The organism is Elioraea rosea (assembly GCF_007644105.1).
Classification (GTDB): domain Bacteria; phylum Pseudomonadota; class Alphaproteobacteria; order Acetobacterales; family Acetobacteraceae; genus Elioraea_A; species Elioraea_A rosea.
This window is the reverse complement of record NZ_VFAC01000020.1, coordinates 1-56947: the sequence shown is the minus strand read 5'-3', so window position 1 is coordinate 56947 and position 56947 is coordinate 1. Positions and strand designations below refer to the sequence as shown.

The 56947-nt window shown below is 70.4% G+C and carries 51 protein-coding genes (1 of these 51 cut by a window edge); 35 read left to right on the top strand and 16 right to left on the bottom strand.

Annotation, left to right across the window (positions count from 1 at the left end; all coding sequences use genetic code 11):
• The 3 genes in view from sdhA to sdhC are tightly spaced (at most 58 nt apart) and all read right to left on the bottom strand, a layout consistent with a single transcriptional unit that may run on beyond the window.
• On the bottom strand, positions 1–1555 hold the 5' portion of the coding sequence (sdhA, locus tag FIF60_RS13265) for a succinate dehydrogenase flavoprotein subunit (RefSeq protein WP_144186571.1). It extends 254 nt beyond the left edge of the window; 1555 of the gene's 1809 nt are visible here — the first part of the coding sequence; it begins with the start codon at positions 1553–1555; its stop codon lies beyond the left edge, outside the window.
• Positions 1556–1613: 58 nt separating this feature from the next.
• Positions 1614–2015 (bottom strand): succinate dehydrogenase, hydrophobic membrane anchor protein, encoded by a 402-nt coding sequence (gene sdhD / locus FIF60_RS13260; protein ID WP_144186570.1) that lies wholly within the window; start codon positions 2013–2015, stop codon positions 1614–1616.
• A gap of 11 nt (positions 2016–2026) precedes the next feature.
• On the bottom strand, positions 2027–2437 hold the full coding sequence (gene sdhC / locus FIF60_RS13255; RefSeq protein WP_239451613.1) for a succinate dehydrogenase, cytochrome b556 subunit: 411 nt from the start codon (positions 2435–2437) through the stop codon (positions 2027–2029).
• 317 nt (positions 2438–2754) lie between these two features.
• Here sdhC and FIF60_RS21610 point away from each other — a divergent pair, with 317 nt between their 5' ends.
• A complete protein-coding gene (locus FIF60_RS21610) occupies positions 2755–2898 on the top strand; it encodes a hypothetical protein (protein WP_158639208.1) in 144 nt (47 codons plus the stop codon).
• Between the two features lie 11 nt (positions 2899–2909).
• On the opposite strand, the gene FIF60_RS13250 is transcribed toward FIF60_RS21610, so the two are convergent.
• The 6 genes from FIF60_RS13250 to FIF60_RS13225 form a co-directional block, all read right to left on the bottom strand.
• A complete protein-coding gene (locus FIF60_RS13250) occupies positions 2910–3629 on the bottom strand; it encodes a DUF3313 domain-containing protein (RefSeq protein WP_144186568.1) in 720 nt (239 codons plus the stop codon).
• 77 nt (positions 3630–3706) lie between these two features.
• Positions 3707–4492, bottom strand: coding sequence for a DUF547 domain-containing protein (locus tag FIF60_RS13245; RefSeq protein ID WP_158639207.1), 786 nt, complete (start codon positions 4490–4492; stop codon positions 3707–3709).
• Complete coding sequence (locus FIF60_RS13240) at positions 4476–5216, bottom strand: TVP38/TMEM64 family protein (RefSeq protein ID WP_239451612.1); 741 nt, start codon at positions 5214–5216, stop codon at positions 4476–4478. Before FIF60_RS13240 ends, FIF60_RS13245 begins: the two co-directional genes overlap by 17 nt.
• Complete coding sequence (locus FIF60_RS13235) at positions 5213–6682, bottom strand: dihydrolipoyl dehydrogenase family protein (RefSeq protein ID WP_338032082.1); 1470 nt, start codon at positions 6680–6682, stop codon at positions 5213–5215. The genes FIF60_RS13240 and FIF60_RS13235 overlap by 4 nt, the downstream gene beginning before the upstream one ends.
• A 126-nt stretch (positions 6683–6808) precedes the next feature.
• Positions 6809–8521 (bottom strand): calcium-binding protein, encoded by a 1713-nt coding sequence (locus FIF60_RS22275; protein ID WP_158639206.1) that lies wholly within the window; start codon positions 8519–8521, stop codon positions 6809–6811.
• Between the two features lie 146 nt (positions 8522–8667).
• Positions 8668–9270: a protein phosphatase CheZ gene (locus FIF60_RS13225; protein WP_144186565.1), complete on the bottom strand. Its 603-nt coding sequence runs from the start codon at positions 9268–9270 to the stop codon at positions 8668–8670.
• Between the two features lie 168 nt (positions 9271–9438).
• Between FIF60_RS13225 and FIF60_RS13220 the strand changes: the two genes are divergently transcribed.
• Genes FIF60_RS13220 through FIF60_RS13210 form a run of 3 tightly spaced genes read left to right on the top strand, consistent with a single transcriptional unit; the run spans position 9439 to position 13520 of the window.
• Positions 9439–10617 (top strand): hypothetical protein, encoded by a 1179-nt coding sequence (locus FIF60_RS13220; RefSeq protein WP_144186564.1) that lies wholly within the window; start codon positions 9439–9441, stop codon positions 10615–10617.
• 45 nt (positions 10618–10662) lie between these two features.
• Positions 10663–12678, top strand: coding sequence for a hypothetical protein (locus FIF60_RS13215; protein ID WP_144186563.1), 2016 nt, complete (start codon positions 10663–10665; stop codon positions 12676–12678).
• A complete protein-coding gene (locus tag FIF60_RS13210; protein ID WP_144186562.1) occupies positions 12675–13520 on the top strand; it encodes a hypothetical protein in 846 nt (281 codons plus the stop codon). The genes FIF60_RS13215 and FIF60_RS13210 overlap by 4 nt, the downstream gene beginning before the upstream one ends.
• On the opposite strand, the gene FIF60_RS13205 is transcribed toward FIF60_RS13210, so the two are convergent.
• From FIF60_RS13205 to FIF60_RS13190, 4 genes are read right to left on the bottom strand one after another with little or no spacing between them, the layout of a single operon-like run.
• A complete protein-coding gene (locus tag FIF60_RS13205) occupies positions 13514–13987 on the bottom strand; it encodes a nucleoside deaminase (protein ID WP_144186561.1) in 474 nt (157 codons plus the stop codon). The two genes, FIF60_RS13210 and FIF60_RS13205, sit on opposite strands and share 7 nt — an antisense overlap.
• Before the next feature lie 9 nt (positions 13988–13996).
• The gene (locus tag FIF60_RS13200; RefSeq protein WP_239451611.1) at positions 13997–15268 is read right to left on the bottom strand and encodes an ABC transporter permease; all 1272 of its coding nucleotides are present in this window, start codon (positions 15266–15268) and stop codon (positions 13997–13999) included.
• Entirely contained in the window at positions 15265–16002 is a 738-nt protein-coding gene (locus tag FIF60_RS13195; RefSeq protein WP_144186560.1) for an ABC transporter ATP-binding protein, read from the bottom strand. Before FIF60_RS13195 ends, FIF60_RS13200 begins: the two co-directional genes overlap by 4 nt.
• A gap of 3 nt (positions 16003–16005) precedes the next feature.
• Complete coding sequence (locus FIF60_RS13190; protein ID WP_158639205.1) at positions 16006–17658, bottom strand: efflux RND transporter periplasmic adaptor subunit; 1653 nt, start codon at positions 17656–17658, stop codon at positions 16006–16008.
• 133 nt (positions 17659–17791) lie between these two features.
• On the opposite strand from FIF60_RS13190, the gene FIF60_RS13185 reads away from it, so the two are divergent.
• The 7 genes from FIF60_RS13185 (at position 17792) to FIF60_RS13155 (ending at position 27284) form a co-directional block, all read left to right on the top strand.
• Entirely contained in the window at positions 17792–19003 is a 1212-nt protein-coding gene (locus FIF60_RS13185; protein ID WP_144186558.1) for an MFS transporter, read from the top strand.
• A 63-nt stretch (positions 19004–19066) separates the two neighbouring features.
• Positions 19067–19426 (top strand): hypothetical protein, encoded by a 360-nt coding sequence (locus FIF60_RS13180; protein WP_239451610.1) that lies wholly within the window; start codon positions 19067–19069, stop codon positions 19424–19426.
• A gap of 42 nt (positions 19427–19468) precedes the next feature.
• Positions 19469–19861: a translational machinery protein gene (locus tag FIF60_RS13175; protein ID WP_144186557.1), complete on the top strand. Its 393-nt coding sequence runs from the start codon at positions 19469–19471 to the stop codon at positions 19859–19861.
• Between the two features lie 362 nt (positions 19862–20223).
• A complete protein-coding gene (locus FIF60_RS13170; RefSeq protein ID WP_144186556.1) occupies positions 20224–23556 on the top strand; it encodes a two-partner secretion domain-containing protein in 3333 nt (1110 codons plus the stop codon).
• Between the two features lie 32 nt (positions 23557–23588).
• On the top strand, positions 23589–25355 hold the full coding sequence (locus FIF60_RS13165) for a ShlB/FhaC/HecB family hemolysin secretion/activation protein (protein WP_144186555.1): 1767 nt from the start codon (positions 23589–23591) through the stop codon (positions 25353–25355).
• Positions 25356–25396: 41 nt separating this feature from the next.
• Positions 25397–25954 (top strand): TetR family transcriptional regulator, encoded by a 558-nt coding sequence (locus tag FIF60_RS13160; RefSeq protein ID WP_144186554.1) that lies wholly within the window; start codon positions 25397–25399, stop codon positions 25952–25954.
• A 58-nt stretch (positions 25955–26012) separates the two neighbouring features.
• Positions 26013–27284 (top strand): hypothetical protein, encoded by a 1272-nt coding sequence (locus tag FIF60_RS13155; protein ID WP_144186553.1) that lies wholly within the window; start codon positions 26013–26015, stop codon positions 27282–27284.
• A 22-nt stretch (positions 27285–27306) separates the two neighbouring features.
• On the opposite strand, the gene FIF60_RS13150 is transcribed toward FIF60_RS13155, so the two are convergent.
• Entirely contained in the window at positions 27307–29793 is a 2487-nt protein-coding gene (locus FIF60_RS13150) for a glycogen/starch/alpha-glucan phosphorylase (protein ID WP_144186552.1), read from the bottom strand.
• 195 nt (positions 29794–29988) lie between these two features.
• On the opposite strand from FIF60_RS13150, the gene FIF60_RS13145 reads away from it, so the two are divergent.
• From FIF60_RS13145 to FIF60_RS13065, 17 genes are all read left to right on the top strand, one after another.
• Complete coding sequence (locus FIF60_RS13145; protein WP_144186551.1) at positions 29989–31335, top strand: nucleotide sugar dehydrogenase; 1347 nt, start codon at positions 29989–29991, stop codon at positions 31333–31335.
• Positions 31336–31405: 70 nt separating this feature from the next.
• Positions 31406–32098, top strand: a complete 693-nt coding sequence (locus FIF60_RS13140; protein WP_144186550.1) for a winged helix-turn-helix transcriptional regulator — start codon at positions 31406–31408, stop codon at positions 32096–32098.
• On the top strand, positions 32098–33246 hold the full coding sequence (locus FIF60_RS13135) for a DegT/DnrJ/EryC1/StrS family aminotransferase (protein ID WP_144186549.1): 1149 nt from the start codon (positions 32098–32100) through the stop codon (positions 33244–33246). The genes FIF60_RS13140 and FIF60_RS13135 overlap by 1 nt, the downstream gene beginning before the upstream one ends.
• Positions 33247–33252: 6 nt before the next feature.
• Complete coding sequence (gene rfbF, locus FIF60_RS13130; RefSeq protein WP_144186548.1) at positions 33253–34026, top strand: glucose-1-phosphate cytidylyltransferase; 774 nt, start codon at positions 33253–33255, stop codon at positions 34024–34026.
• Positions 34008–35093: a CDP-glucose 4,6-dehydratase gene (gene rfbG, locus FIF60_RS13125; RefSeq protein WP_144186547.1), complete on the top strand. Its 1086-nt coding sequence runs from the start codon at positions 34008–34010 to the stop codon at positions 35091–35093. The genes rfbF and rfbG overlap by 19 nt, the downstream gene beginning before the upstream one ends.
• On the top strand, positions 35090–36361 hold the full coding sequence (locus FIF60_RS13120) for a class I SAM-dependent methyltransferase (protein ID WP_144186546.1): 1272 nt from the start codon (positions 35090–35092) through the stop codon (positions 36359–36361). Before rfbG ends, FIF60_RS13120 begins: the two co-directional genes overlap by 4 nt.
• Positions 36358–36900, top strand: coding sequence for a dTDP-4-dehydrorhamnose 3,5-epimerase family protein (locus FIF60_RS13115; RefSeq protein WP_144186545.1), 543 nt, complete (start codon positions 36358–36360; stop codon positions 36898–36900). The genes FIF60_RS13120 and FIF60_RS13115 overlap by 4 nt, the downstream gene beginning before the upstream one ends.
• The gene (locus FIF60_RS22390; protein ID WP_144186544.1) at positions 36897–37472 is read left to right on the top strand and encodes a CatB-related O-acetyltransferase; all 576 of its coding nucleotides are present in this window, start codon (positions 36897–36899) and stop codon (positions 37470–37472) included. The genes FIF60_RS13115 and FIF60_RS22390 overlap by 4 nt, the downstream gene beginning before the upstream one ends.
• Positions 37465–38607, top strand: coding sequence for a glycosyltransferase (locus tag FIF60_RS13105; RefSeq protein ID WP_158639204.1), 1143 nt, complete (start codon positions 37465–37467; stop codon positions 38605–38607). The genes FIF60_RS22390 and FIF60_RS13105 overlap by 8 nt, the downstream gene beginning before the upstream one ends.
• Before the next feature lies 1 nt (position 38608).
• On the top strand, positions 38609–40495 hold the full coding sequence (asnB, locus tag FIF60_RS13100; RefSeq protein ID WP_144186542.1) for an asparagine synthase (glutamine-hydrolyzing): 1887 nt from the start codon (positions 38609–38611) through the stop codon (positions 40493–40495).
• A complete protein-coding gene (locus FIF60_RS13095; protein WP_144186541.1) occupies positions 40492–41364 on the top strand; it encodes an NAD-dependent epimerase/dehydratase family protein in 873 nt (290 codons plus the stop codon). The genes asnB and FIF60_RS13095 overlap by 4 nt, the downstream gene beginning before the upstream one ends.
• A gap of 91 nt (positions 41365–41455) precedes the next feature.
• Entirely contained in the window at positions 41456–42475 is a 1020-nt protein-coding gene (pseB, locus tag FIF60_RS13090; protein WP_144186540.1) for a UDP-N-acetylglucosamine 4,6-dehydratase (inverting), read from the top strand.
• The gene (pseC, locus tag FIF60_RS13085; protein ID WP_144186539.1) at positions 42472–43677 is read left to right on the top strand and encodes a UDP-4-amino-4,6-dideoxy-N-acetyl-beta-L-altrosamine transaminase; all 1206 of its coding nucleotides are present in this window, start codon (positions 42472–42474) and stop codon (positions 43675–43677) included. Before pseB ends, pseC begins: the two co-directional genes overlap by 4 nt.
• Positions 43677–45086, top strand: a complete 1410-nt coding sequence (locus FIF60_RS13080) for a hypothetical protein (protein WP_144186538.1) — start codon at positions 43677–43679, stop codon at positions 45084–45086. Before pseC ends, FIF60_RS13080 begins: the two co-directional genes overlap by 1 nt.
• A gap of 13 nt (positions 45087–45099) precedes the next feature.
• Positions 45100–46560, top strand: coding sequence for a UDP-2,4-diacetamido-2,4,6-trideoxy-beta-L-altropyranose hydrolase (gene pseG, locus FIF60_RS13075; RefSeq protein ID WP_158639203.1), 1461 nt, complete (start codon positions 45100–45102; stop codon positions 46558–46560).
• Positions 46561–46576: 16 nt separating this feature from the next.
• On the top strand, positions 46577–47635 hold the full coding sequence (gene pseI, locus FIF60_RS13070) for a pseudaminic acid synthase (protein WP_144186536.1): 1059 nt from the start codon (positions 46577–46579) through the stop codon (positions 47633–47635).
• Complete coding sequence (locus tag FIF60_RS13065; RefSeq protein WP_144186535.1) at positions 47635–48327, top strand: acylneuraminate cytidylyltransferase family protein; 693 nt, start codon at positions 47635–47637, stop codon at positions 48325–48327. Before pseI ends, FIF60_RS13065 begins: the two co-directional genes overlap by 1 nt.
• A 276-nt stretch (positions 48328–48603) precedes the next feature.
• On the opposite strand, the gene FIF60_RS13060 is transcribed toward FIF60_RS13065, so the two are convergent.
• Positions 48604–48789, bottom strand: coding sequence for a hypothetical protein (locus FIF60_RS13060; protein WP_144186534.1), 186 nt, complete (start codon positions 48787–48789; stop codon positions 48604–48606).
• Between FIF60_RS13060 and FIF60_RS13055 the strand changes: the two genes are divergently transcribed.
• From FIF60_RS13055 to FIF60_RS13030, 6 genes are all read left to right on the top strand, one after another.
• Entirely contained in the window at positions 48788–49843 is a 1056-nt protein-coding gene (locus FIF60_RS13055) for a polysaccharide pyruvyl transferase family protein (RefSeq protein ID WP_144186533.1), read from the top strand. The genes FIF60_RS13060 and FIF60_RS13055 overlap by 2 nt on opposite strands.
• Positions 49840–50766, top strand: a complete 927-nt coding sequence (locus FIF60_RS13050; protein WP_144186532.1) for a glycosyltransferase family 2 protein — start codon at positions 49840–49842, stop codon at positions 50764–50766. The genes FIF60_RS13055 and FIF60_RS13050 overlap by 4 nt, the downstream gene beginning before the upstream one ends.
• A 161-nt stretch (positions 50767–50927) precedes the next feature.
• Positions 50928–51647, top strand: coding sequence for a class I SAM-dependent methyltransferase (locus FIF60_RS13045; RefSeq protein ID WP_158639202.1), 720 nt, complete (start codon positions 50928–50930; stop codon positions 51645–51647).
• Complete coding sequence (locus tag FIF60_RS13040) at positions 51644–53368, top strand: ABC transporter ATP-binding protein (protein WP_158639201.1); 1725 nt, start codon at positions 51644–51646, stop codon at positions 53366–53368. Before FIF60_RS13045 ends, FIF60_RS13040 begins: the two co-directional genes overlap by 4 nt.
• Positions 53369–53430: 62 nt before the next feature.
• Entirely contained in the window at positions 53431–54216 is a 786-nt protein-coding gene (locus FIF60_RS13035; RefSeq protein ID WP_144186529.1) for an O-methyltransferase, read from the top strand.
• Complete coding sequence (locus tag FIF60_RS13030) at positions 54213–55088, top strand: glycosyltransferase family 2 protein (protein ID WP_144186528.1); 876 nt, start codon at positions 54213–54215, stop codon at positions 55086–55088. Before FIF60_RS13035 ends, FIF60_RS13030 begins: the two co-directional genes overlap by 4 nt.
• Here the strand turns inward: FIF60_RS13030 and FIF60_RS13025 are convergent.
• Positions 55066–56304, bottom strand: coding sequence for an O-antigen ligase family protein (locus FIF60_RS13025; protein ID WP_144186527.1), 1239 nt, complete (start codon positions 56302–56304; stop codon positions 55066–55068). The genes FIF60_RS13030 and FIF60_RS13025 overlap by 23 nt on opposite strands.
• 240 nt (positions 56305–56544) lie before the next feature.
• Between FIF60_RS13025 and FIF60_RS13020 the strand changes: the two genes are divergently transcribed.
• Positions 56545–56947 (top strand): cold-shock protein (locus tag FIF60_RS13020; RefSeq protein ID WP_158639200.1); only part of this gene is annotated, 403 nt, incomplete at its 3' end.

Sequence of the window (56947 nt, the reverse complement as noted above, 5' to 3'; positions counted from 1 at the left end):
GGTCGGTGTTCCAGATGAGCGAGCGGTCGGTGACGCTGAGGTCGTCCATGTGCTTCCAGTGCCCACGCATCCGCTCGACGCCCTCTGCGAGGCTGGCCGAGGTGCGGAACACGGCGGCATGGTTCTGCATGGTCTTCTGCATGCCGAGGCGGATCTCGCCCGTGCTCGACCCGCCCTTGGCATGGCGGATGCGGTCCATCCGCTCGAGGGCGGACTCGCCGGCCTTCGGCGGCAGCGGCGGCTGGCTCTGGCCAGGCCTGACGATCTCGGCCGCGCGATGCGCCGCTGCCCGGCCGAACACCACGAGATCGAGAAGCGAGTTGGTGCCGAGGCGGTTCGCGCCGTGCACCGACACGCAGGCGGCCTCGCCCACCGCCATCAGGCCAGGCACCACGCGATCACCGTCCGGCCCGTGGGTGATCACCTCGGTGCGATAGTTCGTCGGCACGCCGCCCATGTTGTAGTGCACGGTCGGCAGGATGGGGATCGGCTCGCGCGTGACGTCGACGCCGGAGAAGATGCGCGCCGTCTCGCTGATGCCCGGAAGCCGCTCGGCCAGCAGGTCGGCGCCCAGATGCTCGAGATGCAGGAGGATGTGGTCCTTCTGCGGGCCGCAGCCGCGGCCCTCGCGGATCTCGATCGTCATCGAGCGGGAGACGACGTCGCGGCTCGCGAGGTCCTTCGCGGTCGGCGCGTAGCGCTCCATGAAGCGCTCGCCCTCGCTGTTCGTCAGGTACCCGCCCTCGCCGCGCGCGCCCTCGGTGATCAGGCAGCCCGCGCCGTAGATGCCCGTCGGGTGGAACTGGACGAACTCCATGTCCTGCAGCGGCAGGCCGGCCCGCAGAACCATCGCGTTGCCGTCGCCCGTGCAGGTATGGGCGGAGGTGCAGGAGAAATAGGCCCGGCCGTAGCCGCCTGTCGCCAGCACCGTCATCGCCGCGCGGAAGCGGTGGATCGTGCCGTCCTCGAGGTTCCAGGCCATGACGCCGCGGCAGGCGCCGTCCTCGTCCATGATGAGGTCGAGCGCGAAGTACTCGACGAAGAACTCCGCCTCGTGCTTGAGGCTCTGCTGGTAGAGCGTGTGCAGGATGGCATGGCCGGTACGGTCCGCCGCGGCGCAGGCACGCATCGCCGGGGCCTTGCCGTAGTCCTTCATGTGGCCGCCGAAGGGCCGCTGGTAGATGCGCCCATCCTCCGTGCGGCTGAACGGCACGCCGAAATGCTCGAGCTCGTAGACGGCCGGAATGGCCTCGCGGCACATGTACTCGATCGCATCCTGGTCACCGAGCCAGTCCGACCCCTTCACGGTGTCGTACATGTGCCAGCGCCAGTCGTCCTCGCCCATGTTGCCGAGCGCCGCGCCGATCCCGCCCTGCGCGGCGACGGTGTGGCTGCGCGTCGGGAACACCTTGGTGATGCAGGCGGTCTTGAGCCCCGCAGCGCCGAGGCCGAGCGTCGCGCGAAGCCCCGCCCCGCCCGCGCCGACCACCACCACGTCATAGGTATGGTCGACCACCCGGTAGGCGCCGCGCGACGGCATGGAGATGGCGTTCATGGGGTTCTACGTCCTCGTTCCTCGAATTCCCGCCCGCGCGCTGCGATCCGCCGTGCCGCTAGAGAGCGACCCGGAGGACCGCGACGATGCCGGCGAGACCCACCAGCGCGAGCAGCGCCTTGACCGCGAGCAGCACCACGAGCTTGGTGCCCTCCGTGTGGATGTAGTCCTCGATCACGACCTGCAAGCCCAGGGCGGCATGCCAGAACGTGGCAGCGACGAGCGCGATCAGCAGAACGGTGTTCAGCGGCCGCGCGATCCAGGCCGAGACGGTCGCGTGGTCCGCGCCCGCGAGCAGGATCACGGAGGCGACGAACCACAGCGTCAGCGGCACGAGCGCGATGGCGGTGACGCGCTGCGCCCACCAGTGCTGCACGCCCTCCTTCGCCGAGCCGAGGCCGCGCACCCGGCCGAGGCCAGAGCGCAGCGTGGTGCGGGTGAGTTTCTGTGTGCCTGCCATCCTCGCCTCCCTCAGCCCAGCAGCGCGTAGCCGAGGATCCAGGCGAACAGCGTCAGCCCGACGGCGCCGCCGATGGTGAGCCAGCCGGTGCGCGTCGCCGTCTCCATGTCGTACCCGTACCCGGCATCCCAGGCGAGGTGCCGGATGCCGTTGCAGAAGTGATAGAAGAGCGCGAGCGTCCAGCCGAACAGCATCAGCCGCCCGAGGAAGGAGCCCATGAAGGCCTGCGCCTCGGCGAAGGCGATGGGCCCCGCGGCGGCCGCCATCAACCACGAGACGAGCAGCCCCGTGCCGATCGCGAGCGCGACGCCCGTGATCCTGTGGCTGATCGACGTGATGGCGGTGAGCGGTAGCTTGTAGACCTGCAGGTGCGGCGAGAGCGGCCTCCGCACCAGCTTGCCGTCGCTTGTCGTGCCCGTCATCAGGGCCTCGCGAGCGTCCATCGGCATTCCCCTCGTCGCGCCGGCCAGGCCCCGCGCGCCTCGTGCTCCGCGGGCGCGTCGTGGTCCGGCGCGGCGTGCTGCATCGTCACGTGGCCGGCGATGAAAAAGGACGCGTGAGCTTCACCCCGCGCGCCCTTCTCTCGGCGGCGTGAGTGTTACGCCTGCTGCGATGCAGCGTCAACGCACGCGGCAATTCGTGACGCGGCGGCCGCCAGCGCGCCTATGGGAATCGTGTCCGTTGTGGTAGGAACAAATACAGAACATCGACACGCCGGAAGACGGGGAGAGAAGGGGTCATGGAGCACGGCCGTGCCCAGGAAGGGCATCGCGCGGACAAGGTGATGCTGCGGCTGCAGCGGGTTGAGAAGGTGCTCTCCGTGCTGCACAAGGCGGCGGTGACGGCGCTCGCGCTCGCGTCGCTATGGTTCCTGCTTCGGTGAGGTGCATGTCCTCAGGCAGGCGCGACGCAGTTCTCCCGCTGCTGCCCGCGGCAGAGGCGGAAGCGGACGAGTTCCGCCCAGTACCGGGCGATCGACTGCACGTCGTCCCAGCGTGAGGTCGTGACGGCGGCGCGGGTGCGCGCCTCGCGGCTGTCGATCGCCGCGCCGAGAAGCTCGCCCGTCTCCGCATCGGTGACCTTGATCTCCCCCGTTGCGGCTCCCGTCAGCGGGTCGCTTCCGGTCATCACGCTCGCGCCGCGGCGCAGCAGGCGCGTGAGCGGCACGAAGCTCGAGACGGTGGCGAGCGCCGGCGGCCCGCCCTCGCTCACCTGGGTGATCGCGCTCGCGAGCACGAGCGTCTCGGGCCCGTGCGTGCTGACGAGGCGGAAATCCTTGGCCAACTCCTCACGCATGGCTGCGTAGAACAGGTCTGCCGCGAACTGGAGCTGGTCAGGCGCCAGGTCCTCCGGCCGGCCAGGCTCATGCCAGACCTGCACGGGCTCGACGACGATGCTGGTGTAGCGGCGGATATCGGCGCCGGGACGGACGTAGAACTGCTGCGCCTGGTCCGGCCGCGTGCCGGGCTGCATCAGCGCGCGGATCTCGGGGCCGAGGAAGCCGCTCGGGGCTGCGCGGTGGCTCGCCTGCTGCGTCGGACCGCAGGCCGCAACGGAAAGGAGAAGCGCCATCGCGCCGAAACGGGAAAGCGAGCCTGACAATGCGCCGCGCATCCTGTCCCCCCTCGTTCGTTATGGCCTGCACCCTGTCGCGTTTCTTCCGGGCATGCAACAGCCCGCCGCGTGCGCGTCTACGCCGCGGCGTTCAGCGACCAGTCATACGCATCCTCGGCGATGCGCGCATCCGGTCCGAGCCGCGCGGCGAGCGGCGGGGCGGCATGGCGGCGAAGATGCGCAGGCACGGCATCACGGCCGCCGAAATCCTCTGCGAACCACACATAGATCGAGGAGACGCGCAGGCCACCGTCGGGCCGCACGGTCACGCCGCGCCGGTGGTTGACGAAGGCCGACGCTGCCTCGTCGAGGTCACGCTCGAGGCTCGCCGTGCGCCATGGCGCCGGCCTCAGGTTGGGACAGCCGAGCGCGGCGCAGTTGACGGCGTAGTGCACGCGCGGATCGCCGAAGGTCGGGCGCATGATGCCGTGCTCGATGTCGTCGAGCGACAGCCTGCGCCCCTCGACGGTCACGAGCCGCGTGCGCCACGGGCCGAACCAGCCCTTCGGGTCGAACGGAACGCCGCGCGAGGCGATGTCACGGATGGAGCGGACGGGAAAGTGGTCGAGCACCTCCTTCAGCGTCAGCGCGTTGTAGAGGTTGGCCCAGTACGCAAAGGCCTCCTCGCGCGGCATGCGCGAGGGCGCGCGGGCAGCCTCGGCCTCGATCCAGGCAGAAAGGGCGGCGCGGTCCTCCGCGCTTGCGGCCCAGGCGGCGTAGCGCACGCGCGCGATGCCGTCCTCATGCGGGACGACGTAGCGCGCGAGAAGCGCCTCGAGGCTCACGGCGGCGGCGGCGGCGGCGGCACGAGGCGCGGCAAGCGCGCAGGCGAGCACGGCAAGAGCCTCACGGCGCGTCGGCACGGTTGGCATCCTCCTGCTTCGCGAAGCGTGCCTTCAGCGGAATGGCGGCGAGCGACAGGAGCGCGAGGCCGATCAGCGCGCCGAGGATCTCCGGCGTCAGGACAGACCGCACGTCGAACGCACCGCCAAGCGCAAGCACATCGCCGAGCCCCACTCCGGCAAGGGTGAACACCGCCGTTCCGGGAATGACGCCGAAGAAGGTCGTCACGACATAGGTGGCGAGCCGGACGCCGACGAAGGCGGGAACGAGATTGACGAGGAAGAAGGGAAAAAGCGGAACGAGGCGCAGAACGAGAAGGTAGGACGCAGCGTTCCGGCGGATCGCTTCGGCCAGCGCCTCGGCGCGCGGCCCGAGCCGCGACAGCGCATCCGCGCCGAAGATCGTCCGCGCGAGCAGGAACACGGCCGTCGCGCCGATCGTCGCGGCCGCCACGGTGAGCGCGGTTCCAGCGACCGCGCCGAACAGGAGCCCGCCCGCGAGGGTGAGGAACACCGCCCCAGGCACCGAGAACGCGACCGCCGCGACGTAGATCGCGACATAGCCGAACGCGGCGAGAAGCCAGTTCTGAGAGACGAAACCGGCAAGCGCCTCGCGGTGCCGCGCGATCGTCTCGAGCGAGAGCACGTCGGCCAGACCCGAGAAGCGGAGCGCGAGGATCGCGCCGAGCGCGCCAACCGCGAGCCAGAGCCTCCGGTCGCGCAGGATCGAGGACGGGCGGGTCACGGCAGGAATCGCTGGATCAGCCCGACCAGGCGGCGGGTGCGCGGGCCGAACAGCGTCGGCGTGTAGTAGCGCCCGGCGGCGCGCTTGGAGATCTCCGACAGCGTCGGGTATGGGGCGAGCGAGGACGCGATCGCGCCGATGCGCAGGCGGTTCTGGATCGCGAGCCCCCACAGCCCGATCATCTCGCCCGCCCGCGGCGCGACGATGGTGGTGCCGAGGATGCGCCCGCGGCGGCCCAGCACCACCTTGATCAGCCCCTCGGTCTCGCGCTCGGCCTGCGCACGGTCGTTGCCGGCAAGCGGCTCGAGAAGGATGCTCACCTCCCCGCCGGCCTTGCGCGCCTCGGCCTCGGTGAGCCCCACATGGGCGAGCTCGGGGTCTGCGTAGGTCGCCCACGGAAGGGCGGCATAGTCCGTCCTGACGGGAAGGCCGAACAGCGCGCTCCGGATCACGAGGCCGGCGTGATAGCCCGCGACGTGGGTGAATTGCGGCCCGCCCGCGACATCGCCGATCGCGAAGACGCGCCGGTTCGACGTACGCAGCCCCGAATCGACCGTGACACCCTTCGGTGTGTAGCCGATTCCCGCCGCCTCGAGCCCGAGCCCCTCGACATTCGCCTTACGCCCCGCCGCGACGAGAAGATGCGTTCCCTCGATCCGCTCGCCCCCCGCGAGCGTAACCGCCACGCCCTTCGCTGCACGCTCAACCGCCTCGACCGTCGCGCTTTCGCGAAGCACGATGCCCTCTGCGAGGAGCTTCGCGCGAAGCACGGCAACGGCCTCGGGCTCGTCGCGTGGCAGGATCGGTCCGATATCGAACAGGGTCACGTCCGCTCCGAGGCGACGGAAGGCCTGCGCCATCTCGACGCCGATCGGCCCGCCACCCACAACGAGGAGGTGAGCTGGCCGTTCGGTGAGCTCGAACACCGTCTCGTTGGTGAGGTAAGGCACGTCGGCGAGCCCCGGCAGCTTCGGGATCGCGGCCGTGGAGCCGGTCGCGATCACGAAGCGCCGCGCGCGGATGCGCTCACCGCCGGCCTCGACCTCCTCCGGACCGGTGAAGCGGGCCGAGGCGCGCAGAACCGTCACCCCAAGGCCCTCGAAGCGTTCCACGCTGTCATGCGGGGCGATCGCGCCGATCACGCCGTGCACATGCGCGTGGACGCGCGCGAAATCGATCTCGGGCGCGTGGCCGCCCACGCCGAAGCGCTCCCCGCCGCGCATCGCCTCCGCCGCATGGGCCGCGGCGATCAGCGCCTTGGACGGAACGCAGCCGGTGTTCAGGCAGTCGCCCCCCATGCGGTCACGCTCGATCAGCACCACGGCCGCGCCCATCTGCGTCGCGCCGGCGGCGACGGACAGCCCGGCAGAGCCCGCGCCGATGATGCAGAGATCGGCGTGCAGCACGCCGTCCTTCCGCGAGGGGCGGCGGGCGGGGCGCATGGCTTCGGGCGCAGGGTCGGTCACGGTCGCATCTCTCCGGCGGGATCGTCGCAACAGGCTTCGCGCCCGGGTGGGCCGAGGTTACCCCAGAACGACGAACCGCGAGGGAGCGATGCTCCCCCGCGGCCGCAGCATCAGTCGAAGGCGGTGTCAGAGAATGAAGTCGGAGGGCGTGAAGGCGTGGGTGCCGTCGAAGCGGATGGCCATGTCGACCAGCGTGTCGCCGTTCGTGTCGGCCATCAGCAGCGTGGTGCCGTTGCCTGCGGCATCCTGGCCATGGCTCCAGATGATCTCGCCTGCCTTGCCGCTGAAGCCGCTCGTGCCGCGCAGGGTGAAGGCCTGGTCGCCTGCCATGGTCGTGTTGGCGTCGATGGCGGAGAAGTCGAGGATGTCGACGCCGCGGGCGAAGTCCTTCACCTGGTCGAGCACGATGCCACGGGTCTCCTGCGTGCTCGTCCAGACGAACTTGTCCTTGCCCGCACCGCCGGTCAGCGTATCCATCCCCATGCCGCCGATCAGGACATCGTCCCCTGCGCCGCCGGTCAGCGTGTCGTTGCCGGCATCGCCGCGCAGCGTGTCGTTGCCGGCCCCGCCGTCGAGCAGGTCATGGCCATCGCCGCCCCAGAGCTGGTCGTTGCCGTCCTCGCCGCGGAGGATGTCCTCGCCCGCACCGCCGTACAGCTTGTCGTTGCCGGTGCCGCCCCACAGGAAGTCGAGCCCGCCGCTGCCGTCGAGCGTATCGTCGCCCGCGCCGCCCTCGAGTCGATCATTGCCCAGCGCGCCGTAGAGCGTGTCGTTGCCGAACTCGGCCTCGAGCACATCGTTGCCGTTGCCGCCCCAGAGCATGTCGGCACCGAGACCACCGATCAGGTGGTCGTTGCCATCGAAGCCGTAGAGCCAGTCATTGCCGAAGCCGCCGACGATCTGGTTGTCCTCGCCATTGCCCTGGCCGATGAAGCTGGCTGAGCCCGCATACCAGAGGTTCTCGACGTTGGCGGCGAGGGTGTGGCTCGCGAGCGTCGTATGCACCGTGTCGTTGCCTTCGCCGGCACGCTCCACCGTCGTGTCGCCGGTGCTGTCGACGTAGTAGGTGTCGTTGCCGACGCCGCCTGCCATCGCATCCGCGCCCTCGTTGCCGTCGAGCACGTCGTTGCCTTCGCCGCCCGACATCGCATCGTTGCCGGCACCGCCGTAGAGCGTGTCGTTGCCCTTCCGGCCGTCGATCTCGTCGTTACCCTTGCCGCCCCAGATCGTGTTGTCGAGCACGTTGCCGAACAGGATACTGCCCGCGCCCGTGTCGTTCTCCCAGTGCACGCGCAGATTCTCGACATTGCTGCCGAGGCTCGCGACCATGCCCGACTTCACCGCCAGCGTGTCGATGCCTTCGTTTGCGTTCTCGAGGATGCGGTCGGTCAGGCCGGGCGGCACGTACTCGTCGTCGAGATAGGCGGGCATGGAGAAGCCGCCGGTCAGCACCATCCCGAGATAGTCGTACCACTCGAGGCCAAGGCCGGTCTCGCGCCACTCCGCCGCGGTCGTACCATCGAACGCGTAGTAGGTGTCGTTGCCAGTGCCACCCTCCATCGTGTCGTAGCCGACGCCGCCATAGAGGCTGTCATTGCCCGTGCCACCGCGCAGCACGTCGTCGCCAGCGCCACCCTCGAGGTAGTCGTCGTTCGCGTCGCCATGGAGCACGTCGTCGCCGATGCCGCCGTAGATATGGTCGTTGCCGTTGCCGCCCTTGATCGTGTCGGCGCCGCCCTCGCCGTACAGGCTGTCATTCCCGTCGAGGCCCTCGATGATGTCGTTCGTCATCGAGCCCTTGATGAAGTCCGCTGAGATCGTTCCCTTGTAGGTCGGCATCGTCGTTTCCTTCCGCGTTGCGCATGGCGCCCCGGCCATCGGTGCGCGGCGGAAGGAATGACGGCGGCGCTTTTCGCCCGCGTGTCAGGCGCGAAAGCGTTTCGTGTTGTTTGTATCAGCCCTCCGGCTGGAGCTGCGAGGGCCGGTCAGCCGTTCATGAGCGCGTCGATGGCCGCCTGGCCGAGGTCGGTCCCGGCCGGGCGCACGCCCTCGAGCGTCGAGATCAGCGCATTCACCTCGAGCTTGGGCGCCTGCCGCGGCTCGTCCGCCGGCAGGAGCTGCGCGAGCACGTCCTCCACCTGCTGGAGGTGCTGGATCGCACGGCGGATCCGCTGGCCCGTCACGTCCTGGAAGCTGCACGCCTCGAAGATGGTGTTGACCTTCTGCGCGAGCACCGGTGCTGCCTCGGCATCGGCATGGCCGCTGTCGATGAGCGCCTGGATCTCCTCCGCGGCCTCGAGGATCGTGTTGGTCGCTTCCTCGGTCTTCTCCACCACCGCCTCAAGCTCGACGCCGCTGTTGCGCGTCTGTGCCGCGGGCACGGCAACGAGGTTCGCGATCGTCTCCTGAACGCGGTGCAGCTCGCGCGTCAGCTTCTCCTCGCTCATGTCGGACAACTGCACATGCGCGTCGAGCTCGGCCGAGAGCTCGGCGATGCGACGGTCGACAAAGCGGCGAAGATCGGCGAACAGCGGCTCGAGCTCGGCACGAACCGCCGCACGCAGCGTGTCCTGAAGGGCAGCGTCCATCTCCGATCCGAGCCTCCTCGAGCCCTGGCACGGCCTGATCCGCCATGGCTCCGCCGCGCGACCTTGCATCCGAGGGGTGAAGACAGCATTACCGCCGCCCGGCCGCCCTTGCGGCGCACCGTCCCGCGCTGGCATCGTTACCAGGGGTTAACGGCGGGGATGCGGGGGATGATGCGTGGCGGCCGAGAGCGTGCTCACACCCTGTTCCTCGGCCTCGCGCTGCTGCTGCCCGGCGCTGCGGTGGCCCAGGGAAGCGCGCCGACGGCGACGGGCGATCTCTACGGTATCCTGCGCGAAAGTGTCGGCTCCTTCGGTGCCTCGGTGCTGTTTCTCGGCGGCGGTGCCTTGCTCGGCGCGGCGCTCAAATGGGGCTTCGACCAGCTTTCCGCCAAGCGCGCCAAGCAACGGGACTTCGTCGAGAACACCGGCAAGCGCGTGGTGGATCTCGCCTGGTCGCACTACTGGGCGCTTGCGAACGCCACGGGCATGCTCGCACGGCCGTTGACACACCATCTGCGCCGCGTCGATGCACATCTCCTCGTCTCGTGGAGCGAGCCGGCGCAGCTCCAGGCCCGCCTGCGTGAGATCGCCGACGATACCGCGCGTGCGAGCTTCATCGCCTTCGTGCGCGTCCTGCACACCTTCGAGCGCTTCCAGTTCCGCGGCAGCAACACCTATCTCCTGCCGCATCATGCCGCCGGCGAGACGCTTCGGCGGCTCTACAATCGCTTCGTCGAGAGCCTCGGTGACGAGCTGAACGCCTCGCTGACGCCGATCCGCCTCGCTGTCGAACGCAAGCTGACGCTGAAGGACAAGGACGGACGCGACGACCCGCGGCTCGATCTCGGCTCTCCGCAGTTCGACGAGGCCGAGTGGTTCACCGTCATGTCCGGGCAGACGCGCGTTCGGACAGCGGCCGCCGACCGTGATGTCGCCGACATCGCGCGCGACCTCGACCGCGCCCGCGCCCGGTACGCAGAGTGGCTGCGCACGCAGCCTGCCGCCGTCGCCGACGCGGCCGACAGCCTGCATGCCTTCTCGCAGCTGCTGACGCATGAGCTCGCCCTGCTCCACGCCGTCTGGCACCAGGACAGGGGGCTGCGTGCCAAGGCCCGGAAGCTCCTGCGCCGCGACGCTGCGGTGACGACAGGGGGCTGGCCGGGCGTGCTCGATCCGCGCGCAGAGGAGACGATCCGCCTCAGCCGCTCGGTCTCGAGCTTCTATTCGCCGCTCGGCGGCGCTGGCGCGGCGCCCGAGCCGCCGGGCGAGGCCGCGCCCGCGCCGCAGCCGAGCGACAGCGGCGAGGCCGGGAAGCCCGCCGCCACCGCGCCGGCAGGCGGAGGCTGAGCGGTGGCGCCTCCCCCCTTGATCGAGCGGCTGCGATCGCGGCTAATGCCCAAGCCAACGCCGGGCGAGGCGTGGCAACGCGAGGAACAGCGCCGCCGCCTCGCGGCCTACCTGACCGACCCGTCGCTTCCCTTCGCGGCGCAGGAAGCTCGCGGCGAGGGGCTCGGCGGCACGCCAGGCATCGCAGCGGCGCTCGAAGGCCACCGCCATGCCTTCGAGAAGAGGCACGACCGCGCCGCGGAGGCGTTCCACCGCGCCGTCCTCGACATGCCCACGCCCGAGGATGAGTCCGACGATGCCGCGCGGCACCTCCGCCTCTGCCGGTCGCTCGCGATGATGCTTCTGGCACGCAGCGCGGTGCGCGCGGGGCTTGGCGACAGGGTGTGGCCGGAGCTCGGCACGGCAGACGCGATCGCCGCCGAGGCCGTCGCGCGCGAGCCGATGCAGCTTCATCTCCATTTCGAGCACGCCGAGCTCCTCGTCGAGCGCGGCAAGGCGGCTTCCGCCTTCGCGCTCCTTCTCGAGGCGCGCGCGCTCACCGCAGCGCCGCCGATGCGGATGAAGCTCGCCGCAGCCGCGATGGATGCCGCCGCGGCGTCCGACGACGCCACCGTCCTCGAGCGTGCGGAGGCGACCTTCGTCGCCCCACTTCTCGCTCCGGGGCGGGACGATGGCCCGAAGGACGGTGGCCGGCATGACGTGGCGGTGCGCGATTGGCTCTGGTTCGTCGCCTTCCACGCCGGACGCGTCGCCTACATGCGCGCCCTGCTTGCAGCCCGGGACGTCGTTCCGGCACGGAAGTTCGCCGGCGTCGCGGCACGGCGCTTCACACGGGCGGGCGCCCTTGCGGCCACGACGGCGACGCTTCCCGCCGACACCGCGCAGGCGATCGGGAACTGGCGGCGGAGCGCGCTGCGGCTCGCGGCCCAGCACGCGCTGTCCGCAGGCCGGCCGGTGCTTGCCGCGCGCCGGCTCGCCGAGACAGGGGAGACCGAGGGCGAGGCGATGGCCGAGAGGCTTCGCGACTGGGTGCGAATCGGCAGGCCGCCCCGGCAGGCCGCGCTGGCCCTGCTCGCGGGCGAGCCGGTGGAGGAGACGGAACGTTTCGCCTTTGATGTCCTTTCCCGAACCGCGTCCTCCTGGCGCGAGGAAGGCCGCGTTGCGATGCCCCTTCCGATGGAACCGATCGTCGTCGGTGCCGCCGCGCCGCTGCTTGTCGACGGTGCGCTCGCCAACCGCCTGCTGCACGACGAGGTGCTGCCGAGCATCAGGAGACTGCGCGACCGTCTCCGGGAACGCTACGGCCTTGCTCTGCCGAGCGTGCGGCTGCGCGGCGATGGCGCCGATCCGGGATCGGCGCGCGTCATCCTCGACGGCGAGGAGGCGCTGACGCTCGCCATCCCTGCCGACTCCCACCTCGAGGCCGCTTCGGCGTCTCCGGGCGGGGCGCCTGCGCCGCTGATCGAGGGCGAGCCGTATCGCTGGTCGCCAGGCAGCGCCACGCCCCGTGGCCGCGACGTGCTCCCCGCCGATTTCGTGCTGATCGGCCTGCTGGAAGATGCGTTTGTTCGCCGCATGGCGACGCATCTCGGCCTCGACGAGGCCGCGACGATCCTGCCAGGCCTGCCCGCCGCCATGCTGCCACGGGCGGTGCATGCGCTGCGGGCTCTGATTGCCGAGCGCATGCCTGTCGGCCTGCCAGAGATGTCGGCACTGTTGCGCGAGCGGTTGCATGCGGGCGACGATCCGGCAGCGATCGTCGCGCGGCTGAGGGCAGCACCCGGGTTCCGACGCCATCTCTGGGGAAACGAGCCGTGGCGCACGCCCGTTCGGCTCGATGCGAAGGAGGAGGAAGCCTTGTTGCCGGAGGCAGCGTGGCCGCTTGGCGCGGAGGCTCAGGCGCGGTTGGAATCGGCTGTCGGGGCGCTCGTGCGGAATGTGCCTGAGCCCGTCCTTGTTGTGACCGACCAGTCCCTCCGTATCAAGCTGGCCGCGGCGCTGACGCCGCGCTGCTCACACCTACCCATTCTGGCCGATAGCGAGCGGCAGGTGCTCCGATGAGGGAGCGCGTCGTCCTCGTCATCCCCGCAACGGTTGCGCCGGGCGAGGCGTACGCCGTGCGCGATGCGGCGTCGGCGGAGATCGCCGCGCTCGTGTCCTGCTATGGGCTCGCCCCGGTCGAGATCACGCTTCTGCGCGAGGGCGCGGAGGCCGCGCTCGTGGTGGGCGACAGCCGCCGCACGCTCGGACAGGGCTCGGCCGCGGGGGCCGAGGCCTATCATGCAGGCTTCGCCGCTCTTCTGTGGCCCGCGCTTCTCGCCCCGGCGCTCGCGGCGCGCGGCATCACGCCGGGCTGGTGGCTGCGCCAGGCCGCGCGCGGCGGGCTTCGCCTCGCTGAGCTCGACGCGGTCGGCCGCGGCAATCCGGGAGAGGACGTGCTCGCGCTGCGTCTGGCCGAGCGCCCTGCCCCCGAGCTCGCGCTGGCAGCGGGGGCCGACGCGCGCAGTGCGCTTGCGGAGGAGGCCGTGCGGCGGGCGGCCGCGCAGGAAGCGGCTGATCGAACGGGGCTGCCCGTCGTGGTGCCTGCCGGTCCGGCGTGGAATCCCGAGCGGCGCGACGACGAGGCCATGCTCGTGCTTGGCGCCTGGCGCAGCGCGCCGTTCGCGCCCACCGCCCTGGCCGACGCGCTGTCCAGGCTCGCGCCTGCGATGGTCCATCCCGGCGCGGTGCTTGCGATGTTGGCCGACGAGAGCCGCATGCCGCGCCGCCTCGCAGCGCGCGCCATCGCCGAAGTGGGGCCCGTCACGATTGCCCGCAGGATGATCGACGCTGCCGACAGCGGCGGGCGCGCCGACCTCCGCAGCATCGCCGAAGCCGCGCTTGGGGTCGCGCCTGTTCAATAGTGCGTGCGGTCTTCCTTCGCACGCCACGCCTCGTAGGCGGCAAGCGCCTCCTCGCGCAGCATCTGCCGAAGCGGCAAGGCGCGCAGTGCCGCCGGGCGTCGCCCGAGCTCGGCGTCGATGAACGCATCGTCGAAGCCGACCGCAGCGGCATCGGCCGCGGTCGAGGCGTAGAACACGCGCCTTGGCCGGGCCCAGTAGAGGGCAGCGAGGCACATCGGGCATGGCTCGCAGCTCGCGTAGACATCGCAGCCGTCGAGCTGGTGCGTACCGAACCTCGCGCAGGCATCGCGGATCGCGACGATCTCGGCATGGGCCGTGGGGTCATGGTCGAGCGTAACGCGGTTGGCACCGCGCCCGACGACGCGGCCATCCCTGACGATGACGCAGCCGAACGGTCCGCCGCCCTCGGCGACCGAGGCGACAGACAGGGCGATCGCCTCGCGCATCATGTCCGCATCGCCCTCCATGCCGTCTCCCTATTCGTGGCGCAGCGCCGCGATGGGGTCGAGCGTGGCGGCGCGGCGCGCAGGATAGAAGCCGAACACGATGCCGACGAGCGCGGAGAAGCCAACGGCGATGCCAACCGCGGCGGGTTCGATCAGCACGGGCCAGCCGGCAGACGCTGCGGCGAGATTCGCGGCCGCCACGCCGAGCGCGATCCCCGCCAGCCCGCCGATGAGCGAGAGCGTCACCGCCTCGAGAAGGAACTGGAGAAGGATGTCGCGCCGCCGCGCGCCGACGGCGAGGCGTAGGCCGATCTCGCGCGTCCTCTCCGTCACGGAAACGAGCATGATGTTCATGATGCCGATGCCGCCGACGAGAAGCGAGACGGTCGCGACGGAGGAGAGCAGGACCGAGAGCGTGCGGGCGGAGGCATCGCGCGTCGCTGCGATCTCGGCAAGGTTGCGCATCGAGAAATCGTCCGGCTCGGTCGCAGCGAGGCGGTGGCGCTGGCGCAGAAGCGCGCGCACATCCTCCTCCACCGCCGCCATGTCCTCGCCCTCATGCACCTTGACGAGGATGGTGCCGACCGCGCGCGCATTGGCCCGGCTCGCGCCGATGATGCTCCGCCGCGCCGTCCAGAGCGGGGTGAGCACGAGATCGTCCTGGTCGAGCCCGGTCGAGGCCTGGCCCTTGCGGGCGAGAAGGCCGACCACCTCGAAGGGAACGTTGCGGATACGGATCTGCGCGCCGACGGGGTCGGCGTCGCCGAACAGGGCAACCGCGACGCTCTCGCCGACCAGCGCGACCTTTGCCGCCCGCGCCTCCTCCTCTGCCGTCCAGGCCCTGCCTGCGGCGATCTCCCACTCCCGTGCCTCGAGGAAGTCGAGCGTCGTGCCCTGGACGGTCGTGCTCCAGTTCGCCCCGCCGGCGACGACTTGCTGCGTCGAGCGAACGCCCGGCACGGCGAGCGCGACAGACGGCACGTCACGCAGGATGGCCGTGCCATCGTCATAGGTCAGCGTCTGGCTGAATCCGGTTCCCGTGCGCACGCCGCCCGTGCTCTGCGCGCCGGGAAGGATGATGATGAGGTTCGAACCGAGGCTCCTGATCTGCGCGAGAACGACCTCCCGCGCGCCCGAGCCGACTGCGACGGTCGCGATCACCGCGGCCGTGCCGATGACGATGCCGAGCATCGTCAGCGCGGCGCGGAGCGGGTTCGCGGCGATCGCCGACAGCGCGCCGGCGAGCGCCGTACCGAGCCCCATCGAGCCGCGCCGCGCCCTTCCGATGGCGAGGCTGCTCATGCGGCATCGGCCGCTGGAAGTGCGTCGAGCGCCGCGGCAGCACTCTCCGGCCGTTGCATCCGGTCATCGACGAGCCGGCCGTCGCGGAAGCGAAGCAGCCGCTCGGCGAAGCGTGCCATCTCAGGCTCGTGCGTGACGAGCAGCACCGCCAGCCCGCCGCGATTGAGCTCCTGGAACAGCGCCATGATCTCGAGGCTCGTGCGCGTGTCGAGCGCGCCGGTCGGCTCGTCCGCGAGCAGGAGCACCGGTTCGTTGACGATGGCGCGCGCGATCGCGACGCGCTGCTGCTGCCCGCCGGAGAGCTCGTTCGGGCGATGGTGCATGCGCGCGCCGAGGCCGACGCGTGCGAGCGCGCGCTCGGCGCGCTCGCGGCGGGCGCGGCGGGCAAGCCCGGCATAGACCATCGGCAGCTCGACATTGGCCCGCGCATCGGCGCGTGGCAGCAGATGGAAGCCCTGGAACACGAAGCCGAGCTTGCGCGAGCGCACGGCAGCCAGCGCATCAGCGGTCAGACGGCTGACGTCCTCGCCGTCTAGGCGATAGGTGCCGCCGCTCGGCCGGTCGAGGCAGCCGATCAGGTTCAGGAACGTGCTCTTGCCGCTGCCGGAAGGTCCCATCACCGCGATGAACTGGCCATGCGGAACGGAGACGGTGACATCGCGCAATGCCGGAACCTCCACACCGCCGAGGCGATAGGAGCGGGACAGGTGCTCGGTTTCGATCAATGCTGCCATCGCTCAGAATCCGAAGCGCGGCATCAGGCCTGGCGAGGCGGGGCGCGTCGTGGTGCCACCACGCGGCAGGCCGATGATCACGCGGTTTCCCTCCTGCAGGTCGCCCGCGACGAGCTCAGTCACGCTGCCATCGCCGATGCCGGTGCGCACCGGCACGGCCCGCGGCGCGCCGGCAGCATCGATCACGTAGACCTGCCCAGGCTGGCTCGCTTCCGCCGGGGCGGCGGCCCGTGCGGCGCGAAGCGTGCGCGCCTTCTCGCGCTGCTCCGGCGTCAGCGTCTCGGATAGCCGCTGCATGATGGTCTGCCGTGCGGCGGCCAGCGCCCTGCGCCGCGCGTCGGGGTCGGAGCCGGCGGCGGCAAGGCCCTGCTGCGCCTCTGCCACCAGGGCTTCGAGCCGGCCGCGCTGCGCGGCATCGAGGCCGAGCGTCTCCGGAAGCGTGGCGAAGGAGGCAGCGAAGGGCGGCGGCGCCTCCGCCTGGCCCGCCGAAGCCAGCGGCCGCCAGCGCAGCGCGGCGTTCGGCACGCGCAGGACCTGGTCCCGCCGCGCGGTGACGACGCGAACCGTCGCGGTCATTCCAGGAAGGAGCAGGCCGCGCTCGTTCGTCGCCTCGATCACCACGGTGTAGGTGACGACGTTCTGCACCGTCTGCGCGGCGAGGCGGATGTCCTTCACCGTTCCGGCGAATTCCCGCCCCGGCCAGGCTGCGACGGAGAAGGCAACCCCCTGGCCAGGCGCGACACGGCCGATATCGGCCTCGTCCACCGTCGCCCAGAGCTCGATGCGGGAAAGATCGTCGGCGATGGTGAACAGCGTCGGGCTCTGCAGCGAGGCGGCGACGGTCTGGCCGAGATTGACGTTGCGGCTGACGATCACCCCGTCGATCGGCGCGCGGATCGTTGCACGATCGAGATCGACTTGGACCTGCGCGCGCTGGGCGCGGCGGCTGCCCACCTCGGCCTCGGCGCGATCGACCTGCGCGTCCGCGGTGCGGCTCGCGGCTTCGGCGGCGGTGACCTGCGCAGCCGCCTGAAGCGCCTGCGCCTCGGCAGCACGGAGCGATGCGCGGGCGACCTGCGCGGCGAAGTCCGCCCGCTCGGCATCGGCCTCGGCACCGACGCCACGGGCGCGAAGCTCCCGCTTGCGGCGGGCATCGGCCTCCGCGTCGCGCAGCGCGGCCTCGGCACGGACGGCGTTGGCCTCTGCCGCGGCGAGATTGCCGCGTGCCGTGTCGATATCGGCCCGGCCCTTCTCCGCGCCGGCGCGGGCGACGGCGAGCCCTGCCTCGGTGGCGGCAATGTCGGCCTCGGCCGCGCGAAGCCGCGCCTCGATCAGGTCGGTGTCCAGCCGCGCGATCGGCTGGCCGGCCTTCACGTGCGCGTTGTAGTCCGCGAGCAGGGCGCGGATCTGGCCGGAAAGCTGGCTCCCCACCTCGACGAGGACGATCGGGTTCACCGTGCCGGTGGCCGAGACGCTCGCGGTGATCGCGCCGCGATCGATCGTCGCGGTGCGGTAGGCGGGCGCCTCGGTGCCGTCGCTCCGGTCGCGGGCGACCAGCCCGGCGCCGAGCGCGGTGGCGGCGAGAAGAACGGCCCCGAGGGAAATGGCGCGGCTTGGCATGGGGCCACTGTAGCGGCGGGCGGGTGTCGGCGGCATGTCCACTTCGTAACGGCGTGCAACGGCGGGCCGCCGCCTCGCCCGACGCTTCGGCGGCAAGCGGCGCGGCGCGGCCTGCCGTCGGTCCCTGCCATCAGGCGCTCCTCGACAGCAGGGACGAGGACATGACCCGATGACCAAGAGAGGCTCTCTGACACCTTTGCTCGGCGGCGCAGCCGGGCTGCACGCCGCGGACCAGCTCGCTCTTGCCGCCATTCCCCTCGCTGCCCTGCTCGCGTTCGGCGGCGATGCGCGGCTTGTCGGGCTGCTTGTCGCGGCGCAGGCGCTTGCCTGGCTTGCCCTGTCCCTGCCGGCCGGGCTCGCGGTCGACCGGTTCGGGAGGGGCGGCGTGCTCAGGGCCGCCGCGGCCCTATCGGTGTTCGGCCTCGCCGGTGCAGCCTCGGGCATTGCGTCTGGTGCGGCGGGGCTGCTTGCCGCCGGGGTGTTCGTTGGCTCGGCCGGAACGGTTCTCTTCGTGCTCGCCGCGGCCTCGGCCGTGCCGGACATCGCGGCACCTGGCACCCTGCCGCGTGCCAATGCGCGGCTCGAGCTTGCCCGGGCGCTCGCAACCCTCGCCGCGCCGCCCATCGCGGGGCTGCTCGCTGCGCGAGGCGAGGTGGCGCTCGCCTTCGGGCTGGCCTCGGCGTTCGCCCTGCTGGCGCTTGCCTCGCTCCGTCGCGTGCCGGACCTGCCCGCGCCGTCGGGCGGCGGCGGCGCTTGGAACGCGCTCGGCGAAGGCGTGCGGTTCCTTCTGGGCGAGCCGCTTCTGCGCGGGATCGCTGCCTGCGCGCTGTGCTGGAACGCCGGGTTCTTCGCCCTGCTTGCCGCCTTCGTCCCGTTCGCTCTCGGCCCGCTCGGGCTCGGCGCCGCGGAGGCAGGGCTCGCGCAGGGCGGCTATGGCGCGGGGCTGCTTCTCGGGGCGCTTGCCGCACCGATGGCGATCACGCGGCTCGGCGCCAATGCGGTGCTGGTCGCAGGCCCCGCACTCTCGGTCGCATCCCCCCTGCTCCTGCTTCTCGCCCCCCATGCCGCGGCACCCCTCGCGGCGGCGCTGGCCGCGCAGTTCCTGATCGGGTTCGGGCCGATGATGTGGCTGATCTGCCAGCAGAGCATCCGCCAGGCCGTCACGCCGCGGGCGCTGCTCGGCCGCGTCGGCGCGGCACTGCAGGTGGCGATCTATGGCGTCCGGCCGCTCGGGGCAATCGCGGGCGGAACGATCTCGGCGCTGCACGGGCCGGAATACGGCATTGGCCTTGCGGCGCTCCTGTTCCTCCTCTCGCTCGGCGCGGTGGCCACCTCGGCCCTCAGAAGCCTCCGACGCATCCCCGAAGCGGCCAGGACTTGATCCATCTCATGTCCGGGCGCGTCATGGCGGGCGAGACTTCCCGGCGAAGGAGGAACGCGAGCCATGCCACGCCTCTATACGGTGCATATGCTGCTTGCCCGCAACCCAGGCTTTCCCGAAGGCTCGAGCGAGCGAGGCTACGAGCTGCACGTGCCGCTGACGCCGGATGGTCACCTCGATGCCGAAACCTGGCGGGCCCGCCGGTCGGAGTGCACCGTCAGGCGTTTCTGGCACGAGGAGCCCGACAAGCAGGGCGAGCTCGTGCACGGGCGGCATGGGTGGGCGTTCAGCTATGAGCCGGGCGAGGCGGATGACGAGCCGCTCTTCAAGCTCGACGGCCATGTGTTCCGCCCCGGCGAGTATGTGACCGTCCGGGAGACCGACGGCGAGGCGCTCACCTTCCGCATCGTCAGCGTTCGATAGGCACCGCGGACGAGCGGCGCGAAGCAACAAGGAACCCCACCCATGGCGCACTACCACGCCGTCGTATGGCTCGACGGGCACGAGGCACGCGTATTCCACATCACCGAGACCGAGGCGGAGAAGATCACGGTCCGCGACCGCAAGCCGGACAGGCACGTGCACGGGCCGAGTGCCCGGTCGCGCGAGCACACCCATGCCGACCAGGACTACCTGCACAAGGTCGTGGAGGCCCTCGCGGGCGCACAGGAATGGCTGATCGTCGGCCCGGGCGAGGCAAAGAACGAGCTCATCCGGCACATCGAGGCGCATGACCCTGCCTTCCGCAGCCGCATCGTCGGCATCGAGGCAGCCGACCATCCCTCCGACGGGCAGGTGTGCGCGCTGGCGCGGAAGCATTTCGCCAAGCTGGACAGGACGCTTCCGCAGAAGGGATAGCGAGCGCGCACCCCGCACGAGGATAAACCCGTAAAGCGGGCAAGACCCGGTTCGACCCCTTTGTCCAGCGCGAAGGACTATTTGCATACACAGGCATCACTGCGTATGTCGTAGGCGAGCGCATCGCCTGGTTGCAGGCCAAGCATGAACGCTTTCTAAAAAAATCGCTTGTTCGTCTTCTCACGTGGAGGTTATCTCAGCCTCGCGCACTCTGATCATCCGAGGCAGCCAGCCAGACAGCTCCGGCGCAGGCCGTTCCGAGAGGAACGACCCCGCGCCGTGGTGGCGGCAGAAGGCCGCGCTTCCGGATCGATGCCGGCCGTGCGTTGCGTCGCAGGGGACCGGAAGGAGTGCGCGGCCAGATGCGTGTGCCCCGCCTTATGCTGCTGGCAGGAACGGCTCTCTGCGCTCCCGCAGCGGCTCTGTCGCAACCGCCAGCCCCGTCGACGCTGCCGACCGGTGGCGCCGTGATCGCCGGCCAGGCAAGCATCGCGACCACCGCACCCAACAGGATGCAGGTCACCCAGGGGTCGGACCGTGCGGTGATCGGATGGCAGTCCTTCTCCATCGGCTCCGGCGCCTCGGTCGACATCCGCCAGCCCGGGGCGGGTTCGATCTCCGTCCAGCAGGTCCAGGGCAACGACCCGAGCCGCATCTTCGGCCAGCTGTCCTCGAACGGCCGTGTCGTCGTCGCCAACCCGAACGGCATCTGGTTCGGGCCTGACGCGAAGGTCGATGCCGCAGGCATCGCCGCGGCCGCGGGGCGGATGAGCCCAGACGCGGTCGGGCAGTTCATGGCCGACGGCCAGGTGCGGCTCGACCAGCCGGCCGCTGCGGGCGCGGCGGTCGTCAATGAGGGGCGCATTGCCGTCCAGGGCGGGGGCCTTGCCGCGCTGGTCGGCCCGACGGCACGCAACAGCGGCACGATCGAGGCCCGGCTCGGGCGGGTGCAGATCGCCGGCGGCTCGGCGGCGACGGTGGATTTCGACGGCGACGGGCTGATCTCGGTGCGCGCTGCTCCCGGCGCCATCGCCGAGAACACCGGGCGCATCTCGGCCGATGGCGGGCGCGTGCGCCTCTCCGTGGCCGAGGCGCGGGGCGTGCTCGCGGGCGCGGTGAACATGGGCGGCGTGATCGAGGCGCGCAGCGTCACGGCGGATGGCGGCAGCATCACCCTCGGCACGGTCGAGGCGGAGGGGCCGACCGTCACGGTCACCGGACGTGTGGACGCCACCGGCGCAGGTGCGCGCCAGCGCGGCGGCACGGTGTCGGTGCTCGGCGACAGGGTGGCCGTGGCTTCCGGTTCGCGGATCGATGTCTCCGGCGCGGCCGGCGGCGGTTCGGTGCACCTCGGCGGCGCGGCACGCGGCGCGTCCGGCACCCGCGCGGCGCGGACGACACGCGTCGACCAGGGCGCGGTGCTTGCCGCTGACGCGACCATTTCCGGCGCGGGCGGCTCCGTGGTGCTCTGGTCGGAGGAGGCGACGCAGTTCTCCGGCGCCATCACCGCGCGCGGCGCGGGCAGCGGCGCGGGCGGGTTCGCAGAGGTCTCGGGGCGCGAGGCGCTGAGCTTCGCCGGCACAGCCGACCTGCGCGCACCCTCGGGCCAGTGGGGAACGCTTCTCCTCGATCCGACGACGCTCACGGTCGTTTCCTCCGGCGGCACCAGCACCATCCCCGGCGCATCGACGCCGGGCAACATCGCGCTGAACGCCTCGGCGGTCGTCTCGCAGCTCGGCTTCTCCAATGTCGAGCTGTTCGCCACCAGCACGATCACCATCGCCGCACCGGTCGCGTGGGCAAGCGCCGGGACGCTTCGGCTCACCTCCGGCGGTGCGGTGAACGTGCTCCAGCCGGTGTCGGCCTCGGGCTCGGGTGGCTTCGTCGTGCGGGCGACCGGCGCGGCGAGCATCGGCTCCTCGATCACCCTCGCGGCCGGGGCGCTCGACATTCAGGGTGCATCGGTGCGCATCGGCGGCGGCGCGCACGTGGTCGCGGCCAGCACGTCCGGGCCCGTCCGGGTCGCCGCGACAACCGGCGACGTGATCATCTCCGCCACGGCCGCGGGCGCGCAGGCGCGCGTCGAGAGCGGCACTGGACCCGTCACCGTCTCGGCGGGCCAGGACCTGATCGTCCGCGGCGCAAGCACGAGCGAGGAGAACACGCCGGGCGGTTGGTCGCGCATCCAGTCTGGTAGCGGAACGGTATCGCTTCAGGCAGGCGGCAATGTCCGGCTTGAGGCCGGCACGGGCAGCAGCGGCGATGCATACGCCCACGTCCTCGCCGGCTTGGGCATGACGGTCGATACAGGCGGCGACGTGCGGGTCGGCCTCGGCGGCACCACGGCGATGGCCCAGGCGAACGACACCCGCCTCCAAACGAGCGCGGGGATGCAGACGATCCGCGCCGGTGGCGCACTGCTCGTTCGGTCAGGCGGCGCGAACGCCACGTCGCTGGTCCATTCCGGCGGCACCCAGGTGATCGAGGCGAACGGCATCACCGTGACGGCGAATGGAAGCGAGGCGGCGATCACGGCTCGATCGGGGCAGGCTCTCACCTCGCGCGGCGGCGTGACGCTGAACGGCGGGAGCAGCAGCGGCTCGCGTGCGCGCATCGCCACCTCCGCCGGCGAGCAGACGATCACAGCGACCGGGCGGCTTGCGCTTCTCGCGCGCTCGGGCGGCGCGACCGTCACCACCACCGAAGGCGCGCAGACGATCGAGACGGGCGACGTGCAGCTCGTCGCCCAGCCCGGCGCGACGGTCGCGATCGAGGCCATCAACGGCGACCAGACGATCCGCTCCGGCGGCGCGGTCACGCTCACCGGTGCGGCGAATGGCGCGGCGTCGATCGAGGTGATCGGAGGGGCGCAGAGCGTGACCGCGGCGACGACGCTAACGGTCCGCGCCGGGTCTGGAAGCGGCAATGCGGGGATCGCTGCCGCAGGCAGCGGCCAGTCGATCGAGGCCGCGCGCGGCATCACGCTCCAGGGGGCAGGAGCGGCCGCGTTCATCCGCGCCCGCGGCGGACCGCAGACAGTGCGGACCGAGGAGACGCTCACCCTCATCGCCAGCCCCGGCGCGACGCCTCTCGGCCTGAGCGAGACGTCGCCGACGGGGCCGGTGACGGCCGGCAGCACCACGATCCAATCCATGCCCGGTACCGCGCCAGGCGAGGCGGGAGGTGCGGCGAACCAGACGATTGCGGCCTCCGCGATCGCACTCGCAGGACCGCCCGGCACGATCGCCATCTCTCTGCAGGACTTGCGTGCCGTCAACGACAGCCTCTCCGCCTCGCCCCGCTACCAATCCGTGCTCGCGGCTGGCGCGCAGCTCGCTGTCGTCGGCAGCGAGATCGTGCTGGCCCTCGTGCCGCCTCCGGCCCCGCCTGCGACGGGCGGCACGGCCGGCCCTGCCGTAGCCAACGCGCCCGATCCGGGGACGAACGCGCTCCGGCTGATCACCGCACCCGGCGCGCCGCAGCTCGTGACCACCTCCCTCGCCTCCGGCACCGGCGGGTTCACTCCCGCGAGCCTCGGGGATACGCAGGGCTTCCAGGCCGCCTCCGTCTCGGTCGACGGCGAGGACCCGAGCGAGGTCTTCGCCAACGCCCTGCTCGCCGAGCAGATCGAGGGCCTGGCCCCCGCACCGGTGCCGTACTTTGCCGGCTATGTCGCGCCGCCTCCGCTGCGCTGAGCGCCGCCCGGAGACGGCATGACCGGACCGGCATGACGCCGCGCGCCGCACCCGGAAGGCGTGGGCGTGCGGCTCTCGCCCCCGCGTTGCTCGGCGCGGCACTCTTCGCCTCGCTGCCGGCATTCGGCCAGGTTCCGGCGCAGCTTCCCGCCGGCGTCGACCCCGCGCGCCTGCCGGGCCAGGCGCCGGCAGCACCGCAGGTGCCTGGGGCGCTCCCGCCCGAGCCCGTCGCGCCCATCGCCCCCTCGCCCGGCGCGCCGGTCGGCGCCGAGAGGCTCCGCTTCACGCTGACAGCGCTCGAGATCGAGGGCGTAACCGCCTATCCGCCCGGAACCTTCGCGCCGCTCTTCGCGCATCTGCTCGGCACGGAGGTCGCGGTGGCCGATCTCTACGCCATCGCCGATGCCATCACGGAACGCTACCGCGCGGACGGCTACATAATCAGCCGTGCGCTCGTTCCGGCCCAGCGGATCGAGGGCGGCGCGGCGCGGCTCGCCGTGGTCGAGGGGTTCGTGGCGGAGGTGTCGGTCACCGGCGCCGCTGAGCCAGAGCTCGCCGCGCGGGCGGAGCGTGCGGCGATGGCCGTGCGGCCGCTGACGCTGCGCGCGCTCGAGCGTTCGATCCTCCTGCTGAACGACCTTCCCGGCGTCCGCGCGCAGGGGATGATCGAGCCTGCACCCTCCGGCCCGCCGGGAGCCGCGCGGCTCGCCGTCACCGCGGAAAGCCGACGGGCCTGGGACGGGTATCTCGCGCTCGACAATCGCGGCAGCCGCTATGTCGGGCCATGGCAGGCCTCGGCCGGGGGATCAGTGTCATCCGTCATCCGCGCCTATGACCGGATGGCGTTTCGCGTCGTCGGTGCCTCGCCACTGCGGGAGCTTCGCTACGGCGAGATCGGCTACGAGACGCCGGTGGGGCCGGACGGCTGGGTGATCGCGGCCTCGGCCTTCCTCTCGCGCTCGCAGCCCGGCTTCACCCTCGCCCCGCTCGATGTCGAGGGCCAATCGGTCGGCGTCTCGGTCGGCGCGAGCTACCCGATCGTCCGCAGCCGGGCGGAGAACCTCCGCGCGAGCTTCGCTTTCACGCCGTATGACAGCACGAACGACGTGCTTGGCCGGAGCGACGTGGCCCCCGCCTACGACGACAATATCCGCCCGCTGCGCGCGGCCCTTTCCTACGACCTCGCCGATGGCTGGGGCGGGTTCAACTTCGCGACAGCGGAGCTGTCGCAGGGCCTCGATGCGCTTGGCGCATCGCCGGAGAACCGCACCAACGCCTCGCGCCCCGGGGCACGCTCGCGCTTCACCAGGCTCGTCGTCGAGGCCTCGCGCACCCAGGCGCTCGATGCGCTCTATCCGGGGTTCGGCGTGTTCGTTGCGGCCCGGGGGCAATGGTCCTTTGGGGCGCCCCTCGTCGCCTTCGAGCAGTTCGGCCTTGGCGGCGCGCGCTTCGGCCGCGGCTACGACCCCTCCGAGATCGCGGGAGACAACGGCATCGCCGCATCGGTCGAGCTGCAATGGTCGGCCGGGTTCCTGCCCGGCTGGTACACGTTCGGACGCGAGGCGACGGTGCAGCCCTACCTGTTCTACGACGTTGGCATCGTCTCCAACGCCACGGCAGGCCAGGCCTCGCAGAGCCTCGCGAGTGCCGGGCTCGGCATCCGCCTCTGGCTCGGCGAGGCGGTCGCGGCGGCTGTCGAGCTTGCCAAGCCCCTGACGCGCGACGTCGCGGCCGAGGTGCTTGCGGGCAACAGCGGCAACGAGCCGCGGCTGTATCTATCGACGGTCGTCAGATTCTGACGCCGCTTGCGCGGTTCCACCCGCGCAACCAAGTCCGACGGATGACCGGGCTCGCCGACAGCATTCTCGACGCCGCGCTTGCGCGGGCGAATCGCGATGGCTGGGACGCAGTGCGCCTGCATGACGTGGCGGCGGAGCTCGGCATTCCGCTTACATCTCTGCATGCGACATTCCGGGACGCCGATGCCTTGGCCGACGCCGCCTTCGACCGGCTGCTGCGGGCGATGCTGGCCAGCCCGGAAGATCCCGCCGGCTTCGCCAGCCTCGCCCCGCGCGCACGGACAGAGGAGGTGATGTGGCGCTGGTTCGCTGCCGCAGCGCCGCACCGCCGCGCGATCACCGGGATGTTGGCGGTGAAGGCCTGGCCGAGCCACCCGCACACCTGGGTGCCGATGGTGTTCAACCTGTCGCGGCTGATCCATTGGGTCCGCGAAGCAGCGCTGCTCGACCGCGGCGGCGTCGCACGCATGGTCGAGGAAGTCGCGCTCACCGCCGCGTTCCTCGCGACGCTGGCCGCCTTCGCCGTGGATGGAACCGAGGGCTCGGCACGCACGCGACGGACGCTCGAGGCCTCCCTGCGTGGCGTGCCGCTACGCTGACGGTGATTGCGCTTGATCCAGGACAAGGCGGCGCCCACGCAATGGTTGCGATCCTAGGATGATGCTCGGCTCCCGTCGCCTCCTGCCGGTCCTGCTCTACGCGACGTGCGCACTCGGGCCCGCCGCGCTGATGCACGATGAGCGAAGCCTACGCGACCAGGTCGTCTCCGCCCTGACGCGTCTCGCCTTTGCCGTCCTCCTCGCGCAGTTCCTGCTCGCCGGACGGATTCGGCCCGTTACCGTGACGTTCGGTCTCGATACGGTGATGCGGCTGCACCGCCGCGCTGCCTATGTCGCCGTACCGATCCTGCTCCTGCATCCGTTCCTGTATGAAAACGTCCCAGATCCGCACGGCGTCGCCGAGGGGAGCGGAATCGCCGCTTCCGTTCTGCTCGCGGGCCTGTTCGCCGCCGCTCTCACCCGGCGCAGCCTGCCGCTCAGGCACGAGACGTGGCGGTTGATGCACGGCACCGCTGCGCTCGCCGTCGCGGGCGTCGGGACGCTGCATGCGATCGAGGCGCCGGCCGATGCGCACCCGGCGCTGATGTGGGTCTGGCTCGGCTTCGCTTCAGTCGCCGCCGCCACGATGCTGCACGTCTATCTCCTCCGGCCACTGGCACGCCGAGGACGGCCCTGGCGCGTCGTCGCGGTGCGTCCCGACACGCAGGGCGTCTGGGCGGTGACGATCGAGGCGGTCGGCCATTCGGGGCTGCGCTTCGAGGCCGGGCAGTTCGTGTGGCTGATCCTCGATCGCGGGCCGTTCTCGCTTCGCGAGCATGCGTTCTCGATCGCCTCCGCGCCATCGCATCCGACGCGTCTGACAATTTTGATCGCTGGCGAGGGCGACTTCACGAACACGATCGGCACGCTCAGGCCAGGCGCGCGCGCCTGGCTCGACGGTCCCTATGGCGGGATGATGCCTCTGTCGCGCAAGGCGCGCGGCTTCGTGCTGATCGCGCAGGGAGCGGGTGTCGCACCTATCCTCTCCATCCTGCGCGAGGCGGAGGCGCGCGGCGACAGGCGGCCGATGCTGGTGATCGTCGGCGCACGCCGCGAGGAAGGCCTGATCGCCCGCGCCGAGCTTGCAGCGCTGCGCCGCACGCTCGACCTCACGATCGCGGAGGTGCTAGCGGAGCCGCCGCGCGGCTGGACGGGCGTGACGGGAAAGCTGGACGCGACGGTGCTGACGCGCTTCTGCCGCGAACCGCAGACCTCCTGGGTCCATGTCATCTATGGCCGCCCGGCGATGCTGGCCGCGGCACGCGCCGCTCTGGCCCAGGGCGGAGTTCCGGCACGGCGCATTCTTGCGGAGGCCGTCGGATACGAGTGACGATCGGCGTGCCGGTCGGCCGCTATCCGCGCGGGCGGATGCGCCAGATCTCCTCGGCGTACTCGAGCACGGTTCGGTCGGAGGAGAACCAGCCGACATGCGCGGTGTTCAGCACCGCCTTCCTCTGCCACGCCACCTGGTCCTGCCACAACGCATCGACGGACCTCTGCGCCGCGGCGTAGGCGGCGAAATCTGCTGCAACGAGGAAATGGTCCCCGCTGTAGAGGCTGCCGACGAGATCGCCGTATCGGCCGGGCTCGTCGGGCGAGAACACGCCCTGCGCGACGGAGGCGAGCGCGCTCTCGAGAGCGGGTGTCGCCTCGATCGTCGCGCGAGGGTCATACCCGTCGCGGCGGAGCCTCGCGACCTCGTCAGCGTGCAAGCCGAAGATCACGATGTTCTCCGGCCCGACGAGATCGCGGATCTCGACATTCGCGCCATCGAGCGTGCCGATGGTGAGCGCGCCGTTCATCGCAAACTTCATGTTGCCGGTGCCCGAGGCCTCCATGCCTGCGGTCGAGATCTGCTCGGAAAGGTCAGCCGCAGGCATGATGCGCTCTGCGAGGCTGACATTATAGTTCGGCAGGAAAACGACCTTCAGCCTGCCCTGCACGGCGGGGTCGGCGTTCACCACGCGGGCGACGTCGTTGATCAGGCGGATGATCGACTTCGCCGTCCAGTAGCTTGCCGCCGCCTTGCCGGCGAACACCTTCACCCGCGGCACGGGAAAGCGATCGGGGTCGGCGCGGATCGCGTCGTAGAGCGCGATCGTCTCGAGGATGTTGAGGAGCTGCCGCTTGTACTCGTGGATGCGCTTGACCTGGACGTCGAACATCGCCGCGGGGTCGACGCGGATGCCAGTGCGCTCGCCGATCAGCGCGGCGAGGTGCTGCTTGTTGGCGAGCTTCACGGCAGCGAAGGCTTCGCGGAAGGCGGCATCCTCCGCATGCGGGGCGAGATCGGCGAGCGCGGCCGTATCCGTCATGAACCGGTCGCCGATCGTGTCGCGCAACAGGGCGGTGAGGCCCGGGTTGGCCTGGAACAGCCAGCGCCGCGGCGTGATGCCGTTCGTCTTGTTGGTGATGCGCCCGGGAAGCAGCCGGTTGAGCGGCGCGAACACCGTCTCCTTCATCAGCTCGGTGTGCAGCGCAGAGACGCCGTTGATCTTGTGCGAGCCGGCGAAGGCAAGGTTGCCCATGCGCACGCGGCGGCCGGCCTGCTCGTCGATCAGCGATACGGCGGCGATGAACACGTCGTCGGCGCCCGGGCAGCGGCGCGCCTGCGCCAGGAGCCGCGCGTTGATCGCGTAGATGATCTGCATGTGGCGCGGCAGCATCCGTTCCATCAGATGGACCGGCCAGGTCTCGAGCGCCTCGGGGAGCAGCGTGTGGTTGGTGTAGCTGATCGTTTCCTGCGTCAGCCCCCAGGCCTCGTCCCACGCAAGCCCGTGGACGTCGACGAGAAGGCGCATCAGTTCCGCCACCGCAATGGCGGGGTGCGTGTCGTTCAGCTGGACCGCCGCATGCTCGGGAAGCGAGCGCACGTCGCCGAACTGCTGTACGTGCCTGCGCACCAGGTCCTGCAGGGAGGCGGAGGTGAAGAAGAACTCCTGCCGCAGGCGAAGCTCCTGCCCGGCCGGCGTCGAATCGGCCGGGTAGAGGACGCGGCTGATCGATTCGGCCCGCGCCCGCTCATGCACCGCGCCGACATGGTCGCCCGCGTTGAAGGCCTCGAGCTGCATCGGATCCGGCGAGCGGGCAGACCAGAGCCGGAGCGTCGTGACCGCCTTGCCCTGCCAGCCGATCACCGGCGTGTCGTAGGCGACAGCGATGACGCGCTCGGAGGGTTTCCAGGTCGGCTTCGTCGCGCCGTCCCACTCCTGGCGGCCTTCCACCACGCCGCCGAAGCCGATCTCGTAGGCCGCCTCGCGCCGCTCGAACTCCCACGGGTTGCCATGCGACAGCCAGTCCTCCGGCACCTCGATCTGCCGGCCATCGACGATCTTCTGCCGGAAAAGCCCGTGTTCGTAGCGGATCCCATACCCGATCGCGGGAATGCCGACGCTCGCCATGCTTTCGATGAAGCAGGCGGCAAGGCGCCCGAGGCCGCCATTGCCGAGCGCCGCATCGGGCTCGATCTCGGCCACGTCATCGAGCGTCACGCCGAAGGAGGCGAGCGCCTCGCGGATGGGCTCGATCAGGTTGAGGTTCGAGGCGGCATCGCGGAACAGCCGGCCGATCAGGAACTCCAGCGAGAGGTAGTAGACGCGCTTGTGACCTGTCCGATAGGTCTCGCGGGTCGCGGCGATCCAGCGGTCGATGATGGCATCCCGCACCACGTGGCTCGCCGCCAAAAGCCAGTCATAGCGCCGGGCGACAAAGGGGTCCTTGCCCACCGCATAGGTCAGCTTGGCGAGAAGCTTGTCGCGCACCACGGTCGAGCGGTCCGAGGACAGGGGGGCTGCCTCGGCCGTGGCCGGCGTGGTGGAGGCGATGTCGATCTCGTTCATGCGTGGAAAATCCGATGCCTGCCTCGGTGAACACTCTAGCGATGGCGCGATGCACACGAGGTTAACATCGTCACAGAGCGACATATGTCAAATCTCGTAACAAACGTTGCAGGAGTGGGGGCAGGCACCGACCCGAGGCGGAAGGCAGCAGGCCGCAGTTGACAGGGCACCCGCCGCGCCCTACCCGCCCCGGCCATGCACGCCCCCGCGTCCCCCCACGCCGCCGCCCTCTCTGCCCGCATCGCCGCCCGGACGGCCACCGTCTGCGTCATAGGGCTCGGCTATGTCGGCCTGCCGCTTGCCCGGATCTTCGTCGAGCGCGGCTTTCCCGTGCTCGGCTTCGATACCGATCCGGGAAAGGTGGAGGCGCTGGCAGCCGGGCGGTCCTACATCCATCACATCGGCGGGGAGGTAATCGGGGCGATGAACGCCACCGGCCGCTTCGCCGTGACGGCCGACCCGGGCAGGCTGGGCGAGGCCGATGCGCTTCTCATCTGCGTGCCGACGCCGCTGACCCGCCATCGCGAGCCGGACATGACCTATGTGGTCGCGACCGCGGAAACGATCGCCGCGACCCTGCGGCCGGGCCAGCTCGTGATCCTCGAGAGCAGCACCTATCCGGGAACGACGGCCGAGGTGGTCAAGCCGATCCTGGAGCGCGGCGGGCTCCGCTCCGGCACTGACATCTTCCTCGCCTACTCTCCGGAGCGCGAGGACCCAGGCAACATCGACCATTCGACCAGCCGCATCCCCAAGGTCGTCGGCGCCGAGGGCGAGGAGGCGCTGAGCCTTTCCCTGGCGCTCTATGACGCGGTGGTTCCGCGCACCGTGCCCGTCTCCTCGGCGGCGACGGCGGAGGCGGTGAAGCTCACCGAGAACATCTTCCGCGCGGTGAACATCGCGCTGGTGAATGAACTGAAGCAGATCTACGCGCCGATGGGCATCGACGTGTGGGAGGTGATCTCGGCCGCCTCCACCAAGCCGTTCGGGTTCATGCCGTTCTGGCCGGGCCCGGGCCTCGGCGGGCACTGCATCCCGATCGACCCGTTCTACCTCACCTGGAAGGCGCGCGAGCACGAGGTGGCGACGCGCTTCATCGAGCTCGCCGGCGAGATCAACACGGCCATGCCGCGCTGGGTGGTGCAGAAGCTCGCCGACGCGCTGAACGACCGCGCAGGCAAGGGCCTGAAGGCCGCGCGGATCCTTCTGCTCGGCGCCGCCTACAAGAAGAACGTGGACGACATGCGGGAAAGCCCGACGCTCAAGATAATCGAGCTTCTCGAGGAGCGCGGCGCCGCGGTGGACTACCACGACCCCTACGTTCCCGAGATTCGTCGCTCACGCGAGTATCCACACCTCGCCGGCCGCCGCTCCGTGCCGTGGAACACCGCTTCCTTCGCGCTCTACGACGCAGCGATGGTGGTGACCGACCATGACGGCGTGGACTATGCCGGCCTCCTCGCCGCCTGCCCGCTCGTCGTCGATACCCGCAACGCCTGCCGCCGGGCGGGTGCCTCCGGCCCCAATCTGGTCCTCGCCTGAGGCGGCTGGCCGTTCAGCCTGTGAACACCCTTGACGTTCACGATGTGAACGGTGTAGCCCCTTCACCGTCGTGCCCGACACACACGCAGAGCGCCTGTCGCCCTCCCGCCCCCCCAGCCGGCGTGAGGAGGCGGAAGACCCCGCTATCCTTCTCGGCCTGCTCGCCGCGGTGGAGCGTTCGCCATCGCAGACGCAGCGCGGCCTCGCGCGCGAACTCGGCATCGCCCTCGGCCTGACGAACGCCTACCTGAAGCGCTGCGTGCGCAAGGGGCTCGTCAAGGTGCGCTCTGCCCCCTTCCGCCGCTACGCGTACTACCTAACGCCAAGGGGCATGACGGAGAAGGGGCGCCTCACCGCCCAGTACCTCACCGACAGCATGGGCTTCTATCGCCGCGCCCGCGCCGCCTGCACCGAGCTGACCGACGAGCTCGCGCGCCGGAACCGGACACGGATCCTTCTCGTGGGCGCAGGTGACCTCGCCGAGGTGCTGGTGCTCAGCGCCACCGACTCGGGCCTCGCGGTCGCTGCCATCCTCGACCCGTCCGGGCGCAACCGCCGCTGCGCCGGGCATGCCGTGCTCACGGAGGCGCCGGGCAGCATCGCCGCAGACGCTATCGTCATCGCCGACGCCGACGCCGACGGCGCGCTGCGCCGTGAGGCCGAGCGCCTTGCCTCCCGCCTCGGCCTGCCGGCCGACGCCATCGTCATGCCCGAGTTGGCGCGCGTGGTCGCCGCCCCCGCCGCCCCCGAGGAGAACCCCTGATGCCCGACACGAACGTCGCCCCGCCGATCGCCTTCATCGACCTCGATGCGCAGCGCCGCGCGATCGGCCCGCGCATGGAGGAGGCGATCCTGAAGGTGGTGCGGTCCTGCCGGTTCATCCTCGGCCCCGAAGTGGCGCAGCTCGAGGCGGAGCTTTCGGCCTTCGCGGGCGTTCCGCACACGCTCTCCTGCGCGAACGGAACCGATGCGCTCGCGCTCGCGCTGATGGCCTGGGAGATCAGGCCGGGCGACGCGGTGCTCTGCCCCTCCTTCACCTTCGCAGCGACCGCGGAGGTCGTCGCCTGGCTCGGCGCCACGCCTGTGTTCGTCGACGTGCGTGAGGACAGCTTCAACATGGACCCCGCAAGCCTCGAGGCCGGCATCGAGACCGCGAAGCGGATGGGGCTCAGGCCGCGCGCGGTCATCACCGTCGACCTCTTCGGCCAGCCGGCCGACTACGACGCGCTGCTTCCCATCGCGCGCGCGCACGCACTGAAGGTTCTGGTGGATGCCGCGCAGAGCTTCGGGGCGACGCATCACGGCAAGCACGTCGCCGCGATCGGCGACATGGCGGCGACGAGCTTCTTCCCTGCCAAGCCGCTCGGCTGCTACGGCGATGGCGGCGCGGTGTTCTGCCACGACCCCGAGACGCTCGATGTGCTCCAGTCCCTGCGCGTGCACGGGCAGAACAACGAAGACAAGTACGAGAACATCCGCGTCGGCATGAACGGGCGGCTCGACACGGTGCAGGCCGCGGTGCTGCTCGAGAAGCTTCGCGTCTTCCCGGCCGAGATCGAAGCGCGGCAGACGGTGGCGGCCCGCTACAACGCAGCGCTCGCAGACGTCGCGATCGTTCCGACGGTGGCGCCGCACAACGTCTCGGTGTGGGCGCAGTATACGCTGCGCACGCCGGGGCGGGACCGCACCGCGGTGCTCGCCGGCCTGAAGGCGCGCGGCATCCCGACGGCCATCTACTATCCTAAGCCACTGCACCACCAGAAGGCCTACGCCAAGCACCCCGTGGCGGGGAACGGCCTGCCCGTGAGTGAGCGGCTGGCGGGGGAGGTGTTCGCGCTGCCCTTCCACCCGTATCTCGACGAGACGACGCAGGACCGGATCATCTCCGCCGTCCGCGATGTTCTCGCCTGAGCGCCCATGAAGGTCGTCATCCTCGCTGGCGGCCTCGGCACGCGCCTGGCCGAAGAGACCGTGGTGCGGCCGAAGCCGATGGTCGAGATCGGCGGCCAGCCCATGCTGTGGCACATCATGAAGATCTATGCCCATTACGGGATGACCGACTTCGTCGTGTGCCTCGGCTACAAGGGCTACATGGTGAAGGAATACTTCGCCAACTGGACGCTGCACCGCGCCGACGTCACGATCGACCTCGCCGCGAACAGCATCACCTACCATGACGCACCGGCAGAGCCCTGGCGCGTGACGCTCGCCGAGACGGGCGATGCGACGATGACCGGCGGGCGCCTGAAGCGCGCGGCACGGCATCTCACGCCCGGCGAGACATTCTGCATGACCTATGGCGACGGCGTGGCCGACATCGACATCGGCGCGCTTCTCGCCTTCCATCGCGCGCACGGCAAGGCGGCGACGCTGACGGCGGTGCGCCCGCCAGGACGGTTCGGTGCCGTCGAGCTCGCCGACAGCGCGGTGACACGCTTCGTCGAGAAGCCGCTCGGCGATGGCGGGTGGATCAATGGCGGGTTCTTCGTTCTCGAGCCCTCCGTTCTCGACGCGATCGAGGGCGACGGCACGGTGTGGGAGGCGGGGCCGCTCGAGGCGCTTGCCGCGCGCGGCGAGCTGCGCGCCTTCCGCCATGACGGCTTCTGGCAGCCGATGGATACGCTGCGCGACAAATCGGTGATCGAGGAGCAGTGGCGGTCAGGCCGCGCGCCATGGGCCGTGTGGCAATGACGCAGGCGCTGCCCGATCCGCGCGCCTGGGCTGGCCGCCGCGTCCTGCTGACCGGCCACACGGGCTTCAAGGGCGCCTGGCTTGCCCGCTGGCTCACGCGCCTCGGCGCGCGCGTGCACGGCTTCGCGCTCGCACCGGAAGGCGAAGCCGCCGCGCTCGATCCGCTTCGCGCCGGCGTGACCGAAACGATTGGCGACCTGCGAGAGCCCGATGCGGTTGCGGCCGCCGTGACGCAGGCCGAACCCTCGGCCGTGTTCCATCTCGCCGCGCAGGCGCTCGTGCCGCGCGGCTGGGACAACCCGGCCGGAACGGTGGCGACGAACGTCATCGGCACGATGGGCCTTCTCGATGCGCTTCGCCGCACGGATGGGCCCAAGGCCGTGCTGGTCGTGACCAGCGACAAGGTGTACCGGAACGACGACACGGGAACAGCCTTCGCCGAGGCTGCACCGCTCGGCGGAGACGACCCATATTCCGCGAGCAAGGCGGCCTGCGAGGTTCTGCTCCCCTCCTACGCCGCCCTGCTCGCCAAGCGAGGGGCGGCGGTGGCATCCGCCCGCGCCGGCAACGTCGTCGGCGGCGGCGACTTCGGAGCCGCACGCCTGATCCCCGACACCGTGCGGGCTGCGCGCGAGGGGCGGGCCGTGATCCTCCGCGCGCCAGGCTCGACCCGCCCCTGGCAGGACGTGCGGGACTGCCTGCGCGGCTACATCCTGCACGCCGAGGCGCTCCTGCGTGGCGATGCGCCACAGGCGCTGAATTTCGGCCCCGCCCCCTCCGCGCCGCGCCTTACCGCCGAGGAGGTCGCGCGTCGCGTTGCCGTGGCATTCGATGCGCCGCCTCCGGTGCATGACGCTGCCGCCGCGATCGCAGAGAAGCGCACCCTCTCGCTGGACCCCTCCCGGGCGCTGGCGACTCTCGGCTGGCACGCGCTGCACGGCGCGGCGGAGGCGATCGACGATGCCGCGCGCTTCTACCGCGCGCTTGCGGCGGGCGAAGACGCAGCGCGGCTTGCCGATGCGGCACTCGACGCGCACATGGCACGATGCAACAGGCGCGCGGCATGAGCGCTCTCCGCCCCATCGGCGGTGACGGCCACCGCACCTGCCGCTTCTGCGGCGAGGCTCTCTCTCTCTCGCTCGTCGATCTCGGCGCGCAGCCTCTCGCCAATTCGTACCTCACAAAGGAGGCGCTCTCCCGCCCCGAACCGCGCTATCCCCTGCATGCACGGGTTTGCCGCGCCTGCCGGCTCGTTCAGGTCGGCGCAGCGGTGCCGCCGGAGGAGATCTTCTCCGACTACGCGTATTTCTCCTCCGTCGCGACAAGCTGGGTTGCGCACGCCGAGCGCTACGCGCAGGTGATGCGTGATCGGCTCGGCCTCGGCCCGGCAAGCCGCGTCGTCGAGGTCGCGAGCAATGACGGCTACCTTCTCCGCCATTTCGTCGCGATGGGCATACCCTGCCTCGGCATCGAGCCTGCGGCGAATGTCGCGGCCGAGGCGCAGTCGCGCGGCGTGCCGACGGAAGTTGCCTTCTTCGGCCGCGCGACAGCAGAGCGCATCCGCGAAAGGGATGGCCCGGCCGACCTGATCGCTGCCAACAACGTCTTCGCGCATGTGCCGGACCTGAATGATTTCGCCGCCGGGTTCGCCGCCCTTCTCGCTCCCGATGGCACGCTGACGCTCGAGTTTCCGCATCTCTTGAACCTCCTGCGGGAGCTCCAGTTCGACACGATCTATCACGAGCACTACTGCTACTTCTCCCTCGCCGCGGCCGAACGCGTCCTCGCGGCACAGGGGCTTGCCGTATTCGACGTCGAGGAGCTGCCGACGCATGGCGGCTCGCTTCGCCTTTTCGTCGCGCATGCGGCGGCGAAGCGCGCGCCTGGCCCTGGCCTCGAAGCGGTTCGTGCGAAGGAGGCGGCGGCGGGGCTCGACACCGATGCCGCCTATGCTGGCTACGCGGCCCGCTGCGCCTCCGTGCGCGACGGGCTGCTCGCCTTTCTCGACGCGATGCGCGCGGAGGGCAAGCGCGTCGCCGCCTATGGTGCGGCGGCCAAGGGCAACACGCTTCTGAACTATTGCGGCATCACCGCAGAGGATGGCCGCATCGCCTACGTGGTTGACCGTGCGCCCTCGAAGCAGGGCCGTTACCTGCCCGGCTCGCACATTCCCATCCTGGCGCCTCAGGCGATCGCTGACGAGAAGCCCGACATCGTTCTGATCCTGCCGTGGAACCTGCGCCGCGAGATCGCGGCCGACCTCGCGTTCGTCGCGGAATGGGGCGGGCGATTCGCTGTCGCGGTACCAAGGCTCGAGGTGTTCGTCCCGGCATGAGCCTCGCGATTTCCCCGACGCCGTTGCCTGGGCTACTCCTGCTGCACTCGATTCCGCAGCGGGACGGGCGTGGCAGCTTCATGCGCCTTCACTGCGCCGAGGCCCTGGCCGAGGCAGGCTTCGCGATGACGGTTCGGCAGACCAATCTCTCGACGAACGATCGCCGCCACACGCTTCGCGGGCTGCACTGGCAGGATGCGCCGGCGGCGGAAGCGAAGATCGTTCGCTGCATCGCCGGAGCGATCTGGGATGTCGCCATCGACATCCGCCCCGGAAGCCCGACCTTCCGGCGCTGGCACGCTGAGGAGCTCAGCGCGGCGAATGGCCGCGCCCTCGCCATTCCGGAAGGCTTCGCGCACGGGTTCCTGACGCTCGCCGACGCGTGCGCCATCCTATACCTCATGGGCACGCGCTACGCCTCCGCCCTGGCCCGTGGCGCGCGCTATGACGACCCGGCCTTCGGCATCGCCTGGCCGGCAGCACCTTCCGTGATCAGCGAGCGTGACCTCGCCTTCCCGCCCTTCGAGGCGTGCGCATGAGAGGACTGCTGGACCGTCTGCGCGGCCGCGCCCCGGGACGCTGGCCGGCCCATGTCGAGATCGGGCGCCACAGCTATGGCCTCGCCCCGCGCAATCTCGTCCGGCCAACAGCACGCGCGCCGATCCGGGTCGGCGCCTTCTGCTCGATCGGACCCGACGTCCTGATCTTCGGCGAGGCCGATCATCGCACCGATCTTGCGAGCACGTTTCCCTTCCGAAGCAGGCTGCTTCGGCCACGGCACGGGAATGCGGATGCCGTGACGCGCGGCGGCGTGACCATCGGCAACGACGTGTGGATCGGCGCGCGCGCCATTATCCTCTCTGGCGTGACCGTGGGCGACGGGGCGGTAATCGGCGCCGGCGCGGTTGTGGCGCGCGACGTTCCGCCCTATGCGGTGATGGTTGGGAACCCCGCACGGCTGATCCGGCACCGGTTCGATGAGCCGACCATCTCTGCGCTGCTGAACCTTTGTTGGTGGGACTGGCCGGACGCGCGGATCGCTGCGTTCGAACAGGCGTTCTATGGGCCGGTCGAAGCCTTCCTCGAAGCCGCGAGGCAAGCTGATGGCTGAGCTGCCGCGCGGCTTCCGGCTGCTCGTCGTCGTCACCGGGCTCGGGCTCGGCGGGACGGAGCGTCATCTCGCCGCCGTGCTTCCCGCGCTCGTCGCACGCGGCGCTTCGGTGCGTGTCGTGTCGCTTCGCGGACGCGGAGAGATGGCGGCGAGGCTCGAGGCGGACGGCGTCGAGGTGCGCGACGCGAGCGGGTCCGTCTCCGGATTCACAGCGGTGCTTCGCGAGGCGCTCGCCTGGCGGCCCGACGTGTCTCACTTCTTCCTCCCCGAGGCGACGATCATCGGCGGGCTCGCCTGCTGGCTCAGCGGCCGGCGGCCACGGGCCGCAAGTCGCCGCAGCCTGAACACGTATCAGCTCGCGCATCCCCGCGCCGCGCGCATGGAGCGCTGGTTGCACGGGCGTATGGATGCGCTCATCGGCAACAGCCGCGCGGTCTGCGAGGAGCTTCTCGCCGAGGGCGCACCGGCCGAACGGGTGGCACTCCTGCCGAACGGCGTGATCACCGCCCCGCCCTCGCGACCGCGGGCGGAACTGCGCACCGCACTCGGCATCCCCGAGGGTGCCATCGCCATCCTCTGCGTCGCCAACCTCATTCCCTACAAGGGACACGCCGACCTCATCGAGGCCTTCGCCAAGGCCCGGCCGCATCTGCCGCCAGGCTCGATGCTGCTCTGCGCTGGGCGCGACGATGGCTACGGCGTCGCTCTCACCGCGCAGGCCGAGGCGCTTGCGGTGATCGACCAGGTGAAGCTTGTGGGACAGCGTGACGACGTCGCCGACCTGCTCGGTGCAGCAGACGTCTTCGCGCTCGCCTCGCATGAGGAAGGCTCGCCCAACGCCGTGATCGAGGCGATGGCTGCAGGGCTGCCGACGATCGTCACCGATGTCGGCGGCAGCCCGGAAGCCGTTGCCGAGGCCGGCCTCGTCGTGCCGCCGCGCGAGCCTTCGGCACTCGCGGACGCGCTTGTCCGCCTCGGCAACGATCATGACCTGCGCGAGGCGCTTGGCGCAGCGGCGGCAGAACGAGCGCAGGCCCGCTACGGGCTCGAGTCGTGCGTGGCGCATTACGTCTCTCTCTATGCTGCGCTCACGTCCGGCCGCGCGCCGGCCTCCGTCCTGCCGATGAGCGCCTGAGATGTGCGGCATTGCCGGCCTCCTCCTTCCAGGCGGCGCGCCTCATGGCGAGCTCACGCGGCGAGTGACGGCGATGACGCGCGCGCTCGCCCATCGTGGCCCCGACGGAGAGAAGATCTGGGCAGACGCAGAGGCCGGCATCGCGTTCGGGCACCGGCGCCTCGCGATCATCGACCTTTCCGAGCGTGGCGCGCAGCCGATGCCCTCGGCCTGCGGCCGCTACGTCATCACCTACAACGGCGAGATCTACAATCACGCCGAGCTGCGCCGCGGCCTCGAGGCGCGTGGCGAAACTTTCCGCGGCGGCTCCGACACGGAGGTGCTGCTCGCGCTGATCGCGCGCGACGGGCTCGCCGCCGCGCTCGATGCAGCGAACGGCATGTTCGCCCTCGCACTGTGGGACCGCGGGCGCCGTAGCCTCAGCCTCGCGCGCGACCGGTTTGGCCAGAAGCCGCTCGCCTATGGCTGGAACGGCCAGGCTTTCCTGTTCAGCTCCGAGCTCGGCGCGCTCGAGGCAGACGATGGCTTCGCCGGCCATCCTGATCGTGACGCGATCGCGACGATGGTCGTGACTGGCACGGTTCCGGCACCGCTGTGCGCCTATGCGGGTATCCGCAAGCTTCCGCCTGGAACGCTCCTCACCCTCGCGGGCGACGCGCCGGCCGGCACGATGCCGCTACCCAGGGCATGGTGGTCCGCCAATGAGACGGTCGCATCGGCCCGCGCCGCGCCGTTCACAGGGAGTGCGGAGGACGCCGAGGAGAGGCTCGCCGCGCTGATCGACGATGCCGTTCGTCTCTGCCGCGTCGCCGATGTTCCGCTCGGCGCATTCCTCTCGGGCGGCATCGATTCTTCCACCGTGGTCGCGGCGATGCGCGGCGACGGCGCTGCACGGAGCTTCACGATCGGGTTTGCAGAGAAAGGCTTCGACGAGGCGCCGCATGCCGAAGCGGTCGCGCGGCATCTCGGCACCGACCATACGACGCTGACGGCGACGGAACAGGAGGCGCTCGCGATCGTTCCGGAGCTTGGCCGGCTCTATGACGAGCCATTCGGCGACAGTTCCCAGGTTCCGACCGTGCTCGTCTCGCGTCTCGCGCGTCGTCACGTGACGGTGGCGCTCTCCGGCGATGGCGGGGACGAGATGTTCGGGGGGTATGACCGCTATGGCTGGCTCGCCCGCCTCTCGGCCTTGGCCGATCGCGTGCCCGGCCCGGTCCGCCCTCTCGCCGCGGGCGCCGGCCGCGTGATGCGGCGCATCCGCCCCGCCTCGCGCTTTGCCCGAGCGCTCGCAATGCTCGATGCGCGCAGCCCCGGCGATCTCTACGCCCGCCTCATGGCAACTGGCGCCGAGGCGGCCGCCCTGTTGCCCGGCGCCACGCCCGCAACTGCCACGCCCTGGCCGAACCTGCCGCTCCGGCGTGCGGCGATGCTGCACGACACCCTCGCCTACCTGCCGGACGACATCCTCGCCAAGGTGGATCGCGCGTCGATGTCGGTCGCGCTCGAGACGCGCGTGCCGCTGCTCGATCACCGCATCCTCTCCTTTGCCGCCTCGCTGCCCGATGCGATGCTGTGGGATCAGCGCGGCGGCAAGGCGATCCTCCGCCGCGTTGCCGAGCGCCGCATCCCGCGCGCGCTGCTCGACCGTCCGAAGATGGGCTTCGGCGTTCCGCTGGCGCGATGGCTCGCCGGGCCGTTGCGGGACTGGGCGGAGGCACTGCTCACCCCGGCGCGCCTGAGCGGCGTGCTGGGATTCGACGTGTCGCGCGTGCGCGCGCTCTGGACGCGTCTGCTCGGCGGCGAGCGCACGGCCGCGCCAACGATCTGGTGCGTGCTGATGGTGCAGGCCTGGCTTGGCGCTCGCCCGGGAGCAGCGCAGCCATGAAGGTGCTGGTCACCGGCGCGACAGGCTTCATCGGGCGCCACCTCGTTGCGCGTCTGGTTGCCGACGGGCACGACACGCACGCGCTCCTTCGCCCAATGAGCGATGCGACGCGTCTCCCGCGCTCCGTCACGGTCCATCATGATGCCGGACCTCTCGACGCGCTGCTCGCCTCGGTGCGGCCAGAGGCGGCGCTGCACCTCGCCACGCGCTACCAGCATGGCCACGCGCATGGCGACATCGCGCCGATGCTCGAGGCGAACATCGTGTTCGGTGCAAGGCTTGCCGACGCTGCCGCACGGTGCGGCACGCGCGCCTTCGTCACGCTTGGCACCGGCGCCCAGCATGCGGGCGATGGCGCGACCCCGGCCACGCTCTATGCCGCGAGCAAGCAGGCCTTCGAGACCGTGCTCTGCGCCATCGCGCGCAGCAACGGCCTCGCAACCGCGACGTTGATCGTGTTCGACACGTTCGGCCCAAACGACACGCGCGGCAAGATCCTCGACAGGATGATAGAGGCAGCCCGAACCGGCACGTCGCTGGCGCTTTCACCGGGCGGCCAGGCGATCGATCTCGTTCACGTCGAGGATGTCGTCGATGCCATCCTGCACGCGGCACGAGGATTGCTCGACGGCACGATTGCCAGCGGCAGCCGCTTCGCCCTCTCTTCTTCCATGCCGATGACGCTGCGCGAGATGGCCGACACGGTGACTGAGGCGCTGGGTCGCCCTGTTCCCGCGCAATGGGGCACGCTGCCCTACCGCCCGGGCGAGATCATGATGCCCTGGCGCGGCGGCGCGCCGCTGCCCGGTTGGCAGCCGCGGCGAAGCCTCGAGGAGCACCTCCGCTCGCTGGCAGGAGGAGCGGCTTGACCACCCGGCACCCCCTGGCTACGAGCACGCAAGGACGCCATCCGACGCAGCAGGACCGCGCCCGCCAAGCCATATCACATCCGGAACCGCGATGACCGAAGCCGATCCCGCACGATTCTTCGACGGCAAGGCCGTGCTCGTGACAGGCGGCACCGGGAGTTTCGGCCGCGCCTTCGTCGCCGCCCTGCTCACGCGCGCCACACCCCGGCGGCTTGTGATCTACTCGCGCGACGAGCTGAAGCAGTATGAGATGGAGCAGGAGTTCGCGAGCCGCGATCCACGCGGCGTGCTCCGCTACTTCATCGGCGATGTTCGCGACGCCGCCCGCCTCACCCAGGCGCTGCGAGGCATCGACATCATTGTCCACGCCGCTGCGCTGAAGCACGTCACGATCGCGGAGTACAATCCGTTCGAGTGCATCCGAACAAACGTACTCGGCGCCGAGAATGTCGTTCAGGCGGCCATCGCTGCAGGGGTGCAGCGGGTGATCGCGCTGTCGACCGACAAGGCCGCGAACCCGGCCAACCTGTATGGTGCGAGTAAGCTCGCCTCCGACAAGATCTTCATTGCTGCGAACCACCTCTCCGGCAAGGGTGGCTGCCGGTTCTCGGTGGTGCGCTACGGCAACGTCGTCGGTTCGCGCGGGTCGGTCGTGCCGCTGTTCCGGCGCCTGATCGCCGAAGGGGCCGACCATCTTCCGATCACCGACCCGCGGATGACGCGGTTCTGGATCACGCTCGCTCAGGGCGTCGATTTCGTCTGTTCGTCAGCGTCGATGATGACGGGCGGCGAGATCTTCGTGCCGAAGATCCCGAGCATGCGGATCACCGACCTCGCCTCCGCCATGGCGCCGGGCCTGCCGCAGAAGGTCGTCGGCATTCGGCCCGGCGAGAAGCTGCACGAGGCGATGATCACGGCGGACGATGCGCGGACCACGCTCGACCTTGGTGACCGTTACGTAATCGAGCCTGCCATCGTCATGTATGGCCGCGGCGATTTCCGCGCGCACGGAGGCGTTCCGGTACCGGAAGGCTTCCGCTACGAGAGTGACATCAATACCGACTGGCTCGACCGCGACGGACTGCTGAGCCTTCTGGCAAGCGCAGCATGAGCGGCCTCTTCCTTCCCTATGGCCGCCAGTGCATCGAGGAGGACGACATCGAAGCCGTCGCGGCGGTGCTGCGCGGCGATTGGCTGACGACCGGCCCGGCCGTCGGGGCGTTCGAGAGCGACTTCGCCAGGGCCGTCGGCGCCAGGCATGCGCTTGCCTGCAATTCCGGCACGGCGGCGCTGCACATGGCCACCCACGCGCTCGGCCTCGGTCCGGGTGACTGCGTGATCGTGCCTGCCATCACTTTTCTCGCGACGGCGAATGCCGCCGTGTATGTCGGCGCCGATGTCCTTTTCGCCGACGTTGATCCTGAGTCAGGAACGATCACACCGGAGACGGTGCGCGAAGCGGCGCGTCGCGCGCCCGGGCCCGTGAAGGCCGTGTTGCCGGTGCACCTGAAGGGTCCCGTGGCCGATCCTCCCGGTATCGCCGAGGCGGCGGAGGGGCTCGGCGCTGCGGTCATCGAGGATGCGTGCCACGCCCTCGGAACGCACTACACCGCAAATGGTGCGTCGACGACGGTCGGCGCATGCGCGCACAGTCGCATCGCGACATTCTCGCTCCACCCGGTCAAGACGATCGCGATGGGCGAGGGCGGCGTCGTGACGACAAATGACCCTGCGATTGCGGAGGCAATGCGCCGGTTCCGCAGCCACGGCATGGTGCATGACCCGGCGGCGTGGGAACTCTCGGAACAGGGCACGGAGGCCGGCGCCCCGGCACCCTGGTACTACGAGATGCCAGAGCCAGGCTTCAACTACCGCGCGCCCGACTTTGCCTGCGCCCTCGGCCGCAGCCAGCTCGCCAAGCTCGACCGTTTCGTTGCCCGCCGCGCCGCGCTGGCAGCGCGCTACGATTCGCTGCTTGCTCCCTTCGCGCCGCACGTCCTGCCGCCGGTTCGGCCGGAGGCCTGCACGCCAGCCTGGCATCTCTATGCGGTGCGGATCGACTTTGCAGCGCTGCGGCGTAGCCGGACAGAGGTGATGCGAACGCTCCGCGCCTCCGGCATCGGAACGCAGGTTCATTACGTTCCCGTGCCTTGGCAGCCCTACTGGCGGCGCCGCCAGGCGCTGCCCGACCTGCCGGGAGCGGCGCATTACTACGCGCGCACGCTGTCGCTCCCCCTTTTCCCCGGCATGGCCGACAGCGATGTCGACCGCGTCGTTGACGCGCTCGCTGCTTCACTGGGCCTAGGCATCTGATGCGGATCCTCATCCACGGCTTCGGCACCTACTGCTTCGTATTTCGCCACCTGCTCGAACACGCGGCGAAAGTGTCGCCGGGCATTACATGGTCGATCATCCTGCCGACAGACCACCACATCGAGACCATGGCAGCGGTGATCCCACGCGGGCGGATCTTCTGCCTCGAGCATAACCAGGCACGCCGTTCGGCGCTGCCACTCGAGCTCGATGCGCTCACCTCCTACGCGGGTTCAATCCACGCCGACATTGACGCTGAGAAGTTCGCGTTCAAGCATCTGCCTGCGCGCACCCAGCTCGCCGCCGCGATCGAGATCTACACGCTGTACAAGGCCTTCGTAGAGAAGATCGCGCCAACCCACATACTGATGGCGCATATTGAGGGGCTCGAAAGCAAGATCCTCGCCGCTCTGGCGGCTGAGTTAGGCATCCGCCTTCTCGTCCCCGTGAACATGCGCAATCTTGGCGGCACATTCTTCGCGCCTGACGCTTATCAATCGCTCCCGGTGCGAGCCACCGCAACGCAAGAGGCCTGCACGCGCGCTGAGGCCTTCATACGTGCCTTCCGTGAGCAGCCCACCTCCGCGCTGGGTAGGAACGATCATGCAGAGGCGGACGGCTCCATCCTTCCGAGCTTCTCTCCGCCGCTGCCAAAGCGGGCGATGAACTTCGTCCGTCGGGCTGCAGCACGACCTGACTTGTTTGACCGCGAACACCTGAGAACGAGCCTTTGGCGGAACAATCTATGGGCACTGAAAGCAACACGGCGGATGCGGGCAGCCCGGGCTGCACGGCAGTTCGACATCGGAACGCTCGAGGCGCTTCCAAAGAAGTTTGTCTATTACCCACTGCATTATACACCCGAGGCCTCGATCAACGTTCCCGCTCCTTTCTTCGTCGACCAGATGCGGTCGATCGATGCGATCCGCCATGCCCTGCCACATGATCACGTCCTCCTGGTGAAGGAGCACTGGGCAGCTGCGGGTGTCCGCCCAGTAGGCTTTGTGCGATCGCTTGCCAAGAAATCCGGCGTCGTTGTTGCGCGCGTTGACCTCGACAGCCGCGAGATCATCAAGCGTGCTTCCGTGACCATTTCTGTCACCGGCTCCGCGACGCTCGAAGCCTTCCTGTTCGGTCGCCCTGCCCTCACGCTTGGGCCATCGCTTATCTCCTTTGCTCTCGGCGGCCCGACGCCGATCCTCCGCCTCGCTGAGCGCATCCGCGAGGCGATCGTCGCGCCGCCGGACGACGCCACCGTCATCCGTAAGATCGCCAAGTTGTTCAGCGTCCAGCACCGCTTCATGATGGGCCCGCCTGGCCTTCCCGGAGAACCTGTAATGCGCGTCGGCAACATTGCGCGCTTCCTTTCTGCTCTCGAAACTGAGCTTGCGCATCAGAATGCAGCATAGGGGACCGCTCGCAGTGCTTCGCGCGGACGCCTCGGCCTCGACGGGCGGAGGCCATGTGGCGCGCGTCCTCGCGATCGGTGAAGCGCTCTCGGTCGCCGGCTGGCGCATTGTTCTGGCAGCCCGTCCCGGAACGGTCGAGACGGTGGCTCGCGCAGCGGCGCTGCCCGTTGTCCCCATCAGGTGCGCAGCCATCGCCGAAGAACCGGCCGCGCTGATGTCCGCCCTGCCGGGTGGGTGCGACCTGCTGCTCGTTGATCACTATGGCTGGACCACGGGCGAGGAAGAAGCTGTGCATTCCTGGGCGAAACGGGTCGCCGTGGTCGGCGACTTCGCCCGCCCCCACGCTTCCGATGTGGTGGTCGATCCAACGCCGGGAAGGGCGGGCACCGCCTACTGCGGTATCGTGCCACGGTCCTGCGTTGTCCTCGCTGGCGCCGCCTGGGCACCACTCGAGCGGCGTTTTGGCGCGGCCCGTGCCGCCGCACTCGCCGCTCGCGGCCAGCGGCGCCCCGAGCACCTCCTCGTCGCGATGGGGATGACCGATGCGGCCAACGCGACGCTCCGTACGATCGAGGGCATCCGTGCGTCCCGGTTCGAGGGGTGTGTGGACGTCGTGCTCGGCGGGAGCGCTCCCAACCGCGCCTCCGTCACCGCAGCCTTGCCGCCGAGAGCGCGCTTGCATCTCGACCCGCCGGACATGCCCGCGCTGATTGCCCGAGCCGACCTTGCGATCGGAGCAGGTGGCGTCTCGGCGCTGGAGCGGGCCTGTCTCGGCCTGCCATCGCTCCTCATCGAGGTGGCCAACAACCAGCGCGAAGCGATCGCAGGCCTCGTAGCGGCTGGCGCAGCGCGGCCGCTAGGCGCGCTCGAGACAATCTCGCCGCATCGCATCGCCGATGCGCTCGAGTCATGCCTTCGTGATGCGCCCAGCCTCACCGCGATGTCGCACGCAGCAACGAGGGTCTGCGACGGGCTCGGTGCCCTCCGAGTCGCCATTGCGCTCGCGCCGGAGCGATCTCGGGACGGCGCGCCGGTTACGCTCCGCCCAGCCGGGCGGGAGGACTGCAACCGCCTTCTCGCCTGGCAGAGAAGCCCGGGAATTCGCACCCATGCCCGCAACCCGGTGGTGCCGACACCTGAAGAGCACGCCGCCTGGCTTGAGCGCAGCCTTGCCGATCCGAAGCGCATCCTGTCCATTCTCGCAGTAGGATCGGAGGCTGCCGGCATGCTCAGGCTCGACCGGCGCTCCGACGAGGCGCGCTCCTGTCACGAAGTGAGCATCCTGATCGCCCCGGAGTACCAGAGGCAGGGCATCGGCGCCGCGGCACTGCGGCTCGCTCGGCGGCTTGTTCCGCAGGACGATCTGGTCGCCGAGATTCTGCCGAAGAACGACGCCTCTCGGGCGCTGTTCTCGGCCGCCGGGTATGAGCAGTGCAGCGATACGATCTGGCAGAGACACGGCGGCATTCCATGACGGGGCTCGAACGAGCATGAGCGCCTTTGCCATCGCAGGCCGCCCGATCGGGCCGGGCTGTCCTCCCTACGTGATTGCCGAACTGTCGGGCAACCACAACGGCGAGCTTTCCCGCGCACTTGCTCTCGTCGATGCAGCTGCCCAGGCAGGCGCGGACGCGATCAAGCTTCAGACCTACACCGCCGACACGATTACGCTGGACAGCGACGCGCCCGACTTCATGATCACCAAGGGGCCCTGGGCGGGGCGGCGCATGCATGACCTCTACCGGGAGGCCCACACCCCGTGGGACTGGCACCCGGCGCTGTTCGCGCGGGCGCGTGACCATGGGCTTGCCTGCTTCTCGACACCCTTCGACACCACCGCCATCGACTTCCTGCAAACTCTCGATCCGCCCGCGTGGAAGATTTCGAGCTTCGAGCTGGTCGACCTTCCGCTCATCGAAGCGGTTGCGCGCGCCGGCGGGCCGATGATCATGTCGACGGGCATGGCCACGCTCGGCGAGATCGAGGCCGCCGTCGGCGCAGCGCGACGCGGGGGTTGTACGCAACTGATGCTTCTCTGGTGCGTATCGGGCTACCCAACGCCAGCAGTGGAAGCGAACCTCCTGACGCTCACAAGCCTTTCCGCAGCTTTCGGCGTGCCGGTAGGCCTTTCCGACCACACGATGGGCGTGGCCGTTCCAGTCGCCGCCGTAACGCTCGGCGCCGTCGCGATCGAGAAACACCTCACGCTCGCGCGGGCCGATGGAGGGCCCGACGCCGGCTTCTCGCTCGAGCCGGGCGAGTTCGCCTTGATGGCGCAGGCGGTGCGGGAGGCGGCCGCGGCCGTCGGGCGAGTGAGCTACGAGCTCAAGCCCTCGGAAACACCCTCGCGGCCATTCCGCCGCTCGCTCTACGCTGTCGCCGACATAGCCTCGGGAGAAAGACTCACGGCAGAGAACGTACGTTCGATACGGCCAGGGAACGGCCTCGCGCCACGCCATCTGCCCCACGTGCTTGGCCGTCGCGCCCGCTTGCCGATCGCCCGGGGCACGCCGATAGCGTGGTCGCTGATCGGGCCGGAGGAGCCATAATGCATCGGCTCGCCGTCATGCCCGCCCGCGGCGGCTCCAAGCGCATTCCGCGCAAGAACATCGTGCCATTCTGTGGCGCGCCACTGATGGTTCATTCGCTGCGAGCAGCGCGCGACAGCGGCCTCTTCACGAAGATTCACGTCACCACCGACGATCCCGAGATTGCCGCCGTCGCCGCCGCCGAGGGGTTCCCACCCGACTTCCCGCGCGATCCCAAGCTGGCCGACGATCACACGCCGCTGCTTCCAGTGCTCGCCTGGGTACTCGCGCAGTACGACGCCCGTCAGGAGCATTTCGACAGCGTGACACTCCTGATGCCGACCGCACCGCTGATCGAGGCATGCGACCTCGCCGCCGCGCATGCCACGTTCGAGCGCCACGGCAGCCTCAGGCCGATACTGGGCGTGACCACCTTCCCCGTTCCGGTGGAGTGGGCGATGCGCCGCAGCAAGGACGGGACGATGATGCCGATCCAGCCGGGCATGGACCAGGTGAGGAGCCAGGACCTGCCCGAGGCCTGGTATCATGGTGGGACCTTCCTCATCTTGCCGCGTTCAGCGCTCGTCGCGGGCGCAGCGAAACCGGTCTGGGTCGGCCACCCGGTCGCGCGTTGGAAGACGGTCGACATCGACACGCCCGAGGATCTCGAGCTTGCCGAGAAGCTCTTCCTCGGGAGCCGGACGGCGCGATGACCGAACCATCTGCCACCGTGTTGCGCGCCATGTACGGCGCCGGGAGCCTCACCGACGGGTGGTCTTGTGACGGCCACCGTCGCGCCGGCCCCGCGGTCCCCACGCGGCCTGCGCTTCCCGGGGCACGAGCTCGTCGATCGCCTGACGAGGCCAAGGAACGAAGTGATAACGTAATCCCTTGCACACGAAGTGCCGGGGAACCATGGCCTCTCCTGCGCTGCTCGGATGCTACGCCATGCCGCCGACAATGCGGCACAGCGCGGCTGGCTGGGCGGGTTAGGGGTATCGGCGGGTGATCAATACGATGCGCGAGGCGATCGCAGGCGCGGCCAGCGGCTGGTCGCGCAGCCTTGGCGACAGGAGGCTCGAGGAGGCCGTCAGCCTTTGCACCTGGCAGAGCTGGCCCACACGCCCCTGCCCGAACGAGGCGCGGTACCAGAGCTGACGGCGCGCACGAAGCATGGGGAAGGCGCGCGTGTTCGTGCTGCAAGGCTATTACGGGACCGGAAATTTCGGTGACGACTGGCTACTCTCGGCAGCCATCGGTACCATCGCGCGCGCGGCGCCAGGAGCGCGCTTCGTCGTGCGCGACCATGGCGATGCTGTGCCGCTCGACGGCGCGGGCCAGGTCATCTTCACCGGCAGCGAGCGCGTGCTCAGTAATCAGACCATGCCGCGCCTCAGCCGACTGCGCCGCTATGTCACAGATGCGTGGCGGCAGTTCGGCGGCGCCGACTGGCTCGTCTTCGGCGGCGGCACCCAGTTCCATGGCTCGGGAGGAACGACGTCGCTCGCGCTCAACGCGCTCCTCTGCATCCTCGCACGGTTGCGGGGCGTGCGCGTCGCGGCGCTCGGCATCGGCGTCAAGGGGACGGAGAGCGCCGCCGCCCGCGCCCTGCTGGCCGTCATCGTGCGCTGTTCCTCCGTGTTCGCCGTGCGCGACGAGGCCTCGCAGAGCGCGGCCGGCAACGCCGCGATCGCAGGCGCCGACCTCGCCTTCACCGCCCCGCTTCCTCCGCCGGCGCGGCACGGCGGCGCCATCGCGGTCGCGGTGTATCCGCACGCCTGGTCGACGAGCCTCGCGGACAGCCTCGCTGCGGCGCTGCAGGGCCGGGAGGTTGTGCTACTCGAAGTGCAAAGAGCGGGCGTGACGGAAGGCGACGGCCAGGTTCTCGACATGCTCTCCGCAGGGCTGCCAGGATCGGAACGTCGCCGCATGGTGCCGGACGGGTCGTCGTTCGACGGGGTCGGCCTCGTCTGCGGCATGCGGTTCCACGCGCTGCTTGCCGCGGCCCAGGCCGGCCTGCCCTTCGTCGGCATCGCGCATGACCCGAAGATCGCCGATCTCTGCGCCCGCTTCGCCATGCCCTGCCTCGCACCGGAACGGGCGACGGCCGATGCGATCGCGGCAGCGATCGCGGACGGTGCGGGCCGGTCACCGTCGCCCGAGGCACTCGCACGCTGCATCGAGGAGGCGAGGCGCGGACCCGACGCGCTCGCCCGCGCGCTGGCATGACGGCGCCCGTCTCGGTCGTGATCCCGCTTCACAACGCCGCCCGCCACATCGGCGCAGCGCTCGACAGCATCGCGTGGCAGACCCTCGCGCCCGCAGAGACGATCGTGATCGACGACGGCTCGACCGATGGCGGCGGGGCGATCGTGGCGGCGCGCGACACGGCGCGGTTGATCGCGCAGCCCAATCGCGGCGTCGCCGCAGCCCGAAACGCTGGCCTCGCCGCGGCGGCGCAGCGCTTCGTCGCGTTCCTCGATGCCGACGATCTCTGGTGCCCTGGCCACCTCGCCGGTCTCGTCGAGCTGGCAGGGCGTTTCCCCGATGCCGCGGTGTTCGGCGCGCACTTCCTTCCCGTGCCGGCAGAGGCGACGCTCGAGGACGCGAGGCGTGCCGAGACTCCGGAGGGACATTTGCGCCGCGCCGACTACGTGGCCGAGGCCGCATCGGGCATGCCACCCTTCTTCACCTCCTCCTGCATGGTGCGTGCGGAGGCGGCCCGCGAGCTGGGTGGGTTTCCGGAAGGCGAAAGCCACGGCGAGGACATGGCACTCTGGATCCGCCTGTCGGAACGGGATGGCGCCGCGGCAACGACGTCGACCGGCGCGCTGTATCGCCGCTCGGGAACGGGGCTGACTGGCCGGACCGTAGCCGTGCCGGACGCCGCCATGCGCGCGATCGACGCACTGCTTCCCGCTGCAAGGCCCGAGCGGCGGGACGCACTGCGCGCGCTTCGCTCACGGCTTGCGCTTGCCCATACGCTCGATGCCCTTGCGCGGGGCGACAGGGCGTGCGCGCGTGCCGCACTTGCCGAGGCGGGAAGCGCCTTCGCTGCCCGGCGTCTCGCGGCGCGCCTGCTTCTCGCCCTGCCGGCCCCGGCCGCACGCGCTGCCTTCACCCTGCGCACCGCACTCATGGGGCACGCATGACCTGCCCGATCTGCGGCCATGCCGCCTCCTGGCCAATCCCATGCCGACGTGAGCCGGAGGTCGATCGCTGGCGTGCCGAGCGCGGCGAGACGGGCCCAACGCCGTGGCGCCTCTGCCAACGCTGCGGCAATGGCTACCCGGCCTTCACGCAGGACTTGGCCGTGCTTGCCCGCATCTGGGAAGCGAACCGAACGCGGGATGATCCCGCCAAGGCTGCCGCTCTCTGGGCGGAGCGCCGGCGCATCGCACGCCTCGGCGGCGAGCGCGCGGTCGCCTTCTACGGGCCACTCGCAGCGGTGCGTACGGGACGCTTCCTCGACATCGGCTGCGGCCTCGGCAGCACGGTACGTGCCTTTGCCGATGCCGGCTGGGACGCACTCGGCGTCGACGCCGATCCCGCGACGAAGCCTGTGCATGAGGAGTTCGGCATCGCCTCGCGCATCGGCCAGGTCGAGACGCTCGATCTCGAAGGGGGGTGGGACATCGTCCACAGCGCCCACGCGATCTATTTCGTCACCGACCCGATGGCGTTTCTCGCGCGCGCCAGGTCCGTGCTTCGGCCCGACGGCCTTCTCGCGATCACCATCGCGGACGTGATGGCCTGGGATGACAGCACCGAGCCGGCCTATGTGCACACATTCTTTCCGACCGGGCAGTCGATGGCCTACGCGATCACGCTTGCCGGGTTTCGCGTGGTCGCGACGAGGCGTGCCAAGGGCAGCATCCACATCGCCGCGTGCATCGGCGCCGCGCCTATGCCGCCCGTGTCGCCATGGATGATACGACTGGGCCATGTTTCGCGGCCCCTGCGCTACGCCCTGGTTGGGCGGCCGATGACCATCCTGCGGCGCCTGGCGAAGAAGGCGATCGGGCGCGGATGAGCGAGCCTTCTCCCTCGCCCTGGCGGTTGTTGCTGCCGCGGGGCAGGATGACGTGGCGCCTCGTGCGGCTGGCGCTGCTCACCTTCGCGATGGCTGTGCTTGAGGCCGCCGGCGTCGGCTCGATCGCCCCCCTCGTCGTCGTGCTTCAGTCGCCGGAGGCTTTCGCCGGCACACGGGCAGGCGAGGCCCTCGCCGCGCTGCTCGGCGGTGCGGAGCCTGCGTACCTGGTTCCGGCCGCCGTCGCTGCCGTTGCCGTGCTGTTCGCGGCAAAGGCGGTGGTGACGCTCGCGCAGGGCTATGCCTCGCACCGCTTCGCCCAGGCCTTCTACGCCGACCTCTCGACGCGCATCCTCGCAGGCTACCTGGCGATGCCCTTCGCTCGACATGCGGGCACGAACTCGGCCGTGCTGCAGCGGAACGTGACGACAGAGACGCGGATGATCGTCGACAGCATCGTCCTGCAGTCCATCACCGCATCGGCTGAGATCCTCGTCGTCGCGATGATCCTCTGCGTGCTCGTCTGGCTGAACCCCGTCGTGGCGCTCGGAGCCTTCCTCGCCGGCGCGGTGGCGCTCGGCATCGGCGCGGTGATCATCCGCCGCGTCGGCGCACGCGAGGGAAAGCTGCGTGAAGTGACGCAGGCGGCAATGCTCAAGCTTGCGCAGAGCGGGCTTTCCGGAATCCGCGAGGTGAAGATCGCCGGCGCCGCCCCTGCCCTTCTCGAGCGCTTCGCCACCGCCGCCGCGCGGCATGGCCACGCAGTCACCGTTATCGGCTGGATGCAGGTGGTGCCGCGGGTTGCGCTCGAGGCGCTGGCGATCCTGATCGTGCTGGCGGTGTTCCTGCACGCGCTGATGACCGGCACCGCAGCAGCGACGCTTCCGCTGCTCGCCGTCTATCTCGCGGCCGGCTATCGGCTGCTGCCCTCGCTGAACCGCCTCTACGTCAGCGGGCTGATGATCCACTACGCCTGGGCGGGGTTCCGCGCCGTCGCGCCCGGGCTTGCAGAGGCCGCTGCGGCTGGCGAGACCACGGCTCGGGCAGTGCCCTCGGAAGGGCTGACGCTGGAGGGTCGCGGCCTCGGCTTCACCTATCCGGGTGGTGAGCGCCCGGTTCTGCGCGACGTCGACATTGCCGTGCGCCGCGGCGAGATGATCGGCATCGTGGGCGCATCCGGCTCTGGCAAGACCACGCTGGTCAACATGCTGCTCGGGCTGCTTCCGCCGGAGAAGGGAACGATCGTACTCGACGGGACGCCGATCGCTGACGAGGCTGATCGCGCGAGGCTTCGTGCCACGGTTGCCTATGTCGCGCAGTCGCCCTTCATCGCCGACGATACGCTTCGAGCCAATCTCACCCTCGGCGCGGGTGCGGTTGATGACGCGCGCCTCGCCGACGCGACTGCCCGCGCGCAGCTCACCCCGGTCGTCGCCGCACTCCCCGACGGTCTCGATACAAGCATTGGTGAGCGTGCCGCCCGGCTGTCGGGAGGCGAGGCGCAGCGGATCGGCATCGCCCGCGCGCTCTATCTCGACCGCCCGATCCTGGTGCTGGACGAGGCGACGAGCGCGCTCGACCAGGCGACCGAGGCGGCGCTGCTCGCAGCGCTCGGCGGCCTGCGCGCGGAGAAGGCGATCATCGCGATCTCGCACCGGCCAGAAGCCCTTGCAGGCTGTGACCGCGTCTATCGCGTTGCCGAGGGGCGCGTCAGCCTCGTCTGACGGCTTGCGCATCGCAACGCTTCGAGGCACACGCGGATCACCAACCACGAAGGCACGCGCCGATGGCAGGGTTCCTCCGCCGCCTGTTGCGCCCCATCCGCCGGGAGCTTGCAGCGCGGGCGCCGCTCTCCGTCGGCTGGGTCAGGCGCGATGATGCATCCTGGCTGGCCGCCCATTTCCAAGGGACGACCTTCCGGCCACCTGCACCGCCGCAGTCGGCATTGATCGAACGGATCGCCGCTGAGACGGAGGCACTCGGGCAGCAGGCCCTGTGGGAAGGCTACGCCGAGGCCTACCTGCGCGACGCGGCCCTGCCCTGGGCCGGCAAGGCGATGACCCGCTCGAGCGAGCAGGTGCGGTCGCAGCCGCGCATGGGGCGCGTATTCGCCTGGCTCGCCGCGACGCGCAGGCCGCGCGTGATCGTCGAGGTCGGAACCGCCTTCGGCATCTCGGGCATGTACTGGGTGGCGGGGCTCGAGCAGGCTGGTGCCGGCGAGGTCGTCACCTTCGACCCCAACGAGACCTGGCACGCGATCGCCAAAGGCAACATCGCCCGCATCTCTCCCCGCGCGACCGCCGTCCCCCGCACCATGGAGGACGCGATTTCCGAGACGCTGGGAGGCCGCCCGGTCGATCTCTGCTTCATCGATGCGATCCACACCAGCGAGTTCGTGCGCGCGCAGCTCGACCTGATCCTGCCGCGGCTCGCCCCCGGTGCACTGGTCCTGCTCGACGACATCACCTTCTCCGACGACATGGCCGCATGCTGGCGGGCGCTGGCCGAGGACAAGCGGTTCCGCGCCTCGCTCGCGCTCGATGACCGCGTCGGGCTGCTCGAACTGCCGTGACCGAAATCTGGCCACGCGTGACGGTCGTCGTCGTGACGCATTTCTCGGCCGCGGTCATACGCCCCTGCCTCGCGGCGGCGGCAAAGGCCGCGCGGGTGATCGTGGTCGACAACGCCTCGGGGGACGACACGCGCGAGATCGCGCGGGCGACGATTCCCTCTGCCACCGTCATCGCCAACACCGTCGGCGTCGGCTACGGCAACGCGGCGAACCAGGGGCTCGCGGAGGCTGACACCGAGTTCGTCCTGCTGCTCAACCCCGATGCGGTTCTCGCACCCGATTGCGTTCCCCTGCTCGTCGCGGCCGCAGATCGCTGGCCCGACGCCGGCGTGCTCGCCCCCGCCTTGCGCAGCCCGGAGGGGGAGTGGGAGGTGTCGCACGATGTCGGGCTGTTCGCCCGGCCCGCGCTCGGCCCGCGCACCGACAGCGAACCGGAAGGCGACATCTGCGCCGAGTACGTCTCCGGCGCGGTGATGCTCATCCGCCGCAGCGTCTACCAGCAGGTCGGCGGCTTCGATCCGGCGATCTTCCTCTACTACGAGGACGACGATTTCTGCATGCGCGTGCGCCAGGCGGGCCATGCCCTCGTCCGTGTCGCGGCGGCCGTGGCGTCGCACCTCGGCGGCGGGTCGATCCCGCCGACGCCGGAGAAGCGGCGGGAGAAGTTCTTCGCCATGGCCTGGTCGCGGCTGCACATCGAGGCCAAGTGGCGCGGCCGCGCCTCGGCCTGGCGCATCGGCCTGCCGCTGCTCATCCGGCATGGGCTGAAGGCGGCCGGCTACGCGGTGATCGACCCCGGCGGCAAGGGCCTTCGCGATGCCGCCCGGTTCAGGGGAACGCTGGCCTGGCTCAGCGGCCGCCCCTCGCGCTGAGGAGGGCAAGCGGCATCGCCGCGAAGGCCACCGAGATCCACCACCAGTGCTGCCAGGCGCCGTAGCTGAGCAGCGACACGACCGTGGCTGACGCCGCGACGGCGGCGCCCGCGGCGAGAAGCTCGCGCCCAGGCAGCCCTGCCACCGCCCGGCCGCAGAGGAAGGCAAACACGACAGCGATCGCGAGGCCGAGGAAGCCGAGCTCGAGCCTGATCTGCAGAGGCATGGAATGCGTGTGCAGCGGAATGAGTTCGGCGGCGCCGCGCGGCGCGGTGAGGAAGAAGTTGCGGATCGGGCCGCGGATCTCGAACCGGTCGAGCCGCGCTGCATCGGGATTGTCCCGGCCACCGGGAAGGGCGCGCGCAGCGTCCATGCCGAAGCCGGCGAGCGGGCGTTCCGCCGCCCGCTTGGCAGCGTAGTCCCAGATCAGGGTCCGGTGCACGGCGGATAGAGGCAGCAGCCCCGCACGCGTTGCCCCGGCCGCGATCTGGAACAGCACGAGCGGCCCGGCGAGCACGGCAAGCGCGAGGGCGAGCGGCAGGATGCGGCGGGCAAGCCGGGGGAACGCAAAGGCGATGCCTGCCGCACCGATCGCTGCGATCAGCGCAAGCCGGGCCGCCTCGCTGGTGCTGGCGAGGACGGCGGCCGCGGCGAGCACGCCAAGCGCTGCAGCCGCCCTGCCGCCCCAGAGCCGATGCACGGCAAGGATGGCCGGTGGCGTCAGAAGTGCGAGCAGCGTCGCTGCGGGCTTCGTCCCTTCCGGGCTACGCGGCGGGGTGGGGAACCCACGCACCGCGTTGTTGAGCGGCGCGCCGGCGAACAGCTCGACGAGCAGAAGCAGCGCACCGAGACCGACGGTGGCCACCAGCGCGACCAGGACGGCACGCGGCGCCACCTCGGCCGCCGGGCGCATCGCAAGCAGCACCGTGCCGAGCGCAGCCCCAAGACCGGCCAGCGCAACCCCTCCGCGCAGAGCGAGGGACGGCTCGATCGCCCAGAGCGAGGAGGCGATGGCCCAGAGAGCAAGCAGCCCGGCGCAGGCGAGCGGAGCGGCTCGCCGCCAGGCGCCGCGGCCTGCGAGCCACAGAAGCGGCACGGCTGCGAGCGCCATGATGAGGGCGAGCGGGACGAGGCCGCGGTTCTGGATCAGCGCAACCGGCATCGCCGCGGCAAGGCCTGCGGCGATGACGGCGAGGGGAAGGGAAACTCGGGTCACGCGACGCTGCTTACTGCGGATCGCGGCCGGGCGGAAACGGCGTCTCGCGCAGTCGCTCTGCGGCCGGCGCGGGCCTCCTGCAACCGCCGGGTGAACCCCCCGGCCATATTGATACGCGACCGTCCAGGCACCACGTCCCGAGAGTCGAACGGGCAGGAAGATGGGGCTGTAGGGTTTGCTTTCCTTGCGCTATTCTTCCGTGCTTGAGTGACTACGGGCAGGCAACAACAGGTTATTCCCTTGGAAGACGATACCGAGAGCGGCGCCGCGATCGAGGCGCCTGTGAAGTTCTTCAATCGTGCGAAGGGCTTCGGATTCGTAACGCTCCCCGATGGGCAGGACGTGTTCTTCCACGTCAGCTCCCTCACTGCGATCGGGCAGACGGCAGTCGATCAGGGCGACGTGCTCGTCTGCGAGGTCGGCGAGGTGCCGCGCGGCCGGCAGGTGACGCGCATCATCGAGGTGAAGTTCGGCGCCGCGCCAATCCCCGAGGGGGAGGAGCGCCCGCGCCGCGACTTCGGTGACCGCCCGCCGCGGCGCGACTTCGGCGGCGGCGGCTTCGGCGACAGGCCGCCCAGGCGCGACTTCGGCGGCGGTGGCTTCGGCGACCGGCCGCCCAGGCGCGACTTCGGCGGCGGCGGTG

Bases quoted from the DNA above. Each gene is read 5' to 3' on its own strand.
- FIF60_RS13155 (WP_144186553.1), top strand. From the start codon at position 26,013: ATGATGCTCGGCTCCCGTCGCCTCCTGCCGGTCCTGCTCTACGCGACG.
- pseI (WP_144186536.1), top strand. From the start codon at position 46,577: ATGAGCGCCTTTGCCATCGCAGGCCGCCCGATCGGGCCGGGCTGTCCT.
- FIF60_RS22275 (WP_158639206.1), bottom strand. From the start codon at position 8,521: ATGCCGACCTACAAGGGAACGATCTCAGCGGACTTCATCAAGGGCTCG.
- rfbG (WP_144186547.1), top strand. From the start codon at position 34,008: ATGGGCCGTGTGGCAATGACGCAGGCGCTGCCCGATCCGCGCGCCTGG.
- FIF60_RS13105 (WP_158639204.1), top strand. From the start codon at position 37,465: ATGGCTGAGCTGCCGCGCGGCTTCCGGCTGCTCGTCGTCGTCACCGGG.
- FIF60_RS13215 (WP_144186563.1), top strand. From the start codon at position 10,663: ATGCCCAAGCCAACGCCGGGCGAGGCGTGGCAACGCGAGGAACAGCGC.
- FIF60_RS13170 (WP_144186556.1), top strand. From the start codon at position 20,224: ATGCGTGTGCCCCGCCTTATGCTGCTGGCAGGAACGGCTCTCTGCGCT.
- asnB (WP_144186542.1), top strand. From the start codon at position 38,609: ATGTGCGGCATTGCCGGCCTCCTCCTTCCAGGCGGCGCGCCTCATGGC.
- FIF60_RS13200 (WP_239451611.1), bottom strand. From the start codon at position 15,268: ATGAGCAGCCTCGCCATCGGAAGGGCGCGGCGCGGCTCGATGGGGCTC.
- FIF60_RS13115 (WP_144186545.1), top strand. From the start codon at position 36,358: ATGAGCCTCGCGATTTCCCCGACGCCGTTGCCTGGGCTACTCCTGCTG.
- pseB (WP_144186540.1), top strand. From the start codon at position 41,456: ATGACCGAAGCCGATCCCGCACGATTCTTCGACGGCAAGGCCGTGCTC.
- FIF60_RS13040 (WP_158639201.1), top strand. From the start codon at position 51,644: ATGAGCGAGCCTTCTCCCTCGCCCTGGCGGTTGTTGCTGCCGCGGGGC.
- FIF60_RS13065 (WP_144186535.1), top strand. From the start codon at position 47,635: ATGCATCGGCTCGCCGTCATGCCCGCCCGCGGCGGCTCCAAGCGCATT.
- FIF60_RS13205 (WP_144186561.1), bottom strand. From the start codon at position 13,987: ATGGAGGGCGATGCGGACATGATGCGCGAGGCGATCGCCCTGTCTGTC.
- FIF60_RS13195 (WP_144186560.1), bottom strand. From the start codon at position 16,002: ATGGCAGCATTGATCGAAACCGAGCACCTGTCCCGCTCCTATCGCCTC.
- FIF60_RS13190 (WP_158639205.1), bottom strand. From the start codon at position 17,658: ATGCCGCCGACACCCGCCCGCCGCTACAGTGGCCCCATGCCAAGCCGC.
- FIF60_RS13220 (WP_144186564.1), top strand. From the start codon at position 9,439: ATGATGCGTGGCGGCCGAGAGCGTGCTCACACCCTGTTCCTCGGCCTC.
- FIF60_RS13185 (WP_144186558.1), top strand. From the start codon at position 17,792: ATGACCAAGAGAGGCTCTCTGACACCTTTGCTCGGCGGCGCAGCCGGG.
- FIF60_RS13135 (WP_144186549.1), top strand. From the start codon at position 32,098: ATGCCCGACACGAACGTCGCCCCGCCGATCGCCTTCATCGACCTCGAT.
- FIF60_RS13175 (WP_144186557.1), top strand. From the start codon at position 19,469: ATGGCGCACTACCACGCCGTCGTATGGCTCGACGGGCACGAGGCACGC.
- FIF60_RS21610 (WP_158639208.1), top strand. From the start codon at position 2,755: ATGGAGCACGGCCGTGCCCAGGAAGGGCATCGCGCGGACAAGGTGATG.
- FIF60_RS13180 (WP_239451610.1), top strand. From the start codon at position 19,067: ATGCCACGCCTCTATACGGTGCATATGCTGCTTGCCCGCAACCCAGGC.
- FIF60_RS13060 (WP_144186534.1), bottom strand. From the start codon at position 48,789: ATGCTTCGTGCGCGCCGTCAGCTCTGGTACCGCGCCTCGTTCGGGCAG.
- FIF60_RS22390 (WP_144186544.1), top strand. From the start codon at position 36,897: ATGAGAGGACTGCTGGACCGTCTGCGCGGCCGCGCCCCGGGACGCTGG.
- FIF60_RS13050 (WP_144186532.1), top strand. From the start codon at position 49,840: ATGACGGCGCCCGTCTCGGTCGTGATCCCGCTTCACAACGCCGCCCGC.
- FIF60_RS13055 (WP_144186533.1), top strand. From the start codon at position 48,788: ATGGGGAAGGCGCGCGTGTTCGTGCTGCAAGGCTATTACGGGACCGGA.
- sdhD (WP_144186570.1), bottom strand. From the start codon at position 2,015: ATGGCAGGCACACAGAAACTCACCCGCACCACGCTGCGCTCTGGCCTC.
- FIF60_RS13095 (WP_144186541.1), top strand. From the start codon at position 40,492: ATGAAGGTGCTGGTCACCGGCGCGACAGGCTTCATCGGGCGCCACCTC.
- FIF60_RS13080 (WP_144186538.1), top strand. From the start codon at position 43,677: ATGCGGATCCTCATCCACGGCTTCGGCACCTACTGCTTCGTATTTCGC.
- FIF60_RS13145 (WP_144186551.1), top strand. From the start codon at position 29,989: ATGCACGCCCCCGCGTCCCCCCACGCCGCCGCCCTCTCTGCCCGCATC.
- sdhC (WP_239451613.1), bottom strand. From the start codon at position 2,437: ATGACGGGCACGACAAGCGACGGCAAGCTGGTGCGGAGGCCGCTCTCG.
- FIF60_RS13250 (WP_144186568.1), bottom strand. From the start codon at position 3,629: ATGCGCGGCGCATTGTCAGGCTCGCTTTCCCGTTTCGGCGCGATGGCG.
- FIF60_RS13035 (WP_144186529.1), top strand. From the start codon at position 53,431: ATGGCAGGGTTCCTCCGCCGCCTGTTGCGCCCCATCCGCCGGGAGCTT.
- FIF60_RS13225 (WP_144186565.1), bottom strand. From the start codon at position 9,270: ATGGACGCTGCCCTTCAGGACACGCTGCGTGCGGCGGTTCGTGCCGAG.
- FIF60_RS13210 (WP_144186562.1), top strand. From the start codon at position 12,675: ATGAGGGAGCGCGTCGTCCTCGTCATCCCCGCAACGGTTGCGCCGGGC.
- FIF60_RS13120 (WP_144186546.1), top strand. From the start codon at position 35,090: ATGAGCGCTCTCCGCCCCATCGGCGGTGACGGCCACCGCACCTGCCGC.
- FIF60_RS13160 (WP_144186554.1), top strand. From the start codon at position 25,397: ATGACCGGGCTCGCCGACAGCATTCTCGACGCCGCGCTTGCGCGGGCG.
- FIF60_RS13165 (WP_144186555.1), top strand. From the start codon at position 23,589: ATGACGCCGCGCGCCGCACCCGGAAGGCGTGGGCGTGCGGCTCTCGCC.
- pseC (WP_144186539.1), top strand. From the start codon at position 42,472: ATGAGCGGCCTCTTCCTTCCCTATGGCCGCCAGTGCATCGAGGAGGAC.
- rfbF (WP_144186548.1), top strand. From the start codon at position 33,253: ATGAAGGTCGTCATCCTCGCTGGCGGCCTCGGCACGCGCCTGGCCGAA.
- FIF60_RS13150 (WP_144186552.1), bottom strand. From the start codon at position 29,793: ATGAACGAGATCGACATCGCCTCCACCACGCCGGCCACGGCCGAGGCA.